Below are 57,671 nucleotides of genomic sequence, written 5' to 3'. Positions count from 1 at the left end.
CGTTGTTTCTTCACTAGCATTAGCTGCGGTAGTGGCAAGTAAAAGTAATGTGAGTATATATCTTGCCAAAAGACCTCCGCTGGCAGGGTAAGGTAACGGTCGAAACATTGATCGCCGCATTCTAGCGTAAATTTGTCAGCTTTTGGTTAGGAATTGTCAGCATACTTTTCGTAAAACTAAAAAGGAGGATAATTGTTATGGATACAAGTGAGCAATCATCATGGTTTATAGCTACTCAGAGACAGGGGATAGGTTATACTGTCGAGCTTCGTTCTTGGTTTTGGTAAATGCACAATTGCTATGACAGATAATCGTAAATCGAAACAATTAAAAGATAATCAAATGGACGCCATTAAGATGCCACCGCATTCGCTTGAGGCTGAGCAATCAGTACTTGGCGGTTTAATGTTGGATAATGAGCGTTGGGATACTGTTGCTGAGAAAGTGGTCGCAAAAGACTTTTACAGCCGTCCTCATCGGATTATTTTTGAGGCAACCGCAGCCTTATTAGAAGGTGGACAGCCACTTGATTTGATCACGCTGTCTGAGCATCTTGAGCGGTCTGATAAACTTGATGGTGTAGGTGGTTTTGCTTACCTTGCCGAATTAGCGAAAAACACTCCGTCGGCAGCGAATATTTTAGCGTATGCTGATATTGTCCGTGAGCGAGCTTTGATTCGTGACATGATTGGGGTGGCGAATGAAATTGCTGACGCAGGTTACGATCCTCAAGGGCGCACCAGTGAAGATTTGCTGGATATGGCAGAAAGTAAAGTTTTTGCAATTGCCGAACAGCGCACTAATGATAAAGAAGGCCCGCAAAACGTCGATACTATTTTAGAGCGCACGCTTGAACGTATCGAGTTGCTTTATCAATCACCCCAAGACGGTGTAACCGGTGTCTCAACAGGCTTTACTGATTTAAATAAAAAGACAGCGGGTTTGCAGGGGTCTGATTTAATTATTGTTGCTGCGCGTCCATCGATGGGTAAAACTACCTTTGCGATGAACTTATGTGAAAACGCCGCCATGGATCAAGAAAAGCCGGTGCTAATCTTCTCGTTAGAGATGCCTGCTGAACAGATCATGATGCGTATGCTGGCATCATTATCACGTGTAGATCAAACCAAAATTCGTACCGGACAATTGGATGATGAAGATTGGGCGCGAATATCATCAACAATGGGTATTCTGATGCAAAAGAAGAATATGTTCATTGATGATAGTTCAGGCTTAACACCAACAGAGGTGCGTTCACGGGCGCGTCGTATTGCACGTGATCACGGTGGTCTTAGTATGATCATGATTGACTACCTTCAGTTGATGCGAGTGCCGGGACTACAAGAAAATCGTACTTTAGAGATTGCTGAAATCTCACGCTCGCTGAAAGCATTAGCGAAAGAATTAAATGTGCCCGTTGTTGCCCTTTCTCAGCTTAACCGCTCACTGGAACAACGTGCTGATAAACGTCCTGTTAACTCGGATCTGCGTGAATCTGGCGCCATCGAGCAGGATGCTGACTTAATCATGTTTATATACCGTGATGAAGTTTATCACGAAGACAGTGCCCTTAAAGGGATCGCTGAAATCATCTTAGGTAAACAGCGTAATGGTCCAATTGGTACTGTACGTTTAACGTTCCAAGGCCAGTTCTCTCGCTTTGATAACTATGCAGGCCCTGCCTTTGATGAAGAGTAAGCCTTAAAATTATTTAGGATATTGGATGAAAGCTGCAACTGCACATATTGATACCCAAGCTTTGGCGCATAATCTAGGCCAAATCCGCCTGCAGGCACCAAACAGTAAAATTCTGGCGGTTGTTAAAGCCAATGCATACGGACACGGGTTGTTAGATGTGGCGAAAAGCCTCACCGATGTCGATGCTTATGGCGTAGCACGAATAGAAGAAGCCTTAATGTTACGCGCTGGTGGCGTGGTAAAACCAATCTTATTATTAGAAGGGTTTTATGCGCCAACAGATCTGCCAGTATTAGTGACTAATAATATTCATACTGTTGTGCATTCAATTGAGCAACTTGAAGCACTTGAACAAGCGGTGTTAGATGCGCAAGTAAGAGTATGGGTAAAAATAGATACGGGTATGCATCGTCTTGGATTACGTCCAGAGCAAGTACCTGAATTTATGCAACGGTTACATGATTGCGAGAATGTTGCTAAGCCTCTACGCTTTATTAGTCATTTTGGTAATGCTGATGACTTAGGCAGTGATATTACCGTTAAGCAAATTGAGTGTTTTTCTGCATTAACTAAGCCTTATCAAGGTGAGCGCTCACTTGCGGCATCTGCTGGTGTTCTAGCGTGGCCAGATAGCCATTTTGAATGGATCCGCCCTGGTATTATTATGTATGGTGTGTCGCCATTTAATGAATTAGAGCGCATGGCATCAAACTATAACCTACTGCCCGTTATGACATTAACCTCAAGCTTAATTGCGGTTCGTGATGTCAAAAAAGGCGAGCAAGTTGGTTATGGTGGCATTTGGACTTGTGAGCGTGACACTAAAGTCGGTGTTATCGCTATTGGCTATGGTGATGGTTATCCACGTTGTGCACCAAACGGTACACCAGTGATGGTAAATGGTCGTATTGTACCCACTGCTGGTCGAGTTTCGATGGATATGCTAACGGTCGATTTAGGACCGAATGCGACAGATAAAGTCGGTGATGAAGCTATTTTGTGGGGGAAAGGTTTACCCGCTGAAGTGGTGGCACAATATACCGGAGTGATCGCTTATGAATTAATGACTAAGTTGACTCCTCGGGTTGCGATGACCTATTCATAAAAAGATTGGCCGTGGGTTTAACCTGCGGCTTTTTTTTGATTAAAATTCACTATTTATTTTGAATAGTAATAATGATTCGTTATCTATATATTATCTCATCTTCAATGAAGTTTTTGCTATTCCGTCGCGATGTAGTTATTGGTAAAACCTTTTCGTTTAATTAGTGATTACCATTATTATCTTGTTTATAAATATAGGTATGATGCATCATACTTTCGTGACCTGACGCAATGACGATAATACGCTGTTAGCGTCATAATTGCTGGTAACAGATAGCCTTATTATTAGATATCCAACACACATAGGTTATATAGCATAGATCGAGGATCTTTCGATGGCGGTATGCGTCGAGGGATGAACATAACAAAATCAGGAACATTATTATGTTAAAGAACATCAATCCAACGCAAACTAAAGCGTGGCAAGCACTGACTGCGCATTTTGAACAAGCTCAAGATTTTGAATTAAGTGATTTATTTGCCAATGATAGCGAGCGTTTTGCCAAATTTTCTGCTCAGTTTGGTTCTGATATTTTATTAGATTACTCTAAGAACCTAATCACAGAAGAAACTTTGACTAAATTGTTTGCATTAGCAAAGGAAACTGAGCTTGATGCTGCTATTTCGGATATGTTTAACGGTGTGAAAATCAACCGTACTGAAGATCGTGCTGTACTACATGTTGCGTTACGTAACCGTAGCAATACACCAATCATTGTTGATGGCGAAGATGTTATGCCAGCAGTGAATGCAGTATTAGCGAAGATGGAAAGCTTCACTAACCGTATTGTTAGTGGTGAGTGGAAAGGTTATACCGGTAAAGAAATCACGGATGTGGTAAATATCGGTATTGGTGGTTCAGACCTTGGCCCTTACATGGTGTCAGAAGCATTGGCGGCGTACAAAACTCGCCTAAACATGCACTTTGTTTCTAATGTTGATGCAACGCATATTGTTGAAACGCTAAAAGATCTTAATCCTGAAACAACGTTATTCTTAATTGCATCTAAAACCTTTACGACGCAAGAAACTATGACTAACGCACTGTCTGCGCGTGATTGGTTCTTAGCTATGGCTGAAGATAAAGCACACGTGGCTAAGCACTTTGCTGCGCTTTCTACTAATGCAGAATCTGTGGCTGAATTTGGTATCGATACTGATAACATGTTTGAGTTCTGGGATTGGGTTGGTGGTCGTTATTCATTATGGTCTGCGATTGGTCTTTCTATTTGTTTGGCAGTAGGCTTTGATAACTTTGTTAAGTTATTGGAAGGTGGTCATGCAATGGATAACCATTTTGCAACTGCACCACTAGAGCAAAAATTACCTGTAATTCTAGCGTTAATTGGTATTTGGTATAACAATTTCCATGGCGCGGAAACTGAAGCGATTCTACCTTATGATCAATATATGCACCGTTTCCCTGCTTACTTCCAGCAAGGTAACATGGAATCTAATGGTAAGTATGTTGATCGCGGCGGTAAGCCAGTTGATTACCAAACAGGTCCTATCATTTGGGGTGAGCCAGGAACAAATGGTCAACACGCGTTCTATCAGCTTATTCACCAAGGTACTAAGTTAATTCCATGTGACTTTATTGCACCTGCTATTAGCCACAATCCATTAGGTGATCACCATCCTAAGCTAATGGCTAACTTCTTTGCCCAAACTGAAGCATTAGCATTTGGTAAGAGCCGCGAGACAGTAGAAGCTGAGTTTGTTGCTGCAGGTAAGTCACAAGCAGAAATCGATGAGCTAGCTGAATTTAAAGTGTTTGAAGGTAATCGCCCAACTAACTCGATTCTGCTTAAAGAAATTACGCCATACACATTAGGTGCATTAATTGCATTGTATGAGCATAAAATCTTTACTCAAGGCGTTATTTGGAACATCTTCAGTTTTGACCAGTGGGGTGTAGAACTTGGTAAGCAACTGGCTAACCAAATTTTACCAGAGCTAAATAGCAACGAAGGTGTTGTAAGTCACGATAGCTCAACTAATGGTTTGATTAACGCGTTCAAACAATGGCGCGCATAATATTTATTATCGGTTAATGTGATTGACCGATAAAATAAAACGCCGCAATCATCATGATTGCGGCGTTTTTTTATTTTTGACGTTAGCTCAATTATAGCGTGATCACGTCGCTAGCTTGTGGGCCTTTCTGACCATCAGTGACGATAAACTCAACACTTTGACCTTCACGTAATGTTTTACGTCCTTGTGCTTGAATAGCACTGAAGTGTACAAACACATCTTTACCATCGGCAGCAGAAATAAAACCAAAGCCCTTATCATCGTTGAACCACTTTACGGTTCCAGTCAGTTTACTCATGTACGTCTTTCCCTTATAGACTAATTGTAGTAATTACCATTAATAGGTAACTAGGTGCTTATGCGAAGTTTAGTCTAGATCGAATTTATGACAATGAGTAGTGTTTTATTGTGCTTTTCTGTCTTAGCTAACGTTAATTCACTTTGAAGATAAAAGAAGAGAAAGGAGAAGAGAAAGATCAGAAGGTGCTATCACAAATTGTGACAGCACAATGGTGCCTTAATCGTTTTTAGCTTGTTGGCATTTATGACAAATTCCATGGCTTTCAACAACGTGGTGCTTGATCATAAACCCATACTGTTCTGATTTTTGGCGTAAAAGCTTAGCGAGTTCATCATCATGAATTTCTTCAACAAACCCACACTTATCACAAATTAATAGTTGTGAACAATGATCTGCATGGCCAAGCACACAACATGCAATATAGCTGTTGGTTGATTCAACTTTATGAACAAATCCTTGTGCTAACAGAAAATCTAAGGCGCGATAAACCGTTGGTGGTTTTGCTTGGGGTTCTGATGCTTTGAGTAAATCAAGTAACTCATAAGCACTAATAGAACTATGATGATTAATGATCAGTGCCAGTACTTTTAATCGCTGCGGAGTCATTCTAACCCCTCGTTGCTCACAGAGCTGTTGTGCTTTTGCTAGCAGTTGAGTTTGAACCGTCATAGAACCTCAAAAAAACGTCATTAAGATTTTATTTTATCACAGCTGTCTAAAAACATACTCACACTTAGCAATGAACGACCATAAGGAAAAAGATTCCGTGTAAATGATCACGTTATGGTGTGATAGAAAAAAAAAGATGTCGCAAAATAGAGGCATCATCTATTGATATTCATTTTATTTTAATAAGATAGTTATAAAAATGGATGAGAACCACTGATAATAACAGGGTATAAATGACGTATTTTAATCATTACAAAAACTAATGCCAAGGTGGTATTTTTTTTCATTTTTCAAGAGGTGTAAAATACCTATAATGACGCCCAACGAAACGTGACCGACGCCTTAAATATTCGTGATTAGGCAATGGTTATACATAAAATGCTTAATCTTTAAGGTAAAAAAAATGTCTGTTATCATTACTAAAATTGTTGCTCTTTACACGCCAGTATTCTCTACAATGTACAAAAGCGGTAATATGACTAAGTAACATTTTGCGGTAAGGTCTATCACAGACCGACAGCGAAAAGAATTTAGAGAAAGGCCTTGAATACTCTTCAAGGCCTTTTTTGTTATTAAAAAGAGGTTTTATATCTTAAGTGTTGGATATTGATCTGTTTTGTCACGACACGATGTAATATCTTGAATCAGTAAATAAATATAAATTTTATTTCGGTAGTCTACGAATTAAAGATTTAGATTATTTTTATAAAATGTAATTATTTAGAAGATTTAATAAGTTGTGATGGTGGCGGTTTTTTACTTGCTAATGATCTGCAATATTATCTCGTCCTTATTTAATATATAAAGAGAGATAAGATGAGCGGTATTATTAAATTATCACGCAATACAGCAACAGCACCTTACGATTTAACGGCTACTCAAACTGTTGCGTTCTCGCATTACAATAATATTTCAGCCCAATTACCGATTGATGTTAAAAGTGGAAAAATTGTTGAGGGTGGGATCACTGAACAGGCGACACAATGCCTAAATAATATTAAGGCTATTGTCGAAAGTATTGACCACTCAATGCATGATGTTATCAAAATCAACGTGTATCTGAAAAACATTACTGATCTTGAGTATGTTGATGATGTTTATGCGACGTTTTTTCCTCGTTATTTACCGACTCGTACTGTTATGAGTGTGGCAGCATTACCCATGTTTGATGCATTAATTCAAATGGATGCAGTGATTTCAAATGGTGAAGGATCTGGAACACAAGCACCTTGTGATCTTGTCAAAATTGCTCGAAATACTGCCAATGCCCCAAATTGTGCTATATCGACTCAAACCGTTGCGTTCTCGCATTACAACCATATTTCAGCTCAATTACCGCTTGATCCTAAAACTGGGAATATGATTGCTGGTGGTATAAAAGAGCAAACAGGGCAATGTTTAAAAAATATAAAGAATATTCTCGAAGCGATTGATGTTCCTGCTGATGATATCGTGAAAATTAATATTCATCTTAAAAATTTGGCCGATATTGATGTTGTTAATGAAGTCTATCGTTGTTACTTCCCTGATGCGGGAATTGCACGAACATGTGGCTATATGCCAGCTCGATCAGTGATTGCAGTTGAAGGATTACCAATGGGCGCATTAGTACAGATAGATGCAACTGTTTCTCATGGCGATGGAACACCACCACAAGCGGTTGAAGATCGTCATGGTTTGGTCATAAAAGCAAACAATACCCATAATGCACCTCAAACGTCGTTATCAACTCAAACCGTTGCGTTTTCGCATTACAATAATATTTCTGCACAGTTACCATTAAATACGATGACTGGTGATCTTGTTGACGGTGGTGTGAATGAACAAGCAAGACAATGCTTAACTAATATCAAAGCGATAGTTGAAAGCGTTAATCATGTTATGGATGATATTGTTAAGGTCAATATTCAATTAAAAAATATAGCTGACCTTGATGCCATTAATGATGTTTATACAACATTTTTTAATGATAACCTTCCTGCGAGAACAACGATTGGTGTTGCAGCCATAGCGATGGGTGCTTTAGTGCAAATGGATGCGATTGTATCTAACGGCGAAGGTACTCCACCTGAAGTGTAATAAAAGCGTCGATACAAATGATATTTTGATGATAAAAAGCCATATTTATTTGAATATGGCTTTTTTGTTTATATACCTTACTTGATGTTGAATTATGTGTTTTAAAGTATTGTTAAACCCGTCATGGCTTGAGGGGGAGCCAAGTCTAACCATGGTGACAATAGCCATTTTAGGGTAGAATCCGCGCCTCAAAAGATATTTTAGGGACCGTTTATGCCTCCTAAACTGTCCCTCATTCGTCCTTTATCGCTAATAAACGTCGACATCGGATGAAGTATATTGCAATACCCATGAGTGGTATTTGCCATAGCCACTTAATATGTAAGGAATATTGTAAAATGTACCCATCTGCTCGTTTCTCTGTCGCACCTATGCTGGATTGGACTGATCGTCATTGCCGTTATTTTCATCGTCTAATGAGCAAAGAAGCATTGCTGTATACCGAAATGGTAACAACAGGCGCAATTATTCACGGTAAAGGTGATTTTCTTGCGTATAACGAAGAGGAGCATCCATTAGCATTACAACTTGGTGGTTCAAATTCGGTTGATCTTGCGCGTTGTGCGAAATTAGCGGCTGATCGTGGTTATGATGAGATCAACTTAAATGTTGGTTGTCCGTCTGATCGTGTTCAAAATGGTATGTTTGGTGCTTGTTTAATGGGTGAAGCTGAGCTAGTAGCACAATGTGTTGCTGCAATGCGTGAAGTGGCTGATATTCCCGTGACAGTTAAAACACGTATTGGTATTGATGATCAAGATTCATATGAGTTTTTAACCCATTTTATTCAAACCGTATCAGAAAAAGGCGGTTGTGATAACTTTACTATTCACGCTCGTAAAGCTTGGCTTAAAGGGTTAAGTCCAAAAGAAAACCGTGAAATTCCTGAACTGGATTACCCACGTGTTTACCAATTAAAGCAAGACTTTCCACAGTTAACAATGGCAATTAATGGCGGCATTAAAACCTTTGAAGAAATGGAACAGCACCTTAAATATATGGATGGAGTTATGGTTGGTCGTGAAGCTTATCAAAGCCCTTATTTAATGGCTGAGGTGGATCAGCGTTTATTTGGTAGTGAGCGTCCTGTAATGAAACGTCGTGAAGTGGTTGAGGCAATGTATCCTTATATTGAACGTCAGTTAGCAAATGGATCATATCTTGGTCATATTACACGCCATATGTTAGGTTTATTCCAAAGTATGCCTGGCGCACGTCAATGGCGTCGTCATATTAGTGAAAATGCCCATAAACCAGGGGCTGGTATTGAGGTTGTGCAGCAAGCATTAGCTAAAATTCCCGCTGAGCTGGATGTGTAATAATAGTTTTAATGATTATTCTTGAAGTGGTGGATTTCACTTAGTAGTAGGTGAAATTAACTAACAAATAGTAAACGCCAATTCATTATCGAGTTGGCGTTTTTCTATCTGCATGAAAAATAAAGTAAAATAATTAGCTTAGAGTTGGCGTGAATTGTGCAGTATTGTAAGTAATAATAAGTATAAGGCGGTGGTTTCATTTGGATACCACAGTAATAAAAAAGGATAATCTATGTTTGAGTTCCTGTTTTTAGTTGCTTTCACATTGGTACTGATATTTACCGGTGTTAGTTTAATTGGTGTATTAATTGCGGTTGCGGCAGGTTTTGCAGTAATGGCTGTTGTCGGAATGCTAGGGCTGGTATTTAAATTATTACCGTGGATCATCTTGATAGCATTGGGTATTTGGTTCTTCCGTGAGCGTAATGCCGACAAACAACACCAAGAACGTATGTCTCGTCATCGTCGTTATTAACCGCGATTGATTGCAGTGTTTTAATACCGCATCTGATATAATTTTATGCGATTAATTACATAAAATGATAAGAGCGGAGACTCGGCATGAAAAAAGTGGTGCTTTCACTTGCAGCAGCAATGACGCTAGCAGCAGCCCTTCCAGCACAAGCAGATACTTTACTAGGTGTTAAAGTAGGTGCAGATGCATGGTTTACAAACGCAAAAGTAGCTGGTCAAAAAAGTGATGATACATCAACATCTTACTATGCATCTTTTGAACACTTCATCCCGTTAGTGCCAAACGTAATGGTACGTTACAACAATATTGATACTGGGAATGTGAATTTTGAGCAGAGTGATTTCACCGCTTATTATGAAATTCTTGATAACGATTTAGTTGCATTAGATTTAGGTGTAACAATGACTAAATTTGCTGGTGTGAAAATTCAGCACCAGAACAGCTTTAGTGATTGGCAGCCAACAGTTTATGCTGCTGCTGAGTTAGGTATTCCTGCGACACCATTATCAGTATTTGCTCAAGCTAATGCGGGTAAATTCGATGGTACAAGTTTGTTTGATGGCCAAGCGGGTGTGAAATATACATTAGGTTTAGTGGCTGCAGATCTTAATCTTCGTGCGGGTTACCGTATGATGGATTATGACTTTAAAAAATCAAATACGGGTGATGTTGACCTAGATGGTTGGTTTGCTGGTGTAGAAGTTGATTTTTAATTAACGTCGACATTTATTTTGTGACCCAATTATAAAACCACGATTATTTCGTGGTTTTTTTATTGGCTAAAATCAGGTTTATGTACCATTTTTAAAGGTAAGTAAACTGATTATGTGTGTAATGCACAATGGCAGTATTAGGGAGGAGTAAGTGATGACATTAACAGAATTGAAACACCTATACGCTGACCAAGATCTTGTTGAAGCATTGGTTGAACCATCAATTAATAGTGGCTATATCGTTGAGTTTCGTCATCGTCGCGGTGGTCTAGTGCCTCTAACTGATATTAGTGGTAGTGAACAATGTTACGGTGATATTGATAGTGCTACCCAACAAGCATTTGAAGTTGGTTTTCAACAAGTTAGAATTGCTGACGAATACTAAATCCTGCTGTTATTACTCGATTATAAAGCCAAGTAGTATTGTCACTATTTGGCTTTTTTGTGCGATTAACCTTACAAATGGTTATAAAACATTCTTATCTATTCTTTCTTGTTATTAGTTTAAATAGCTACTCTAACATAACGCAATGAATAGGGATCGTCGTGCTATGTCAATCAACCAACTATCAGCTTTAGCTAGCCCACTTAATGATCAACAAATAGATCAGCTCAAGCTAGCCGCAGCAGAATCATCACCACAACAACTGGCTTGGATCAGTGGCTATTTTTGGGGGTTGAGCCAATCTCAATCATCAACAACGGCATCTGCTCCTGCATCAAACATACTGGCTGCTGCAAAACCCGCCGGTAAATTAACCATTATATATGCTTCACAAACAGGTAATGCGAAAGGTGTCGCCCAAGCGTTACAACAGCAAGCTCAAGCGCAAGATATTGCGGTGAATCTAGTGTCTGCGGGGGATTATAAGGGGAAAAATCTCAGTAAAGAAACCCATGTCATTATTATTGCCTCAACACATGGAGAAGGTGAGGCTCCTGATGATGCGATTGAGTTGCATCAGTTTTTACAATCAAAGAAAGCCCCTAAATTACCAGACTTACATTATGCTGTGATTGGATTAGGTGATTCAAGTTATGAATTTTTCTGCCAAACCGCTAAAGATTTTGATAGCTACTTAGCAAAATTAGGTGCCAAACCGATGCTTGAGCGCCTTGATTGTGATGTTGACTATGAAGCCGTTGCCACAGAATGGCGAACACAAGCATTAGTTAAAACCAAGCAAACATTATCAAATGGTGAAGCGGAAGTTGTTCAGTTACCTGTGGGACAAAATTCAACTGCGGTAGCGACTTATAGTAAGCAAAATCCTTACACAGCGAGCTTATTAGTAAGTCAGAAAATCACCGGTCGCAATTCAGATAAAGATGTACGTCATATTGAAATTGATTTAGAAGGTTCAGGCTTAAACTATCAAGCAGGTGATGCGCTGGGAGTGTGGTTTGAAAATGATCCACAATTAGTTGATGCCATATTAGCGAAACTGGACTTAGATGCAGCAACGGTAGTTGAGGTTGATGGTTGTCACTTATCTATTCGTGATGCATTGATTAGCCATTATGAAATTACTGCATCAAATCCACAATTTGTAACTAAATACGCAGAGCTTTCAAGCAGTAAAAAGTTACAAAAGCTGGTGGCTGATCGTGAAAAACTGCGTGAGTATGCGGCCAATAGCCAAATTATTGATGTGTTAGCGGCAAAGAAAGCGCTATTAACCGCCACACAATTTATCAGTTCATTGCGTCGCTTAACGCCTCGCTTATATTCGATTGCTTCTAGCCAACAAGAAGTAGGTGAAGAGGTACATTTAACCGTTGGTGTGGTTGAATTTTCTCAAGGTGATGAGCAACGTCAAGGTGGCGCATCAAGTTTCTTAGCGCAACGCTTAGAAGAAGGCGATGCTGTAAAGGTGTTTGTTGAAACTAATAATAACTTTAAGTTACCAGCTGATGATAATACGCCTGTGATTATGATTGGTCCGGGAACAGGTATTGCACCGTTCCGTGCTTTTGTGCAAGAGCGTGATAACCGTGAAGCACAAGGTAAAAACTGGTTATTTTTTGGTGATCGAACTTTTACGGAAGATTTTCTGTACCAAGTTGAGTGGCAGAAATATTTAAAAAATGGTGTAGTTGATCAAATAGATGTCGCATTTAGCCGCGATCAAGCGGAGAAAGTCTACGTTCAGCATCGTATCTTAGAACAAGCACCACAAGTGTGGCAATGGTTACAAGAGGGATCACATATTTACGTGTGTGGTGATGCAACCCACATGGCAAAAGATGTTCATCAGGCCTTGTTAACCGTTATTGAGCAACAAGGAAAGCAAACACGCGAGCAAGCCGAGCAGTATCTCAATGAGCTGCGTAAAGACAAACGCTATCAAAGGGATGTGTACTAATGACAGAACAAAAACTATCAGACAATGAGCGTCTAAAACGTCAAAGCAATTTTCTTCGCGGCACGATAGAGCAAGATCTTGATGATCGTATTACTGGCGGATTTAGTGCTGATAACTTTCAATTAATTCGCTTTCATGGCATGTATCAGCAAGATGATCGTGATATTCGTGCTGAGCGCGCCAAGCAAAAATTAGAGCCACTCCAAAATGTGATGTTACGGGCGCGTATGCCGGGAGGCGTGATCACTCCTAAGCAATGGCTTGCGATTGATAAGTTTGCCGATGAGCACACCTCTTATGGCAGCATCCGTTTAACAACTCGTCAAACGTTTCAGTTTCATGGTGTACTAAAACCTAATATTAAGCTGATGCACCAAACGCTAAATAAAATTGGCATTGATTCGATTGCAACAGCCGGAGATGTTAACCGTAACGTACTGTGTACCACCAATCCTGTTGAATCAGAATTACATCAACAAGCGTATGAGTGGGCAAAAAAAATCAGTGAACATTTGCTACCAAAAACTCGCGCTTATGCGGAAATTTGGCTCGACGGTGAAAAGTTAGAGACAACCGATGAAGAGCCAATTTTAGGCAGTAATTACCTGCCGCGTAAGTTTAAAACTACAGTGGTTATTCCGCCGCAAAATGATGTTGATGTTCATGCTAATGATCTTAACTTTATTGCGATTGCAGATAACGGTCAGTTAGTTGGTTTTAATGTCTTAGTTGGTGGTGGTCTGGCAATGACTCACGGTGATCATTCAACTTATCCTCGTCGCGCAGATGATTTTGGTTTTATTCCATTAGAGAAAACATTAGATATTGCCGCAGCGGTAGTGACTACTCAACGTGATTGGGGTAATCGCTCCAACCGTAAAAATGCCAAGACTAAATACACCTTAGATCGTGTAGGCAGTGATGTATTTAAAGCGGAAGTTGAAAAACGTGCAGGGATTAAATTTGAACACAGTCGGCCGTATGAATTTACCGATCGTGGTGATCGTATTGGTTGGGTAGAAGGTATTGATGGTAAGCATCATTTAGCATTGTTTATTGAAAATGGTCGTTTATTAGATACACCTAACAAACCGCTTAAAACAGGTATGGCAGCAATAGCTAAGGTGCATGGCGGTGATTTTAGAATGACAGCTAACCAAAATGTAATTGTTGCCGGAGTGTTGGAAAAAGAGAAAGGCAGGATCGAGAAGATCGCACGCGATCATGGTTTGATGGATGATAGTGTTAGTGAACAGCGAAAAAATGCAATGGCGTGTGTGTCATTGCCAACCTGTCCATTAGCGATGGCAGAGGCAGAGCGTTTTCTACCTGAATTTGTGACTGATGTTGAAGCTATTTTAGAAAAACATGGCTTAGATAATGATGAAAATATCATTCTTCGTGTCACGGGGTGTCCAAACGGTTGTGGCCGCGCGATGTTGGCTGAAATTGGCCTCGTAGGTAAAGCGCCTGGGCGTTATAACTTACATTTAGGTGGTAATCGAAATGGTACACGGGTGCCGAAAATGTACCGTGAAAATATAACAGTCGCTCAAATTATGGATGAAATGGATAGTTTAGTCGAACGTTGGGCAACGGAGCGTCAACAGGATGAAGGCTTTGGTGATTTCACCATTCGTGCTGGAATTATTGATGAAGTAAAAATATCAATGAGGGATTTTTATGCTTAAATTTCAATTGGCTGAGTTGCTTGAGTTACCAAAAGTGAGTCAGATTATTCAATTAGCTGAAATTAATGCCTCATTAGAAAATATGACAGCTCAACAGCGGGTGCAGTGGGCACTTGATAATCTTGATGGTGAGTTTGCATTAGCATCTAGCTTTGGGATTCAATCAGCACTAATGCTGCATTTAGTTACGACAGTAAAGCCTGATATTGCTGTAATATTAACTGATACGGGATATTTATTTACCGAAACGTATCAATTTATTGATAGCTTAACTGAACGGTTGAATCTAAATCTACATATTTACCGAGCCCAACACAGCGCAGCATGGCAAGAAGCCCGTTATGGTCAGTTGTGGTTGCAAGGTGTAGAGGGTATTAAGCAATATAATCAGTTAAATAAAGTTGAGCCAATGCGACGGGCATTAAATGAGCTTAATGTGAGCACGTGGTTTTCGGGACTACGTCGTGAGCAAGCCGATTCACGAGCCACTTTACCAGTATTGGCGATTCAAAATGGTCGCTTTAAATTTTTACCTGTTATTGATTGGACTAATGATGATATTGACACTTACTTGCAGCAACATCAGTTGCCTTACCACCCGTTAAAACAGCATGATTATTTGTCTGTAGGTGATATTCATACCACAGTGAAATGGCAGCCGGGAATGACAGAGCAAGAGACGCGCTTTTTTGGTTTGAAACGCGAATGTGGTTTGCATGAAGACAATGACACCGAATCACAAGGTTCAGGTATTTAGTTCTGTTTTATATTGAGCTTATAAATAAAAACAAGGCAGCGTATCGACGCTGCCTTGTGGGTTATTCAGACAGTGAATAAGATTATTTTGCTGCAGTAGCAGGAGCCCATACTTTATCTAACGCGCCTAAAAGTGCATTACTTGCACCTTGTTGGCCTAAGAATTGGGTAATGACGGGAATAAACTTATTGATCATCGCAGGATCCATACCAAGAACTGAGAACACTTTATCAATGTTAGCTTGGTTGCTAAGTAGCTGACCAAGTCCCATTGGTAATGAGTCCGTTAATTTTTCAGCACCAGGGATTAATTTGGCAAGTTCACTACCTTGTGGACCAGAAAGTTGGCTTGCTGCCATTCCAAGTAATGCGCCAGCACCACCGGCTGCTTGTTCAGGTTTAACACCGAGTTCAGAAATAAGGGTTTTTGTTAGTGGGTTTTGGGCCACTTGGCTAACCACTTGATCGGCACTTTCGCCACCGAAAATATCAGACAGGCTAAAAGCGTAACTCATGGTGCTTGATGATAGCAATGCAACTGCTGCAACAGTCGTTAGGATACGACGTTTTTTCATTGGGAGACTCCTTAGTAAAGATTAATACCGAAGTCTTTTAAATCAGAAATTGACTTGGGTATGTCAATCCTAGTGAAGATTTGTCTTGTTGCAATGATTTTTTATTATTGGCATAACCTAGAGGTATAAAAAAACGGCGCTTTAAGCGCCGTTGATTTATATGTTCAGCTTACGATATTAAAGAATATCTAGTAGCTCAACTTCAAATACTAGTGCAGCATACGGAGGAATTGCAGCACCTGCGCCGCGCTCACCGTAAGCAAGGTTTTGTGGAATAGATAGTTTCCACTTAGAACCTACAGGCATCATTTGAAGTGCTTCAACCCAACCAGCGATAACGCCAGTTACAGGGAATTCTGCAGGTTGACCACGAGATACAGAGCTGTCAAAAACAGTGCCATCTGTTAGCATACCGTGGTAGTGCACACGTACTTGCTTGTCAGAAGTTGGGATTTCGCCGTTACCTTCAACTAGAACTTCGTATTGAAGGCCAGAATCAGTTACTGTAACTTCTGCACGTTGTGCATTTTCAGCTAGGAATGCTTCGCCATCAGCAGCTGCTAATTTAGCTTGCTCTTGACGTGCAGCGTCTGCTGCTGTGTGAAGTTCACGTAGTGCATTGTTGATTTCATCAACTTCGATTTCTGGCATTTCACCAGCTAGAGAAGTTGCGATACCTTGAGCAATTGCTGCTACGTTTAGGCCTTCAAGACCGCTTTGTGCTAGTTGTTGACCCATTTGTAGACCAATACCGTAGCTTGCTTTAGTCTCAACTGTATCTAGTTTAACGTCAGACATTATTGTCATCTCTTAATGTAGAATGAATTAAAGTGGGCAGGATAACAGTTTAGCCCCTATCGGGTAAATGTTTGTAACCAATATTCGCTAATTGCGTGACATATGAAGCTTTGGAGTGCTGTATATGGGAAAGGTAAATCGTCGTTCAAATAAAAGAAACGGTAACCGCCAACCGCCAGTGAAATTAAACATGAGCGTGGTAAAGGCAAAGTGTCGTGAGCGTATATCTGGCGTATATCAGATATGGCAGCGTTTCCCTAGATTTCATCGTTGGGCATTACTTTTTGTCGTACCCGTTTTTATTGGTGCGTTAATCTTGCCATCAGCGAAGGATCTAGAAGGCGGTGCTGGAAGTATACCTATGCGTCGTGATATCGAATTAAATCTCGGTAATAGTGATGTTGCGAGTCAGGTAAGTTCTGGGCCGAATATTCAGGCAGAAAATAACCCTGATGGAAATGGTAAACAAAATACGCTTAAACGTACTGATGTGGTATTAGATAGTGCTGATATCAAAGAAGATACCGGCATGAAAGCCGATGGTGGTATGGAAGATAGTGGTCCTGCTCCTGAGCGTAAACCAATGACATCCAAAATTTATCCAATTAATGGTGGTAAAGTCTACACTATTGATACGACAACACATAAGCCAGTGGTGGTATCACAAATAACTAAGCCTCAAACACAAACGGCAGCAGTGGCAGTTAAACAATCAGTAGGTGTTGCAGGTCAGTGGTATAGCTCTAAAGTGCCAGCAGGTGAAACGTTAGCGAATATTTTTCGTGATAAAGGATTACCGCTAGGGGATCTTTATGCCATGGTTAATATTGAAGGGGCGGGAAAACCTATTAGTCGTATTCAAGCAGGACAAACATTACGCTATCGTCAAAATAGCCAAGGTAAGATTGATGGCTTACAAATTCAAGGCAATGGTATTTCTGTTTCGTATGCAAGAAATGCTAGTGGTCGGTTCTATCGTCAATAAAACACCGGCTCTTGACGCCTAAAGCAACCAGCCGCCAGTGCTAAACTCGCGGCTGGTTTTTTATGTGTTAAATTTTCTCCTCTGGATGAGGAGTGAGTACATTTTGGGGCGGACGGTAGAGCTTGGGCCATGGTGCCATTGGAATAATGATCAGTAGAATCCCTAATCCAGTGAGCAGATCGGGAATCTCGTTAAACCATAAATAACCAAATACTGCGACAAAAATTAGCCCTGAATATTCTGCAAGTCCAATCTTATATGTTTCACTTTGGCGGTAAGCTGCAACACAACATCCTTGATAACCTAATGTGAATAATGCACTTGCAGCAATTAATAACCATTGTTTTAGCGGTAAGGGTTGCCAATATTGGTAAGCTAATAGGCTTGATATGGGTAACGATAAAATACCCGTCCAAAAAAGGGTACTAATTATCGGTTGTTGTGGTGGTAATTTACGTACTAATACATTGTATAACGCCAATGTTGAGGCTGTACCTAATGCCGCAAATGCAGCCCAATGAAATTGATCTGGGCGTAATACGATTATGATTCCAACAAAGCCTATTGCGGTTGCGACTACTTTTTCTTTATTTGGTCGTTCACCTAACACTAGCATCGATAGTGGTAACATTAGTAATGGCGCGGCATAAAACAAAGCGTTGGCGGTTGCTAATGGCAGGTAAGTGAGTGCAATTAATAATAAGCCACTGCCGACTAACACGAGGTGAGCACGGATTGCATTGATTTTCCAATGGCCGATATCACGCTGAGCGGAGGGTAATCGTAGCCATAATGGCATAATGAGGATCACACTTAATAATTGGCGAATAAACATGTACTGAAATGCTGACACGCTACCATCTAATAATTTTACAGCCACATCAGACAGTGATGACGATAAATTACCGCAAATTAAAATAGCAATACCGATTGAAACCGCAGACCAACGCATTACTTTAAATCTTGTAATAACTGCATATCAATATGAGGTATACCATCTTCAAGATACATCTCTGAGGTTTGGGTGAAACCATGAGATTGATAGAACGCCACTAAATATTGTTGAGCACCAATTTCAATTAACTGTTGTGGCCAAATGGTCTCAGCATGGGCTAATCCTTGGCGTAATAATTGATGACCTAAACCGTGTTTTCGTTGGTTTGGTGTTACCACTACTCGTCCAATACTGACATTATCATAAGTAACGCCAGGGGCTAATAAACGTAAATAGGCAACGAGTTCATTATTTACGTAACCCAGTAAATGGAATACATTTGGAGCGCGATCGTGATCATCAAGATCGAGGTAAACGCAATTTTGTTCAACGCAAAAAATCTCTGAGCGTAGTTTTAATAGATCATAGAGCTGGTGGGTTGTTAATTCATTAAAGGGTAAGCATTGCCATGTCGTCATGGTTAACATCCTATGTTTAATATAATGCAGGTAGTGTACCGATTTACGTCAAAAATGAAGTTAACAAAGGTTAATTTTTAGGATTAATTTCGTCACTTATAAGCCGTTTTTTTATTCGACTTAAACTAATGGAAGTAATGCCTAAATAAGAGGCCAATTGGTAATCGGTAATACGTCCAACTAACTCGGGAAAATGTTCACTAAACAATTGCAACCGTTGCTTCGGCGTGTGCATGAGCATAAAACGCTCTTTGTGTTCTTTATGCAGTAATTGACGTTCTAATAACGTTTGGTATAACGGATGTTGTTGCTGACGCCATTGCTGAAACAGAGCAATTGGTAGCATGATTAATTGGCTGGCAGATAATGTTTCTAATAAATAGGCTGAAGGTGCGTCATTAATTAAGCTTTCAAAACCAATGATCACATCTTGATCCCAATAGAATTCTTTACTGAACTGTTTACCTTGCTCTGTTAAATAACACGCATGGCACAAGCCGTTTAATAAGAAGTAGCAATGGGTTTGAGTTTGTCCTTGGTGTAATAAAATATGACGCGTTGGAAGATCCAGCGGTTCAGCAACGGCGATTACATCATTAATAGTGGCGGCATCAGCACCTAGTTGGGCTAAGAAAGCCGTTAATTCAGTATGAGTATTAGAAGGCATAAGCGAGTTAACGTGTAAAAGAATGAGAGTGGCAGTGTATCAAAAAAATACCGCAACCAAGGCTGCGGTATATAGATATTTTATGGTGAGGATTATTTACCTGTTTGAAGATCTAATTGATAAATAGCAAACCCACCTGGCGTTGTATTAACTTGCTGCATTGGATATTGGCCTTTATCCTTAATAAACTGTGCTGCTTTATCACTGTTTGCTGTTTCAAATTGAATGTTCAACTTCTTATCACTTTTCAGTGGTGTGAAGTGCCAGTTATTATCTGCACTTGGAACAACTTGACCTTTTTGTTTGCTCACACGACTAATGTAATCTGATAACACAGTGCGGTTTTCATCAGGTGAGGCAAAGGCAACAAATGCTTCACCAGTACCTGCAAACTTACCACTGTACGCGCGGTAATTATTGGTCGCAATTAAGAACGTCTGTTCTAAATCAATCGGTTTGCCATTAAAACTTAAGTCTTTAATACGATTTGCGGTTGGATTAATGAGCTTACAATCACCGTCGTATTTTGCGGGCTGTGAAATATCAATGTTGTATTTCACGCCATCAATAACATCGAAATTGTAAGTACGAAAACCATTCCAGTTAATTAGTCCTTGTGGTTTCTCACTGTTAATATCTATTTGATTAAACTGTGCCGCTGAACATTCTAGCCATTCTTGAACATCTTTACCTTTTACCTTCATCGCAACTAGCGAATTCGGGTACAAATATAAATCAGCCGCATTACGGAAAGTTAATTGTCCTGCTTCAACTTCGGTGTAGTTACCTGCGTCATTTCCACGACCGCCAGCTTTAAATGGTGCTGCTGCTGATAATACTGGCAGACCATCAAGATCAGGATCGCCTTGAATAAAGCGTTCAACGTAATCTTTTTGTGCAAGGTTGACGATTTGTACCGTTGGATCGTCTTGTACCAACGCAAGGTAGCTGTACATTACATCACTTGCTTTACCAATTGGCTGATTAACAAAATCACGGGTCGCGTTATGATCAATTTTTACTGCAGCGACTAATTTTGGATCCGCTTTGATTAATGATTTTTGGTTAGCTTTATCAAAGATTGGACGCGCTTCAGTTTGAGCTGAGGTTACTTTCCAGCTATTACCGTCTTTATCTAATACTAAATCCATAATACCGACATGATCACCCCAGCGACCAGGCATTACTGCAGGAATTCCATTGATGGTGCCTTTTTCAATATCAGCCCCTGGAAGGTTAGCAAAATCTTTACTTGGGAATACCGCATGTGAGTGACCAAATGCGATTGCATCAATCCCTTTAACTTGAGTCAGGAAATAGACCGAGTTTTCTGCACCAACTTTATATGGATCAGCTGAAACGCCAGAGTGTGGAATAGCGATAATAATATCGGCACCTTCCGCTTTCATTTGAGGAATGAATTTCTCTGCGGTCTGCTTAATATCTTTGGCTTCTACTTTACCTTCAAGGTTGTTTTTATCCCACACCATAATTTGTGGCGGTACAAAGCCGATGTAACCAATTTTTAGTTTTTGGTTGTTACCATCGTTATCTTTAAAGGAGTAATCTTTAATAAGGTAAGGTGTAAATAAGTTTTTACCCGTTTTTAAATCATAAACATTAGCATTGATATAGGGGAAATTTGCTCCTTCGATACTGGTATCAAGGAACTCAAGCCCATAGTTAAATTCGTGGTTACCAATATTACCTACCGCATAACCTAATTGGTTCATTACTTTATAGACTGGGTGCACTTCGCCTTTTTTAATGCCTTTAGCTGCCATATAGTCACCCATCGGACTACCTTGCAATAAATCTCCATTATCAACCAATACACTGTTAATAACTTCTGCGCGGGCCTTTTCAACCAAAGTTGCTGTACGTACTAAGCCTGTTTTCTCTGTTGGCTTATCTTTGTAGTAATCGTAGTCCATTACATTTGTATGGATATCTGTTGTTTCAAGAATACGTAATTTAATCGTTTCTGCATTTGCAGGACCTGCTAGTAATAACAGTCCGCCTAAGACAGCGATTGATAAAGGCTTAACAGATAGCATCATGTGTTTCTCCAAAGGGTAGGTAAGGAAAGCGCGCCTAAAATAACAAATATTATGCACTTACTATCAGTATCCATCACATAATTGTGCTTTAACTCTCATTTTTATATTCAGAATCATTATTAAGCGGTGAAATAATCACAATATTTACGCTAAAACGAAATGTGGTTGATTAAATTAAGAAAGAAAAAGCATAACTTAGGTTCAAAGTGATATTTGAATATCCTCCATTTTGTTTACTGCTAGTGATTTATGTTTTGTTTGTATTTATTTGCGGTTGATCATTCTATGAAGTTGTTAAATTAGAATTGTTGAATTAGTAACCAAACTTTTTGATATAAAAAATGAAACTTTAGACTTTCAAGTAATATTACAAGCTCTCTATAGTGGTTACAGAGTTCAAGGAGAGTAAACAATGGATTATTTACCAATATTTGCGGATTTAAAGCGTCGACCATGTTTGGTTGTCGGTGGTGGTAATAGCGCATGGCGAAAAACACAGATGTTATTAAAAGCTGGCGCTGATGTAGGGGTTATAGCACCTAAACTTAATGCTGATTTTACAGCAGCTATTGCCGCTAATCAGATCCGCTTTGTTGGTAACGATTTTTCAGCGACTGATCTTGAAGGTATTTTTTTAGCTATTGCAGCAACGCCACATAAGGCGCTGAATGCACTGGTTTACCAATCGGCTAATCAACGCCAAGTATTAGTCAATGTAGTGGATGATACCCAACGTTGTAGTTTTATTGTGCCCTCTATTATTGATCGTTCTCCTATTATTGTTGCGATTTCTTCCTCTGGAAAAGCACCTGTTCTTGCACGCTTATTACGCCAAAAGCTAGAGGCTACTCTGCCACAGCATTTAGGAAAAATGGCGACGCTTGCAGGTGATTTTCGAGATTATCTTACGACTAAAATGTCTTCTTTTTCTGGGCGACGTGCTTTTTGGGAGCAAGCATTTAATGGTCGTTTTGCCGATTTAGTTGCTGTCGGTCGTCACAGTGAAGCACAACAGGCATTACATCAACAATTACAACAGCACACGCCACCTGTTGGTCAAGTTGCGTTAATTGGTGCCGGTCCTGGTGATGCGGGGTTATTAACTTTACGTGGATTGCAATTAATGCAGCAAGCAGATGTGGTGTTGTATGACTACCTTGTCTCTGATGATGTGATGGCGTTGGTTCGTCGTGATGCAGAGCTTGTTTGTGTTGGTAAAAAAGCCGGTTTTCATAGTGTTCCGCAACAGCAAATTAATCAGTTGATTGTTGAATATGCTCAACAAGGTAAACGTGTTGTCAGACTGAAAGGTGGTGATCCATTTGTGTTTGGGCGTGGTGCTGAAGAATTAGAAGTGCTAGCAGAAGCGGGTATTGATTTTCAAGTCGTACCGGGCATTACCGCAGCTGCTGGCGCCACCGCTTATGCTGGCATTCCATTAACTCATCGCGATTACGCGCAAACAGCAATGTTTATTACAGGTCATTTAAAACCTGATGGTAAGCAGCTCGATTGGTCAACCTTAGCCCGTGGTAATCAAACCTTAGTCATTTATATGGGGTTAATGAAATCGAGCCATATTCAGCAGCAGTTGTTACAACATGGACGTGCCGCTAAAACGCCTATCGCCATCATTGAGCGCGGTACACAAGCCACTCAAAAAGTATTAACCGGACAATTAGATCAACTTGCCGATTTAGCACAGCATGCTGCTTCGCCATCGTTAATTGTGGTCGGTGAAGTCGTCAAGTTGTCACATAAATTAGCTTGGTTCACAACAAAGGAACAGTTACAGCCGCAACCTGAAGCGGCAGTGAAACTGGCATAACATGGAGAGAGTGATGGACCCGAAACGTTTAACCCACCTCAAGCAACTCGAAGCAGAAAGTATTCATATTTTGCGTGAAGTCGCCGCTGAGTTTGATAATCCTGTAATGATGTATTCGATTGGTAAAGATTCATCAGTGATGTTGCATTTAGCTCGTAAGGCTTTTTATCCTGGAAAAATACCGTTTCCGCTATTGCATGTTGATACCACTTGGAAGTTTCGTGAAATGATTGAGTTTCGTGATCGTACCGCTAAGAAATACGGTTTTGATTTATTAGTCCATCAAAATCCAGAGGGGATCGCGATGGGAGTTGGGCCATTTACCCATGGTTCGTCAAAGCATACCGATATCATGAAAACTCAAGGCCTAAAACAAGCACTCGATAAATATGGTTTTGATGCCGCATTTGGTGGCGCTCGCCGTGATGAAGAAAAGTCGCGAGCCAAAGAGCGTGTGTATTCTTTCCGTGATAAAAACCATAGTTGGGATCCTAAAAATCAGCGCCCTGAATTATGGAAAACCTATAACGGTCAGATTAATAAAGGCGAGAGTATTCGCGTGTTCCCGTTATCCAATTGGACTGAGCTTGATATTTGGCAATATATATTCTTAGAACAAATTGAAATTGTGCCACTGTACCTATCCCAAGTACGGCCAGTTGTAGAGCGTGATGGCATGCTAATTATGGTAGATGATGAACGTTTAGAGTTACAACCAGGCGAAACCATTGAGCAAAAAAGTGTCCGGTTTAGAACCTTAGGATGTTACCCATTAACAGGAGCGGTGGAATCAACGGCTGATACTTTGCCGGGAATTATTGAAGAAATGCTGGTGGCTACTTCCAGTGAACGTCAAGGGCGGGCTATCGATCATGACCAATCTGGCTCAATGGAATTGAAAAAACGCCAGGGTTATTTCTAAGGAGAGATAAATGAACAGTGTCATAGAACAACAGGTGGCAGAACTGGGTATCGAAGCTTACCTTGATCAACACCATAATAAATCGCTGCTACGGTTTTTAACCTGTGGCTCCGTTGATGATGGCAAAAGTACCCTCATTGGTCGCCTATTACATGACTCGCATCAGATTTATGAAGATCAACTTGCGGCTATCCATACTGACAGTCAAAAAGTCGGTACCACAGGCGATAAACCAGACTTAGCCTTATTAGTCGATGGTTTACAAGCAGAGCGTGAGCAAGGGATCACCATTGATGTTGCTTACCGTTATTTCTCAACCAAAGCACGTAAGTTCATTATTGCCGATACACCAGGGCATGAGCAATACACTCGTAATATGGCAACAGGCGCATCGACGTGTGATGTTGCGGTTATTTTGATTGATGCACGTAAAGGCGTGTTAGATCAAACCCGTCGTCATTCTTATATTGCCAGCCTATTAGGTATTCGCCAGTTTATTGTGGCGGTAAATAAAATGGATTTAGTTGATTTTGGCCAAGCGCGTTTTGAAGAAATTCAGCAGCAATACCTTCAATTCTCAAAAAAGCTTAATCCTAAGATCAATATTCAAGTGTTGCCACTATCGGCATTAGAAGGCGATAACGTTGTTAGCCAAAGTGCCAAGATGGCGTGGTATCAGGGGAAGCCGTTATTGACCTTATTAGAACAGGTAGATTTATTATCTGGTGAAACCTCGTCAGCGTTACGTTTTCCGATTCAATATGTAAATCGCCCTAATCTTGATTTTCGAGGTTTTGCTGGCACATTAGCTTCCGGCGAAATTCATGTAGGACAGCGTGTAACCGCATTACCTTCAGGAAAAACATCCACAGTTGAGCGTATTGTTACTTTTGATGGTGATTTGGAGACCGTAGCTCAAGGGCAAGCAATTACCGTTACCTTAGCGGATGAAATTGATATTAGCCGTGGTGATACTTTGATTGCAGCCGAAGACGAAGTGCCATTAAGTAATAATGTACTGGCTGATATCGTGTGGATGGGGGAGACCGCACTCGCGACTGGGCGTCAGTATGATATTAAAGTAGCAGGTAAAAAAACCTTAGGTAGTGTGAGTGCAATACGTCATCAAGTTGATATTAATAGTCTTGATACTTTTGCTACCGAGACGCTACCACTTAACGGTATTGGTTTGTGTGAAGTGAACCTTCACGATGCGATAGCGGTAGATAGCTATCAGACCTGCAAAGATACTGGCGGATTTATCATTATCGATCGTTTAACCAATGTCACCGTTGGTGCTGGTTTAGTCCGTGAAGCACTCGCCGATCAGCAAAGTAGTCGTTATTCAGCGTTTGAAGTTGAATTTAACGCGCTCGTTCGTAAGCATTTCCCACATTGGGATACCAAAGATATTGGTCAATTATTGGAGTAACGTGAATGAGCTGGGAACAAGCTACTGTGCTGGCAATGCTAGTAGTGATTATTCTCTGCTTGCTCACCACGAAGATTAAACCCGCGTATTTATTTGCTGGCAGTGCGTTTATTGGTTTTCAATCAAACTTAATTGAATTACCCGCCATTGCCGCAAATTTTACCAACCCGTCGTTATTAACTTTAGTGTTATTGATTTTAGTATCGATAGCACTTGAAAAAACGCGCTTGATAAGTTGGGTTGGGCGGCAAATTTCACAAGGTGGTCATAGTTCGGTTGTGGCAAAGCTTGGAATATCAACCGCGTTATTATCTTCATTTACTAATAATACTGCGGTAGTGGTGTCGTTAATTGGAGCAATAAAACGTAATCAGCGTCATGCTCCTTCTAAATTATTACTGCCTTTATCTTACGCCGCTATTTTAGGAGGGACACTGACCCTTATTGGAACATCGACCAACCTTATTATTAATAGTTTTGTGGAAGATGTTGGCTTACCGAGTCTGGGCTTTTTTGCACCGACCATGATTGGCTTAGCAGTATTAGTGATCGGCTTAATAATTTTAATACCCTTGAGTTATTTCTTACCTGATAACGACGATCATAGCGAAGAACAACTGCCTTATTTTTTAGAAGCGCGTGTGAAAAGTGATTCAGCGTTGATAGGAAAAACGGTCGCAGAAAATGGATTGAGAGCATTACGACGGTTATTTTTAGCTGAATTAATTCGTGATGGTAAAACGATTGCACCGGTTTGTCCTGATACACACTTACAAGCAGGTGATCGGTTATTGTTTTGTGGTGATATTGAAAGTGTCACCACCTTACAAGAAATAGAAGGGCTGCATTTATTTGGTCAACACCATCTTAATGGTCAATCAATGATGGAGGTGGTGGTTAGTCATTCAGCTGCTATTTGTGGACGAACATTAAAAAGTACTCAATTTCGTGAAAATTTTGATGCAGTCGTAGTTGCTATTCGCCGTGGTCATGAAAGATTAGCAGGAGGCTTGGGTAATATTGAATTACGAGCCGGTGATACCTTAGTAATCGTACCGGGGAAATTGTTTAATCAAAAGCAAGCTATGCTTGAACGTGAGTTTGTGTTGGTTAATGGTCTTGATTCAAGTGCGCGGTTAGATAGCTATCGCAGTACAACAGTATTAGTCGGCTTTTTAAGTATCATTATCTTAGCGTTAGCTGGTTGGTTGCCATTAATTAAGGGATTAGCTGTTTATTTGTTGTTGCTGGTGGTTATGGGGATTATTTCCTTTGGTGAGCTTCGACGTCGATTTCCAATTGATATTGTAGTTATTGTTGGATCTGCATTAACGCTGGCACAATTAATGATAACCAGTGGCTTATCGCAGTATATGGGGCAGGTACTTATTTCCGCATTTAATGGCTGGGGAGTATATGGTGGTTTAATTGCGGTTTACTTACTGACATTGGTTTTGACAGAATTGATCACCAATAATGCAGCCGCAGCATTGGCTTTTCCAATAAGTTATAGCTTAGCGCTTGGGTATGGTGTCGATCCAATGCCGTTCATTATGGCTGTACTCTTTGGTGCGAGTGCGAGTTTTATTTCTCCTTATGGCTATCAAACCAATCTATTGGTGTATAGCGTTGGCAATTATAAAATTAGAGATTATCTAAAACTGGGGTTACCACTTTCAATTGTGTATTCCACTGTAGTGTTGATCTTGATCCCATTCGTCTTTCCTTTTAACTAAATTAACAATGGAACATGTTATGAATACGACAACGAAGTCCCATGACGATAACAATAATATTATCTGGCATAGTTATAGTGTGACTAAAGAGCAGCGAGGACAGCAAAAGCAACAGCAGCCTTGTGTATTATGGTTTACAGGATTGAGTGGTGCGGGTAAATCGACGATTGCCGGCGCGTTAGAACATAGATTACTGGCATTGGGTTACCATACCTATTTATTAGATGGTGATAACGTTCGCCATGGTCTGTGTAAAGATCTCGGTTTTTCAGCTCAAGATCGACGTGAAAATATTCGTCGTATCGGTGAGGTTGCCACATTAATGGCTGATTCAGGATTGATCGTACTGAGTGCGTTTATTTCTCCTCATCGTGAAGAAAGACAAATAGTACGAGATTTACTGCCACAGGAAGAGTTTATCGAAGTGTTTGTTGATACGCCTTTAGCTGAATGCGAAAAACGCGATCCTAAAGGTTTGTATAAAAAAGCACGAGCAGGTGAAATAAAGCAATTTACGGGGATTGATGCAGAGTACCAATCACCTTTACAGCCTGAAATTCACTTAGCCGCGGATAGTTATAATATTAATGAATTGGTTGAGCAATGTATTAATGCTTTACGTCGTCGAAGTATAATTGCTTGATCATCGGTAATAGGAGTACCGTAAGTGATAACATTACTTGATGCTATATATGTTATTGCATTGAATGCAGGTAAATCGATAATGACGCATTATCACAGCAATATAGCGATTGAAAATAAAATCGATAATAGTCCCGTCACCATTGCTGATCTTGCCGCAAATGAAATTATTATTAGTCAATTACAGCAACTGACTCCAGATATTCCTATCATATCAGAAGAATCACCACAGACAGATTGGCAGCAGCGTCAACATTGGACATCTTTTTGGCTGGTGGATCCACTTGATGGTACCAAAGAGTTTATCAATAAGAATAGCGAGTTCACCGTTAATATTGCGCTTATTGAAAATGGCAAACCTATTTTAGCTGTTGTCTATGCTCCTGCATTAAATAAAGCGTGGTTGGGTGACGGAAAAACGGCTTGGCTTGTTACTAAAGCAGGTAAAGAGGTTATTCGTCTTTTACCTGCTACTATACCGACAGTTGTTGGTAGTCGTTCACATCCTTCGGTTGAGTTAGAGGCTTATCTTCAACAACTCGGTGAGCATAAATTAGTGGCGGTAGGCTCATCATTAAAATTTTGTTTAGTCGCTGAAGGACGAGCTCAATATTATCCTCGTTTAGGCCCAACAATGATGTGGGATACTGCGGCTGGTCAATGTATTGCTGAAAGTGCTGGCGCGACAGTGAATGATCTGAATGGTTTACCGCTTCGTTATGATCGAGAGTCTCTGTTAAATCCTTATTTTGTTGTCTCCTAACTCTTATGCTATTAACCAAAAGTTATTAATTGATCAAATTGTCGGCACCATTTTTAAATAGCAGCTATCAATTAAGCCTTGTGCTGTATGAAAATTGACTCTTTTATGGCTTTTGGTTGGTATTACTAGCATTTGCGCTAAAAAATTAAATAAACAATTGTTATCTTTTTTGTTCTCTCTATAATGCACCCCAACGACACGGAATACGTGCAGTTAGTAAGTTGATTACAACCTGTGTATAACTTGTCGGTAAGCGGTTTATAAAAAATAACAGGCTTTTATTGAGGTTTTATCTTCAATGTAAGATGTAAAAATCGCAGTCTTGATTTGAATTTTATTCAAATGGTAAGAAATGTTAAATATATCTTACGCAAGGCAGGTCATTAAAGGGTTTTGAAAGATAACTTTAAAAAACTTGTTGACTTTAAATTGGCGCGGAGTAGTATACGCAGCCTCAGCCAATACGATGTGTTGTGCTAATGTTCTTTAACAATTTGACCATGCAATCTGTGTGGGCACTCACTGAAGAGTTAAGTCGAAAGATTTATCAATAAACTGAGTGACCAATACAAAATAGCCCAATCTATTTATAGAGAAGATTATTTTGGCACAGTTATTTAATTATCATTCTTTGAATGATAAAAAGCTTTAAAATTACATTCTTTATTTATAAAGAATTGGTATTTAAAGTCAGTATTTATTGAGCCGTCTCGAAAGAGACAACAAAACTTTAATTGAAGAGTTTGATCATGGCTCAGATTGAACGCTGGCGGCAGGCCTAACACATGCAAGTCGAGCGGTAACAGATTGATAGCTTGCTATCAATGCTGACGAGCGGCGGACGGGTGAGTAATGCCTGGGAATATACCCTGATGTGGGGGATAACTATTGGAAACGATAGCTAATACCGCATAATCTCTTCGGAGCAAAGAGGGGGACCTTCGGGCCTCTCGCGTCAGGATTAGCCCAGGTGGGATTAGCTAGTTGGTGGGGTAATGGCTCACCAAGGCGACGATCCCTAGCTGGTCTGAGAGGATGATCAGCCACACTGGAACTGAGACACGGTCCAGACTCCTACGGGAGGCAGCAGTGGGGAATATTGCACAATGGGGGAAACCCTGATGCAGCCATGCCGCGTGTATGAAGAAGGCCTTCGGGTTGTAAAGTACTTTCAGTTGTGAGGAAGGCAGTTAAGTTAATAGCTTAGCTGTTTGACGTTAGCAACAGAAGAAGCACCGGCTAACTCCGTGCCAGCAGCCGCGGTAATACGGAGGGTGCGAGCGTTAATCGGAATTACTGGGCGTAAAGCGCATGCAGGCGGTCTGTTAAGCAAGATGTGAAAGCCCGGGGCTCAACCTCGGAACAGCATTTTGAACTGGCAGACTAGAGTCTTGTAGAGGGGGGTAGAATTTCAGGTGTAGCGGTGAAATGCGTAGAGATCTGAAGGAATACCGGTGGCGAAGGCGGCCCCCTGGACAAAGACTGACGCTCAGATGCGAAAGCGTGGGGAGCAAACAGGATTAGATACCCTGGTAGTCCACGCCGTAAACGATGTCTACTTGAAGGTTGTGGCCTTGAGCCGTGGCTTTCGGAGCTAACGCGTTAAGTAGACCGCCTGGGGAGTACGGTCGCAAGATTAAAACTCAAATGAATTGACGGGGGCCCGCACAAGCGGTGGAGCATGTGGTTTAATTCGATGCAACGCGAAGAACCTTACCTACTCTTGACATCCAGAGAATTCGCTAGAGATAGCTTAGTGCCTTCGGGAACTCTGAGACAGGTGCTGCATGGCTGTCGTCAGCTCGTGTTGTGAAATGTTGGGTTAAGTCCCGCAACGAGCGCAACCCTTATCCTTGTTTGCCAGCACGTAATGGTGGGAACTCCAGGGAGACTGCCGGTGATAAACCGGAGGAAGGTGGGGACGACGTCAAGTCATCATGGCCCTTACGAGTAGGGCTACACACGTGCTACAATGGCGTATACAGAGGGCTGCAAACTAGCGATAGTGAGCGAATCCCACAAAGTACGTCGTAGTCCGGATTGGAGTCTGCAACTCGACTCCATGAAGTCGGAATCGCTAGTAATCGTGAATCAGAATGTCACGGTGAATACGTTCCCGGGCCTTGTACACACCGCCCGTCACACCATGGGAGTGGGCTGCACCAGAAGTAGATAGCTTAACCTTCGGGAGGGCGTTTACCACGGTGTGGTTCATGACTGGGGTGAAGTCGTAACAAGGTAGCCCTAGGGGAACCTGGGGCTGGATCACCTCCTTACCTAAAGACTTATCTGTTTTATGCAGTGTCCACACAAATTGCTTGGTTAAAATGTAAGAGAGCCACTTATTGTTGCCCAACAACAATAAGTATGAACATTGTCCCGTTCGTCTAGAGGCCTAGGACACCGCCCTTTCACGGCGGTAACAGGGGTTCGACTCCCCTACGGGACGCCAATGGGTCGTTAGCTCAGTTGGTAGAGCAGTTGACTTTTAATCAATTGGTCGCAGGTTCGAATCCTGCACGACCCACCATTCTTTCTCACGAAGGAATTAAAACTATCGTGGGCGATTAGCTCAGTTGGGAGAGCACCTCCCTTACAAGGAGGGGGTCACTGGTTCGAGCCCGGTATCGCCCACCACTCTCTAAGAATTTTCTGCACGGAATCGCAGATTTAATGAAGAATACCTTTGTTAAGTCCGCATTGTTGTCACTGAAAATCATTAGAAAGTGGTTATCGTTAGATAATTGCATGCTCTTTAACAATCTGGAAAGCTGACTAGTAAATTTAATCGAAAGATTAATTTTAAAAAATGTTTTTATTTTCGAATAAAAACGAGTTCTCAAAACAACACACATTCAAGTGTCTTGTATCGAGTCCGGCGAAAAACCAATGTTTAATATTTTCTTGATCGGATTATTAAACACAAACCTTGGTTGTTTGAACATACAAGACCTCTTGGGGTTGTATGGTTAAGTGACTAAGCGTACACGGTGGATGCCTTGGCAGTCAGAGGCGATGAAGGACGTATTAACTTGCGATAAGCCCAGATTAGGCAGTAAAAGCCACTTGAGTCTGGGATTTCCGAATGGGGAAACCCACTAGCATAAGCTAGTATCATTAACTGAATACATAGGTTAATGAAGCGAACCGGGGGAACTGAAACATCTAAGTACCCCGAGGAAGAGAAATCAACCGAGATTCCGGTAGTAGCGGCGAGCGAAACCGGATTAGCCCTTAAGTTAGTTCAGCGTTAGGTGAAGGTTCTGGAAAGTACCGCGATACAGGGTGATAGCCCCGTAACCAACAACGCTTTATTAGTGAAATCGAGTAGGACGGGACACGTGATATCCTGTTTGAACATGGGGGGACCATCCTCCAAGGCTAAATACTCCTGACTGACCGATAGTGAACCAGTACCGTGAGGGAAAGGCGAAAAGAACCCCTGTGAGGGGAGTGAAATAGAACCTGAAACCGTGTACGTACAAGCAGTAGGAGCCCACTTGTTGGGTGACTGCGTACCTTTTGTATAATGGGTCAGCGACTTAATTTTAGTAGCAAGGTTAACCGTTTAGGGGAGCCGTAGGGAAACCGAGTCTTAACTGGGCGAATTAGTTGCTAGGATTAGACCCGAAACCGAGTGATCTAGCCATGGGCAGGTTGAAGGTGAGGTAACACTTACTGGAGGACCGAACCGACTAATGTTGAAAAATTAGCGGATGACTTGTGGCTAGGGGTGAAAGGCCAATCAAACTCGGAGATAGCTGGTTCTCCCCGAAAGCTATTTAGGTAGCGCCTCGGACGAATACTACTGGGGGTAGAGCACTGTTAAGGCTAGGGGGTCATCCCGACTTACCAACCCTTTGCAAACTCCGAATACCAGTAAGTAATATCCGGGAGACACACGGCGGGTGCTAACGTCCGTCGTGAAGAGGGAAACAACCCAGACCGCCAGCTAAGGTCCCAAAGTTATAGCTAAGTGGGAAACGATGTGGGAAGGCTCAGACAGCCAGGATGTTGGCTTAGAAGCAGCCATCATTTAAAGAAAGCGTAATAGCTCACTGGTCGAGTCGGCCTGCGCGGAAGATTTAACGGGGCTAAGCTATACACCGAAGCTGCGGCAATGTGAACTTGTTCACATTGGGTAGGGGAGCGTTCTGTAAGCCGTTGAAGGTGCATTGTAAAGTGTGCTGGAGGTATCAGAAGTGCGAATGCTGACATGAGTAACGATAAAGGGAGTGAAAAACTCCCTCGCCGGAAGATCAAGGGTTCCTGTCCAACGTTAATCGGGGCAGGGTAAGTCGACCCCTAAGGCGAGGCCGAAAGGCGTAGTCGATGGGAAACGGGTTAATATTCCCGTACTTCTTATAATTGCGATGGAGGGACGGAGAAGGCTAGGTGAGCCTGGCGACGGTTGTCCAGGTCCAAGTATGTAGGCTGATGGTTTAGGCAAATCCGGACCATCTTAAGGCTGAGATACGATGTCGAGCTACTACGGTAGTGAAGTCATTGATGCCATGCTTCCGGGAAAAGCTTCTAAGCTTCAGATTATAAGAAATCGTACCCCAAACCGACACAGGTGATCAGGTAGAGAATACCAAGGCGCTTGAGAGAACTCGGGTGAAGGAACTAGGCAAAATGGTACCGTAACTTCGGGAGAAGGTACGCTCCTAGCGGTGATGAGACTTGCTCTCTAAGCTGCCGGGAGTCGCAGATACCAGGTGGCTGCAACTGTTTATTAAAAACACAGCACTGTGCAAAATCGAAAGATGACGTATACGGTGTGACGCCTGCCCGGTGCCGGAAGGTTAATTGATGGGGTTAGACTTCGGTCGAAGCTCTTGATCGAAGCCCCGGTAAACGGCGGCCGTAACTATAACGGTCCTAAGGTAGCGAAATTCCTTGTCGGGTAAGTTCCGACCTGCACGAATGGCGTAATGATGGCCACGCTGTCTCCACCCGAGACTCAGTGAAATTGAAATCGCAGTGAAGATGCTGTGTACCCGCGGCTAGACGGAAAGACCCCGTGAACCTTTACTATAGCTTGGCACTGAACATTGACCCTACATGTGTAGGATAGGTGGGAGACGTTGAAGCAACCGCGCCAGTGGTTGTGGAGTCAATCTTGAAATACCACCCTTGTATGCTTGATGTTCTAACGTCGACCCCTTATCGGGGTTACGGACAGTGCCTGGTGGGTAGTTTGACTGGGGCGGTCTCCTCCCAAAGAGTAACGGAGGAGCACGAAGGTGGGCTAATCACGGTCGGACATCGTGAGGTTAGTGCAATGGCATAAGCCCGCTTGACTGCGAGAATGACAATTCGAGCAGGTGCGAAAGCAGGTCATAGTGATCCGGTGGTTCTGAATGGAAGGGCCATCGCTCAACGGATAAAAGGTACTCCGGGGATAACAGGCTGATACCGCCCAAGAGTTCATATCGACGGCGGTGTTTGGCACCTCGATGTCGGCTCATCACATCCTGGGGCTGAAGTCGGTCCCAAGGGTATGGCTGTTCGCCATTTAAAGTGGTACGCGAGCTGGGTTTAGAACGTCGTGAGACAGTTCGGTCCCTATCTGCCGTGGGCGTTGGATGATTGAGAGGGGCTGCTCCTAGTACGAGAGGACCGGAGTGGACGAACCGCTGGTGTTCGGGTTGTATCGCCAGATGCATTGCCCGGTAGCTAAGTTCGGAATCGATAACCGCTGAAAGCATCTAAGCGGGAAGCGAGCCTCAAGATAAGTCATTCCTAGACCTTTAAGGTCTCTAAAGGGTTGTTGAAGACTACAACGTTGATAGGTCAGGTGTGTAAGTGCTGTGAGGCATTGAGCTAACTGATACTAATTGCCCGTGAGGCTTAACCATACAACACCCAAGGGGTTTTTCTTCTCAAAAGAGAAGAGACGGACTCTACAAACGCTTGAATGAGTGTTGAGAACAACTAGTTAGATTTTCCCAGATTGCTATTTATTGCCATAAGGCAATAAATAAAACAGAATTTGCTTGGCGACCATAGCGTTATGGACCCACCTGATCCCATGCCGAACTCAGTAGTGAAACGTAATAGCGCCGATGGTAGTGTGGGGTCTCCCCATGTGAGAGTAGGACATCGCCAGGCTTTAAATTCGTTTTTATCTTTTTATAAAGGTAGAGACAACAAGTTGCATTTATGCTGAATAGACACTGCGGAGTGGTAGTTCAGTTGGTTAGAATACCGGCCTGTCACGCCGGGGGTCGCGGGTTCGAGTCCCGTCCACTCCGCCATTATTAAGAAAACCTAAATCGAAAGATTCAGGTTTTTTTTCGTCTATAGAAAATTTTGATTAGCGAGGTAGTGTTGTCGTAATACCAATCTGGAAAATTAACTGGTCAGGTTGATCCAATCTCTTGAACACATTCTAGTGATGCGTGAAGCCGATTCATTAAACTGATTCCATGCAAGGCAGACCTTATCGAGAATGTCGTTATAATCAGAAAAATTTTGATTAGCGAGATAGTGTTGTCGTAACCAACTCCAAACTTGTTCTATTGGGTTAAGTTCTGGGGAATATGGTGGAAGTTTGATGATGCTTAGATTATTAAACGGATTAGCAATATCGTCAGTATGCCAGCCTGCACCATCCATCACTACAATAGCATAACGACCTTTTTCTGTGGTTCGTGATATCTGAGCAAGGTGCTCAGTCATTATTTCTTTATTTACCCAAGGTACCACTAACGCCTCACCAACTCCTCTTGCTGGGCACACCGAACCAAATAGATAAGCATATTCAAACTGCTGTTGTTTTATCGCTCTTGGTCGAGTTCCTCGTTCAGCCCAAAGACGGGTAGTGGTATTTTGTTGTCCAAATCTTGCTTCATCTTGAAACCATACATCGACCTTATCGAGCGCTATATGTCCTGGGATCTTAAGGATCGTTTCAATTTTAAATTTTTTAAAATTATCCTGAGCTTGCTGTGATTGTTTTGGATGTTTTGACCGTGATGTTATCCACGAAAAGCCCATGCGCTTAAGTAGATAATAGATAGAATCTGGGTGGTAGTTTTTATCAAATTCTTTGAGAATGTAAGCATGAATATCCGCGCCTATTAATCGCCCGCCAGAAGAGTCTTGAGCTTTAAGTTTAATATAATTGGATAGCTGCTCACGTTGTTTAGGTGAGAGAAATGCAGGGCGACCACTACGCGTTTTTTCTTGAAGCCCTTCTAAGCCTTCTTCAAGAAAGATACTCACCCATTTATTAACACTTGTTCGGCTAACTTTGAGATATTTAGCAATTTGAGTACGAGATTTACCTTCCTTGAAGTGCTCCAAGGCAAGTAATCTCATTTTCATTTGAATTATTTTTTATTGTTCTGTTGTGATGGTGAACATTTGGCTGAGCAAGTCTAATAGATAAATTTGATATTCTGAGTTCTTTTTATATTCTATCAATGATGCAAGTTCTTGCCCTGTGGGAGATATACGATAATAGGTAATGGATGTGTTTTTATTATAACAATTTAAACTATGACGCATATTATGTAGTAGTTGAAGGTGAGTAGTGTAGTTAATTTTACTTGATTCGAATTCTGTTTTTAATATGAGTCCTAAGTCCATTAGAATAGTAATACTAGAGTATGGGAGACCATATTGATGGTATTCAATTACATGGTTTTTACTTTTTTTTCTAAAATCAATAAATTTTGCTTTAGTTCTAATGCTTGTAATAATTTTTCTATCTTTACTATTATTTATTTGACAGCTTACGCCGATAACGCGTTGAAATAGAATTGTTTCTTTATGAGTCATTGATATTAAAATAGTCAGCGTTTTTAGAGATGTCGATCCTGGAGTTATAAGTTCTTTTTTGAGAATTCTAGCCCATAATTTTTGCATTGATAGACTGTATACTTGTTTAGCCATTTTAATAAAACGTACTAACCAATCAGGATCTGGTTCTGTTGTTGTTTCGTTGTTACATTTGTCATAGGCTAACTTGAATATTATTTCAACATTATGTTGCTCTTGTTGATGCTGTAATTGTTGGCAATTTATATATCTATCAGCTAATGATTGAGCATTATTTGGATTGATTAAGCCGGAATAACCAAATTGTTGTGCTAGAAAATGAGTGCGATTTTTACTGTTTATTAGTGGTCGTTTTACTTGAGTTTTTTTTAATAACGGCAGTGTCATTATCAAATATCCGCTGACGGTTAAATTTTTATTGATAACGGCCATCATTCATATTTCTTAAGTAATAAATATCGATTTGTTAGTTTCTGTAGTTACTTTTACTCTTTATGAACGTATTTTTTCTCTTCGTTCAGCATTACGTTAAGATTGATATACTGTTCAGTAATTGTTTACCTTGATTCGTTACTGTAGCAAGTCATAGAATTGTACTTTTTTAATACTCTCAGTATAAGTTATGTATCGGTAATAATATTTTTTCTATCATCAGTTGATTATTTTTGTTGGTTTTATATGGCAGACTGTTTGCATGTTTTAATGGACAATGAAAATCTCTCTCGTTTTATTAGTGATTATGTGAGGATATATGTTGAGAATATTTCAAGTTTATCGTCCTATCCAAGTAGCGAAGTATGTTAAAAATTTTTTTAGAGGCCGACTTTTTATTAATGGCATTGGTGGCTTTGAGTTTGAGCATGGACGTTTACTTCCGCCTAAATCGACCGATATTAAAGTGTTGAATGTATTATCTGAAGTGAATAAAGAGATAAAAGTGCTTTCAACGAAGATTACATGAATAGTAATAAACTTGATTTTATATATAAAAGAATAACAACAGCAGGTTATTGATAATTTTGATGATAAATATGAAGTTGGTTCTAATTCAATATAGAGTGGTCTTGGATTTTGATTCTGCGACGCTTATTGATAATTTTTAAGTGCCGTCTAGGTTAGATTCTTATTTTATCTAGAAGGTATCAGTGATTTTTAGAGGATCACACAACATTTTTATTATGAAAGTTATGTCGATTTTCATCAAATATGCGGTTTAGCTTTAAATAAATGAATCTAATTGAATGTGTTATTAATGATACATATTTGCAGTGAGTAATTTATTATTAATAATATTTGTAGCTATTGTTGGTATAGAACGACACCATTTGCCAAAATAGAAAAAGTGAACCAATCGAAATTTTCCCAAGAAGCATAATTCAAATGAATAAAGTTTATCAATGGCTAGGTGTTGCATCTTTTGCCTTAGTGTTATCAAGTCCGGCAATGGCGGCATCTCTGAAAGTTGAGGGATTAAATAGCAGTCTTGAAGATAATGTCGATGCCTATTTATCGGCTATTTCTAAGGATGATTATAGTAATACATTGCGCTTTCAAGAACAGGTGAAATCAGAAATAAGTCAAGCATTGCAAGCGTTAGGCTATTATCAACCGACTTATGACTATCAGGTTAAAGGTAGTGGCAAAAAGACGGATATCATCGTCACCGTTGATGCTGGCCCTCGTACACATATTAGCCAGAGTAATATTATTATTACTGGAGATGCTAAAGATGATCCTGCCTTTATTTCATTATTAAAAGACAGTGGTTTAGAAATTGGTAAAGCTCTTAATCAAGGTAAATATGAAGCATTAAAATCAGCGTTACAGAGCTTAGCTGTTCGACGTGGTTATTTTGATGCTGAATTAAAGAAAAGTGAGTTAGGTGTAATACCTACTCGTAATGAAGCAATCATCACTATCGATTTTGATTCTGGACGACGTTACACCTTTGGTGATACAAATTTTACGGGTAGTCAAATTAAAGATGAACGTCTTCGTTCAATGATTCCTTACACTGAAAATGAGCCTTATTTAGCGTCTAAATTAGGCTTATATAATGAACGTTTATCTAATGTAGGTTGGTTCTCATCTATTTATGTTGGTGGTGATGTTACTAAACGTAAGGATGATAAAATTCCTATCGAAGTTGCTGTAACTCCTCAAGTTAGAAATCAAGTTGAAACGGGTATTGGTTTTTCTACCGATACTGGTCCGCGATTGAAATTTAATTGGAAAAAACCTTGGATTACCAGTAATGGTCATAGCTTTTATCTTAAATCAGAGATATCTAAAGAACAGCCAAAACTTGAAGCTGCTTATAAAATTCCATTAGATGATGTTTTAAATAACTACTATCAAATTGTTGGCGGCATTCGTTATGTCGATAATCACGATACGATTAGTACCCAATTTGGTTTAGGTGTTGAACGTCATTGGAAATTAACCTCAGGTTGGAATCGTGCTGTATCACTACATTGGCTTAATGAAAAATATAAGCAGGGTGGTGATGAGAATGGTACTTTTAACGTGTTCTTACCAGGGCTTTCTTATAGTAAAAGTGAATTTATTGGCGGTGTATTTCCAACTTCGGGAAGTAAATATAATTTCTCGGTTGAGTTTGCAAATAAAGCATTAGGATCAAATACAAACTTTATTCGTCTACAAGCAAAGTCCGCGTGGATCCGCACTTTAAGTGAAAACCAACGCGGGATTTTTCGTGTTGCCGGCGGTGCTGTATTAGCGGATAGTATTCGGGATATTCCGCCATCATTACGTTATTTTATTGGTGGTGATAACAGCATTAGAGGCTATGGTTACGAATCTATTTCACCACGTAACGATCTTGATCGAATGATTGGTGGTCAATATATGGCGACCAGTAGTATTGAATACCAATATCGTTTATATGGCGATTGGTGGGGAGCATTATTTTATGATTATGGTTCGACATGGAATAACAATAAGCCAGATTGGATGCGAGGTACTGGTTTTGGTATTCGTTGGGCATCTCCTGTTGGTCCCGTACGTATCGACTTTGCTTGGGGGCTTGATAAACCTACCAAGAACAAATTCCAACTTCACTTTACTCTAGGGCCTGAACTATGATCTGGGTAAAGCGCATATCCTTGACAATTTTAGCTATTTTATTACTTTTAATGATCACTGTTGCCGTGATCTTATATACCCCCGCAGGGTTAAAAATTGCTAGTTGGGGAGCGCAAAAAGCGTTACCTGCGTTATCTATCGGTGAGACTTCTGGTTCTCTATTTCGTGGTTTTCAAGTTGATAATGTACGTTATCAAGATAGTCATATGAATTTAGCGGTTAAGCAGTTAAATTTAACGTTGGATGATCGTTGTTTATTGACGCCTGAAATTTGTATTTCAAATGTAGGGGTTAATGGCGTTAAGTTTTCAATGCCAACATTACCGCCAACTACTGAACCTGAACAATCATCAAAACCTGTAACAGAAATTAGTCTTCCGATTCCAATTAAAGTTGATAACGTTACTTTAGATAATATTGATCTTGATATCCTTGAAAATAAGGTGAATTGGCAACATTTCTCTACCGCCGCAACGGTTGTTGGTAGCCATGTAACCTTAAAACCAACAGATTGGGATAATATTAAGTTAGCACTTGCTCCGGCTAAAAAGGCTGTAAAATCTAAATCAAAGCAAAAAGTAAATGTTAAGGCTAAATCTGATGCTACCGTTATCACATTGCCTAATGTTGTTTTACCAATGTCGTTTGATATTGAACGTTTTACTGTTAAAGATTTTGAATTAGAAGGTAAAACACCACAAAAAGTGTCTTTACTTGACATTATTGCATCAGGAAAAGGGAGTGAAATTAACCTTAAAAAGTTACAGCTTGATGCACCACAAGCGAATTTAAAAGCGAAGGCACAAGTAACATTAGCGGGCGATTATCCTTTAACATTAAATGCGGATGCAAATATTGCAATGAAGCCTGTTAGTGGTCAAACACTAACGTTAAAGGCGAGTGGCTCATTACAAAAGTTAGTTGTTGATGCACAGCTTAAAGGTAAATTAGATACGATTGTTAAAGGTCAGTTATCACCATTAAAGGCTGATTTTCCATTTAATATGGTTATTTCCAGCCGACATTTACAGTGGCCAATCGATAAGCCTGCTGAGTTTACTGTTGATAATACTAATATTGATGCAAAAGGCAGCTTAAACGGCTTTTCATTTAAGGTGAAAAGTAACATTGATGGTAAACCGATGCCGGCGGTGAAGGTCGTTCTTAATGGTAAAGGTGACCTGAATAAGGTTGATTTGTCATCATTAAAAATCAATACCTTAGGTGGCGTTATTACTGGTAATGCAAAAGCGAGCTGGAAAGATTTAGTTAACTGGAGTGGACAGTTAGCATTCACTGACATTCAACCTGGTTTACAATGGCCAGCAGCCCAAGGTAATGTCAGTGGTAAACTTGAGACTTCCGGTGGCTTAACTAAGCAAGGTGGTTGGTTTGTTAAACTGCCACAGTTAGCGGTTAATGGCACTATTATGAAACAAGCCTTAACGCTGGCTGGTCAGTTAGATGCGTCAGATATTAATGGCAAAGGAGATTTATTGCAGGTTAATACTCCTGGGCTAACTTTAAAACATGGTCCTAATGGGATGATGATGAAAGGTGTGCTGAATAAGACCTGGAACATGGTTGCCAATATTGATGCGCCCAATTTATCCAAATCATTAAAAGGCCTTCATGGTGCCGTTAATGGTGATGTAATACTCTCAGGCAGTATGGCAACACCAGATATTAAGCTTGATTTACAAGGGAATGACTTAGGTTGGCAACAATTAGCAAGTTTGGCATCGTTTGATCTTAAAGGTAACGTGACACCATTGCCTGATATGAAAGCAAATGTCAGTTTGATAGCAACGAAAGGTAAATATGGCACAACAACCCTTGATGATCTTAATATTTTATTTAAAGGGACTGAGCAGCAGCACAGTTTAAGTGTTACTGCTAAAGGTGAGCCCGTTGGTGCTAGTTTATTGATCAATGGTGACTTTAATAAAAAAACAGGTTGGAAAGGCACTTTAGTTAAAGGTGATATTAATACGCCTATTGGTGATTGGGTTCTTAATCATCCGACCTTGATTAGCTATGATCTTAAAACAGCAATGGCAAATGTTGGCGCACATTGTTGGCAACAAGGACAAGCGGGAATTTGTTTAACCGACGATCTCAATGCTGGCACATCAGGTCAAGCACAGTTAGCTATTCGTAAATTTAACTTTGATTTGTTAAAACAGTTCCTACCGCCAGAATTAAAAGTAACGGGTGAATTAGGGGCAAATGTTGATGCTAAATGGTCGCCAAAAACCCCTCCTTATCTAAAAGCAAATATCATTATGCCAGCTGGTGGTATACGTCAACAGACGAGTGACGATGAACCGCCGCTAACGTTGGGCTGGGATAAAGTAACCGTTAATGCCGACATGCAAGATAACGTATTAAATGCGAGCTGGTTAGTTGCAATTAAGGATAATGGTGATTTAAGTGGTCGTGCAAGGATCACTAATCTGCAAGGTGATAAGCAGATCAATGCCAATGTTAAGCTTGATCGTTTTACCTTAGGGTTCCTTGAGCCGATGATCAAAGATTATCATAAGTTTGATGGTCAAGTAGATACGAACTTAACAGTGACGGGGCCTATTTTACACCCTGCGGTTAATGGCTTATTGCAAGTATCTAAGCTTGAAGCAACGGGGCGTAAAGTACCATTAGATATTCAAAATGCAGAGATTAAACTGGCTTTTAACGGTTATAACGCCAATCTGATTGGTAATATTTACACGCCAGATGGACAATTATTGCTACGAGGGACTGGTGATTGGCAGGATATGAAGGCTTGGAAAACGAAGCTGAATATTAATGGTAAAGAGTTAAAAGTAAGTGTACCGCCAATGGTTACATTGAAGGTATCACCAGATTTAACGATTGAAGCCACGCCAACAATGGCTGAAATTACCGGTAAAATTGGTATTCCATGGGGACGAATTACCGTTAATCAGTTGCCAAAATCAGCGGTGAGAGTCTCAAAAGATCAAGTGATCTTAAAAGATAATATGCAACCACTAAAAGAAAAATCAGAAGTCCCTTTTGATATTAAGACCAATATTTTTGTGCATATTGGTGATGATGTTAAATTATCGGCGTTTGGTTTAAAAGCGGGCTTGTTGGGTGATTTAAATGTTCGCCAAGCAGGTAAAGGACCGATGATTTATGGCGAAGTTAATATTGCTAAAGACTCATACTACCGTGCACTAGGGCAAGAATTATTGATCCGTAAAGGGCAAATTTTGTTTAATGGCCCAGCAGAGCAACCTTATCTTTCTATCGAAGCAATTCGAGATCCTAATAATGTTGAAGATGATGTTATTGCTGGAGTACGAGTAACAGGACCTGCGGATAAACCAGAAGTGAATATTTTCTCTGATCCGGCGATGCCACAACAAAATGCTTTGTCATATATTCTAACCGGCAAGAATCTTGATTCTGAAAACTCGGGTGATAGTAATAGTGCTATGACAACAGCATTAATTGGCATGGGCTTGGCACAAAGTGGTCAATTAGTTGGTGATGTTGGTGAAGCTGTAGGGGTTAAAGATCTAAGTTTATCAACCTCTGGTGCGGGTGATGATTCACAAGTGACAATCAGTGGCTATATTGCACCAGGGCTGCAGGTGAAGTATGGGGTGGGTATTTTCAACCAAGTAGATGAATTTACGTTGCGCTACCGATTAATGCGGAATCTATATGTTGAAGCAGTTTCTGGTCTTGATCAGGCTGTGGATTTACTCTACCAATTTGAGTTTAATTAATCACAGCCTTGATGCTTTAGCATTTGAGTCTTAATAATAAATAGCCCGATTAATGATAATCGGGCTTTTTTTATAATGCCATTATGGGGCTGCATATGGCTGTGTTGTCGTGAGTTCTTGATAATTTCGGCCGTTATATACTGCGGTGTATCCTAGTTCTTGTAACGTTATCATTGCGAGTTCTGCTCGTCGACCCGATTTACAATAAAGTAAGATTGGTTGATCTTTATCTTTATAGGTTGTCACTATAGTTGCAATATCTTGATAAGGGACATTAATCGCAGAAGTTAGATGTCCTTGTGAAAACTCATTGGGTGTTCTAACGTCGATAATGACATGCGGTTGTTGCTGCTGTAACTGCCAAAATTGTTGGGCTGAAATATTTTGAGCATGAGTTATAGGAACAATAACAATCAGACTAAAAATGGTGATTAATAATTTAAATTGTAGTGTGGTTTTCATTTGTATTGATCGCTATTTTTGTGCTCGTTTAAATGAAGTTACAATTTCTTCTTTTGCTGCTGTTACATTTTCCCAACCTGCTATTTTTACCCATTTATTCGCTTCTAATTCTTTATAATGCTCAAAGAAATGAACTATTTGTGCTTTCAGTAAACGAGGAAGATCGTCAATATTCTGAATATGATCATATTCCGCGCTAAGTTTACTATGAGGAACCGCGACAATTTTGGCATCCTCTCCTGATTCATCTGTCATTTTTAATACGCCAATTGGGCGACAGCGAATAACGGAGCCTGCAAGTAAAGGGTATGGCGTCGGTACTAATACATCGACAGGATCGCCATCAAGAGAAAGAGTATGGTTAATATAGCCATAGTTACATGGGTAAAACATAGGGGTTGATGTAAATCTATCAACAAAAATGGCTCCACTAGCTTTATCGACTTCGTACTTAATTGGATTAGCATTAGCTGGAATTTCTATGATGACATTAATATCGTGAGGAATATCTTGGCCTGCAGTTACTTTATTTAAGCTCATGATTGATCTCTTCATTGTTAAATAAATGTTGCATATATTGAGGTTATCATGATTTATATTAAAAACAACTGTCGTTAGGGTACTGTTGTCGAGAAACTAACGACAGCAGGAAGTATGAGTTGTGAATATCAAGGCGACTAATGCCACCTTGAATATCAATGGTTATTGGCCATCAACTTCGTGAAGGAAAGCTTCTACTTTATTAACCATATTGGTAGAGCCAACAAAAAAAGGTACGCGTTGATGGAGCTCGGTTGGAACCAAATCTAAAATACGTTGGTAGCCATCCGTCGCCCGCCCGCCTGCTTGTTCTATTAATAATGCCATTGGATTACATTCATACAGTAATCGTAATTTACCATTGGGATAACTGGCAGTACTGGGGTAAAGGTAGATGCCACCTTTTAATAAATTACGATGAAAGTCAGCAACTAACGATCCGATATAGCGTGAGGTATAAGGGCGGTTATCTTGAGGTGCATATTCTTGACAGAATTTGATGTATTTCTTTACGCCTAAGGGAAAGCGAGTGTAATTACCTTCGTTGATGGAATAAATATTACCATCGGCAGGAATTTGCATGTTTTCATGAGAGAGACAAAAGACACCGAGTGAGGGATCATAAGTAAAGCCATGAACGCCATTACCTGTTGTGTAAACTAACATGGTCGATGAGCCATAAATAACATAGCCGGCCGCAACTTGAAGGTGCCCTGGTTGCAGAAAGTCAGCGTCTACTGCGGGGGATCCGACAGCAGATATACGACGATAAATTGAAAAAATAGTACCAACAGAAACATTTACATCGATGTTAGATGAACCGTCAAGCGGATCCATTAACACCACATATTTAGCATCACGGTTTAATTGGCGGTTGAAACTGACTGCTTGATCCTCTTCTTCACTGGCAATGCCACACACTTGATCACGAGCCTCTAAGGCTGCTTTGAATTTATCATTAGCATAAAGGTCGAGTTTTTGTTGCTCTTCTCCCTGAACATTTTCTTTACCTACTGCTCCGGTTATGTCAGCGAGTCCGGCTTTATTGATTTCGCGGTTTACGATTTTAGCCGCTAGTTTTATCGATCCTAGTAGTGATGACAGTTCGCCACTTGCATGAGGAAAATCATTCTGCTTCTCGACAATAAATTCACCAAGCGTTCTAATATCGGTCATAAACAATCCTTGCATTATGTTGTCATAAGAAGATAGAGGTTCAGTTGTATACTGTTTGGATTTCAACGCATAATGAGAGCTAATGCCTCATAGTATTTTTTTGTTATATAAAGAATTGTATATAAAGATCTTTTTTATGGTAACGAAGTAACACTAAAGCGTGACATTAATAAAATTTAAGGATGGAAACAGCCGTTATGCATATTCATATTTTAGGTATTTGTGGAACATTTATGGGTGGTGCCGCCACATTAGCAACTCAACTAGGCCATAAAGTGACCGGCTCTGATGCTAATGTTTATCCACCAATGAGTACCATGCTTGAGTCTCAAGGTATTGAAATTATTCAAGGATATGATCCAGATCAATTAAAACCAGCACCTGATTTAGTGGTAATTGGTAATGCGATGAGTCGTGGTAATCCATGCGTTGAATATGTTCTCAATAATAATCTTCGTTACACCTCTGGCCCACAATGGTTACAAGATCATTTATTGCATGACCGTTGGGTAATGGCGGTTGCGGGCACTCATGGTAAAACGACAACCGCGAGTATGCTGGCGTGGATCTTAGATGATTGTGGCTATCAACCCGGCTTTTTAGTTGGTGGAGTGCTTGGAAACTTTGGTGTTTCTGCTCGTTTGGGTGAAAGCATGTTCTTTGTTGTTGAAGCTGATGAATATGACAGTGCTTTTTTTGATAAGCGTTCGAAGTTTGTTCATTACCATCCACGAACATTGATTATGAATAACCTTGAGTTTGATCATGCTGATATTTTTGATGATCTAAAAGCAATTCAGCGTCAATTTCATCATTTAGTACGTACTGTTCCTGGTAATGGACGCATTCTAGCACCGTATGGCGTAAAAAATATCGACGAGACGCTTGCTATGGGATGTTGGAGTGAACTGGAGTACATCGGAAATGATGGCCATTGGCGCGCGGATAAAAAATTAGCAGATGGTAGTGTGTTTGATGTTTATCTTGATGAACAATGTGTCGGTACCGTCAATTGGGCATTAGTGGGCGATCATAATGTCAATAATGCATTAATGGCTATTGCTGCAGCTCGACATGTTGGAGTAACTGCAAATTTAGCGTGTGAGGCATTAGCGACGTTTATCAATACCAAGCGTCGATTAGAGTATAAAGGTGAGGTTAATGGAATTACGGTTTATGATGATTTTGCCCATCATCCAACGGCGATTGAATTAACATTAGGTGGGCTAAGAGCTAAATTACATCAGTCTCGTATTCTTGCTGTTCTTGAGCCGCGTTCAAATACCATGAAGTTAGGGGTGCATAAACATGATTTAGCGCCCGCCTTACATGCTGCTGATGAAGTGTTCTTATTTCAACCAGATAACATTCCATGGTCAGTACAAGAGATTGCTGATCAATGCTCACAACCTGCATTTTGTAGTGATAATATTGATACGCTGGTGGCGAATATTGTTGAATCCGCGCAAGTTGGTGATACGATTTTAGTGATGAGTAATGGTGGTTTTAGCGGCATTCATGACAAACTATTAGCGGCATTAACAGCAAAATAAAGTGAGAGATAATGACAAATAAACAGATAACATTAGCCTGGACAGGGGCGTCTGGTGCTCCTTATGGGTTGCGTTTACTTGAATGTTTGTTAGCTGCTGATTATCAAGTTTATCTGTTGATTTCATCTGCTGCACGAGTGGTGTTAGCGACTGAGCATGGACTTAAATTATCGGCAGCACCAGCAATGGCACAACAACAATTAGTCGCACATTTACAGTGTCCAACAGACAAGCTGGTGGTGTGTGGTAAAGAGGATTGGTTTGCTCCGGTTGCATCAGGATCGGCAGCGCCAAAACAAATGGTAATTTGTCCATGTTCGGCATCAACGTTGGCATCTGTGGCTTATGGTATGTCAAATAACTTGCTTGAGCGGGCTGCAGATGTAGTGATTAAGGAGCGTGGTCAATTGCTACTGGTGATAAGGGAAACCCCATTTTCTAGTATACATTTAGAGAATATGCTTAAGTTATCACAATTGGGGGTGACGATTATGCCTGCAGCTCCTGGGTTTTACCATCAACCACAAACCATTGATGATTTGGTGGATTTTATGGTGGCACGGATATTAGATCACTTAAATATTGAACAAGGTTTAGTTCCACGTTGGGGATATGATCAACGCTAATCTTGATTGGTTTGTGATTAAGATGAGTTAAACACGATAAAACGAAGGGTCTATATTTCTTGAGCAATTATGCTGATGCTATATAAAGTTAGATAGACCCTAATCGTCCGTCGATTAGTTGCTGTAATCAAACAGCTCACACACTGAGTCATACAACTCATCAGTAGTGATGTTATTGGTTGGCGTGATAAAAATAGTATCATCACCCGCAACAACACCAAGGATCCCTTCTGCTCGACCTAAAGAGTCTAATAGACGCGCAATGACTTGTGCTGCACCTGGGCCGGTGTGAATCACAACTAATGCACTGTTAAAGCCAACTTCCATTACTAATTCTTTTAGTGGGCTAGTAATTGTTGGGACACCAAGTTCAATCGGTAAGCAATACACCATTTCCATTTTGGCATTGCGAGTACGTACCGCACCAAATTTAGTGAGCATGCGAGAGACTTTTGATTGGTTAATATTATCAAAACCCTGTGCTTTTAACGCATCAACTATCTCACCTTGAGAACTGAACTTTTCTTCTTTTAAAATTAATTTAAACGCTTTAACTAAACGTTCTTGTTTATCTGAATTTCGCATAAGTAAATATTATCTACAGGGACGGGGTAAACCATTTTTGCATAACCTGTGACTCACTGGCAAACAAAGTGAATCAAAATAAAGATGTGAAATCGCATTTTTAGCGAATAAAAAAATTTTTATTGTGACTCTTGTCATTGTTTTATAGTAATTAATTGGGTTGAAACGGCTAAAGTATCATCATGATTAATTTTATAATTTATTTGTCTGATAAAAGCAGTTGAGTGCATTTTTATGGGATTCTGCGTTACTTCGCAAAGCGAGTCAGAGATGATTGTATTTTTTTTTTGCTTAATATAACGTCCATAGATTGTTATTTAGTTACTACGATTATTAACTGAATTAGGTTGTACCCACTTCAATAAATATACTTCTATCGTAAAGGAGAACGAATATGAAAGTTGCTGTAATTGGTGCGGCTGGTGGTATTGGTCAAGCATTAGCGTTGCTATTGAAAAACCGTTTACCTGCAGGCTCAGATCTTGCTTTATATGATATAGCTCCAGTGACGCCCGGTGTTGCGGCTGATTTAAGCCATATTCCGACACCTGTAGCAATTAAAGGGTATTGTGGGGACGATCCAACACCTGCTTTAGAAGGTGCTGATGTTGTGCTTATTTCTGCGGGTGTTGCACGTAAACCTGGAATGGATCGTGCCGATTTGTTCAATGTTAATGCCGGTATTGTTAAATCATTGGCTGAAAAAATTGCGGTAGTATGTCCAACAGCTTGTGTTGGTATTATTACTAATCCTGTAAATACTACGGTAGCTATTGCTGCAGATGTACTTAAAAAAGCGGGTGTATACGATAAACGTAAGTTATTTGGTATTACAACGCTTGATGTGATCCGTTCTGAAACTTTTGTTGCAGAGCTTAAAGGTGTTTCTCCGTGTGATATTCGCGTCCCTGTTATTGGTGGCCACTCGGGTGTGACAATTTTACCATTGCTATCACAAGTTGAAGGTATCAGCTTTACTGACGATGAAGTTAAAGCATTAACTCCTCGAATTCAAAATGCAGGCACGGAAGTTGTAGAGGCAAAAGCTGGTGGTGGTTCTGCAACGTTATCGATGGGTCAAGCTGCATGCCGTTTTGGTTTAGCGATGGTACGCGCGCTACAAGGTGAGCAAGGTGTGGTTGAATGTGCTTACGTTGAAGGTGATGGCCAACATACTCGTTTCTTCGCTCAGCCAGTGCTATTGGGTAAAGAGGGCATTGAAGAAGTAATGGATTATGGCAAGTTAAGTGCATTTGAACAAAATGCGTTAGAAAGCATGCTTGAGACATTACGTGCAGATATTGCGCTTGGTGAAGAGTTCGCTACCAAATAAGCAGATATAATGCTGGAAATAAAAAAGCGGCTATATTAAAGCCGCTTTTTTGTATCGGTAATACGATGGGTATCAATAATAACGATCACAACCATTATGCAGTTGAGGCTGTTCGATGAGATCTGCAATATCGATTGACTGTAATTGATGATCTTGATGGTGCTCGATGATCACTGCGTGGTGCTGATGATCTATGCCGATCACTTTACCTACCCCATGGTGAGATTCTACCCACATGCCAGTTGTTAAATGATTAATATCCATGATCACCTTCTTTAGCAAAAAATAGAATATTTATAATGCTGTTATAGTATAGATCATGGCAGATCATGATATTGAAATAATAAAATCTGGGTGTTAGATATAAAAAAACCTGCCATAAGACAGGTTTTTTAATAAATAGAAAGAGCTTTATTTTTTACGTTGTACAGCCATATGAGCTAATGTGATCAAAGCTTGCTTATAGTCTGACTCAGCAATAGGATCTAAAGCTACAATCGCTTTTTGGGCTTCTTGTTCTGCGCGTTGCTGAGTGTACTCTAATGAGCCATGTTGGTGCATACAAGCCAAAATAGCATCAAGCTTGTCCATGCCATTAGCATGTACAATCGCTTCACGAATCATTGCTGCTTGGGCTTGATCACCATGATGCATCGCATGTAATAATGGTAATGTTGGTTTACCTTCAGCAAGATCATCGCCAACATTTTTACCCATTTCTTTACCATCGGCAACATAGTCAAGTACGTCATCAATGAGCTGGAAAGCGGTACCTAAATAACGGCCATATTCTTGTAATGCAACTTCAATTTCAGCCGGAGCATCTGCAATAATTGCTGCTATTTGAGTTGAAGCTTCAAATAAACGCGCAGTTTTCGAATAGATCACCTGCATATAGCTAGTTTCTGTGGTGTCAGGATCGTTGCAGTTCATTAACTGTAATACTTCACCTTCGGCGATCACATTAGTTGCTTCACTCATGATATCAAGGATCCTTAAAGATCTTAGGCTTGTCATCATTTGAAACGACCGTGTGTAAATGTAATCACCTACTAACACACTGGCAGCATTGCCAAAGGCGGCATTTGCTGTTTCTTTACCTCGACGCATATCTGATTCATCAACCACATCATCGTGAAGCAATGTTGCGGTATGAATAAATTCAACAAAAGCAGCGGCTGTGGTGTGTTTATTACCTTCATAGCCAAGTGCGCGAGCTGATAATACAGCGAGCATGGGGCGAATACGTTTTCCACCACTGTTTACAATGTAGAATCCGAGTTGATTAATAAGGGCAACATCTGAGTTCAGTTGTGCCTGTATCTTCGCGTCGACTTCCGCCATATCGTGGGCGGTGAGCGCTTGGATAGCTTTAAAATCCATTATACGTCCAGCAAGATTGTTAGCCGCGTAGGGCGGAAAATATTTCGAATTGATACGTGAATCTTACACTAAAATAACCTTATCGTCATAACCTCAAATACAGCTATTTCAAACAGTTTTTGTGTTGGGTAGCTTTTCACCAATTTTCTTTCGAGAATGGCTTGCCACAAAGTCTCTTTTCGCGTAACATTCGCGCCCTATTGATGACAAGATTAAGCGCATACCCATTGCCCATTTTAGACGTGGCAAATGGCCTATGCGGAGAAGCGGAGTAAGACATGTACGCTGTTTTCCAAAGTGGTGGTAAACAACACCGTGTAAGCGAAGGCCAAACCTTACGCTTAGAAAAATTAGACGCTGAAACTGGCGCTAACGTTGAATTTGACTCAGTTCTTTTAGTAGCTAATGGCGAAGAAGTAACTGTAGGCGCACCGTTCGTAGCTGGCGGTAAAGTAACTGCTGAAGTTGTTACTCACGGTCGTGGCGATAAGATTAAAATCGTTAAGTTCCGTCGTCGTAAGCACTCTCGTAAGCAAATGGGCCACCGTCAGTGGTTCACTGAAGTCAAAATTACTGGCATCAGCGCTTAATAACAGGAGAATTTAAAGATGGCACATAAAAAAGCTGGCGGTTCTACTAATAACGGCCGTGATTCAGAAAGCAAACGCCTAGGTGTTAAGCGTTTTGGTGGCGAGTCTGTATTAGCAGGCAACATCATCGTTCGTCAACGTGGTACTAAGTTCCACGCTGGCACAAACGTTGGCCTAGGTAAAGACCACACTCTATTCGCTCTATCTGATGGTAAAGTGAAGTTTGAAGTTAAAGGTCCTAAAAACCGTAAATTCGTATCTATCGACGCTGAATAATTTTCAGAATCGACACGAATATTAAAGCCCTGCCTTTTTGGCGGGGCTTTTTATATCTGGAAGGTTTATGATTGATCGTGGCCCGATGATGGGTTTTTTTCTTGCAATGACCACTGCCATTTTTTGGGGTGCGTTGCCAATTGCAATGAAACAAGCCGTAGAAGTGATGGATCCTTTTACCATTGTTTGGTATCGCTTTATTACTGCAGCGTTTGGCTTAGGCCTTTTTTTAGCGTGGCGTAAGCAATTACCAATAATATCAAATCTTGGACGAATGAGCTGTGTGGTGCTTGTCATTGCCAGTCTTGGTCTCGCAGGTAATTTTGTACTGTATAACAGTTCATTAAAATATCTGAACCCTCCCGTAGTACAAGTGATTATCCAATTAGCTCCTGTGATGCTACTAGTATCAAGTGCTTGGGTATTTAAAGAGAAATTAGGTCGCCATCAAGTTGTAGGTGTAATTGCACTTATTAGTGGTTTGATTCTATTCTTTAATGAACGGCTTATTGAGTTGTTTACCAGTTTTTCTGGCTATACTGTGGGTGTTAGCCTTGCTGTTGCCGCTGCGTTAGTGTGGGTTGTTTATGGCTTGGCACAGAAGTGGTTATTACGGCAATTTTCATCAGCACAAATATTGCTGATGATTTATATTATCTGTGCTGTAATACTAACTCCTATGGCACAACCACAACAAATTTTAACAATGGATAACCGCCAATTAGGGATGTTGTTATTCTGTTGTGTTAATACGCTTGTTGGCTATGGTGCATTTGCAGAAGCAATGGCACGTTGGCAAGCATCACAAGTGAGTGCAGTGATCACACTGACGCCCTTGTTTACGATATTATTTGTCGATCTTGCGAGTTTGGCTTGGCCACAATATGTTGCGACGGTCTCTTTAAATGTATGGGGCTATCTCGGTGCTATGGTTGTGGTAGGTGGCGCTGTTTGTTGTGCTATAGGCCATAAGTTTATTAGCCCAAGCAAATAGTCAAGGTCCATGAAATAATTACTACGCGGTGATATGTGCTAAATGCCCTCATCGCAGTATGTTAAACGCCACAGTGCGGAGAAAAAAATGAAGTTTATAGATGAAGCGGTTATTCGCGCCGATGCCGGTGATGGCGGTAACGGTGTAGTAAGTTTTCGTACTGAAAAGTACATTCCTCGTGGCGGCCCTGATGGCGGCGACGGCGGCGACGGTGGTGATGTTTACCTATACGCTGATGAAAACTTCAATACACTAATTGATTACCGTTTTGAGCGTTTCCATGCCGCTGAGCGTGGTGAAAATGGCCGTGGCGGTAACTGTACTGGTAAACGCGGTGCGGATGAAGTATTAACAGTGCCTGTAGGTACACGTGCTATTGATGAAGATACCGGTGAAGTGATTGCCGATCTTACTGAACATGGTATGAAAGTGATGGTTGCTAAAGGCGGTTTCCACGGTCTAGGTAATACACGCTTTAAATCATCTGTAAACCGTGCACCACGTCAAAAGAGTATGGGTAGTAAAGGTGAAATTCGTCATTTACGTCTAGAACTACTGCTTTTAGCTGATGTGGGTATGTTAGGTTTACCTAATGCGGGTAAATCTACCTTTATTCGCGCTGTATCGTCTGCTAAGCCGAAAGTAGCTGATTACCCGTTCACGACCCTTGTTCCAAGCTTGGGCGTGGTACGTGTTGATGCAGAGCGTAGTTTTGTTGTTGCCGATATTCCAGGTCTAATTGAAGGTGCTGCTGACGGTGCTGGCTTAGGTATTCGCTTCTTGAAGCACCTTGAGCGTTGTCGCGTGTTATTGCACATGGTTGATCTGCTACCTGCAGATGGTTCAGATCCAGTAGAGAATGCCTTTACTATTATCAATGAGCTTGAGCAATACAGCGATAAACTTGGTAATAAGCCACGTTGGATTGTATTTAACAAAGCAGATCTTCTTGATGAAGAACAAGCACAAGAAAAGATCACTGAAGTGCTTGAAGCATTAGCATGGGAAGGCAAACACTATAGTATCTCAGCGTTAAACCGCATTGGTACTAAAGAGCTGACTTATGATCTGATGGCTGCTATCGATGCATTGCCTCGTGTTAAGTATGAAGTTGAAGAACAGAAAGAAAACAAAGTCGACTTTAAGTGGGATGATTACCACGCTGAACAGATTAAGAAAGTTCAGGATGAAGATGACGATGATGATTGGGATGATTGGAATGAAGATGATTATGATGTAGAGATTATCTACAAGCCATAAGTCTTTTTTCTATTTTGATGCTAAATAAGCCATGCCATTGAGGTGTGGCTTTTTTTGTGTTTAATCAACACGTGTAGCAGTGGCTTAGGTATGCTAGTTGTACTGAAATATTTTTTATAATGGATTGTAAATGGATATCAACATGGAGAGAGTATTACTGCCGTTGAGTGAAGCCCAGCAACGAAAAGTCACTCGGCTGGCCATAGAGGCTGGCCAGCGGTTATTACAACATGGTGCTGAGAGCACCGTTATTATGGATGTTACCCGTCGGTTAGGGTTAGCACTTGGTGTTGAACATGTTGAAGTGTCATTATCGGCGAGTTCAATGGTGATCAGTACTCGTCATTTAGGCTGTTGTATTACCACGACTCGACGTTGCCAAGACGGTGGTATCAACATGCAAATAGTGACCGATATTCAACGAATTTGTATTCTTGTTGAGCGAGGGTTATTGGATGATAATGACGTTCAACATCGCTTAGAAAACCTCAAAACTCAGCGTTATAATCGCTGGTTAGTGGTGGTTATGATTGGTCTATCCTGTGCTGCATTTAGTCGTTTAGCAGGAGGAGATTGGCCCGTATTTTTACTGACTTTTTGTGCCTCTTCTGTGGGAATGTATGTGCGTCAACAGATTGCCAGTTACCACTTTAATCCGCTGCTCAATTTTGGCGTTACAGCGTTTGTAACCACACTCATTTCAGGGCTTGGTGAAGTGTACAATATTGGTGCTCAACCCTTTTTAGCGATGGCCTCATCGGTACTGATGTTAGTGCCTGGTTTTCCATTAATTAATGCCGTAGCCGACATGGTAAAAGGTTTTCCAAGCATGGGTTTAGCCCGTTGGACAATGGCAAGTTTATTAACATTATCGACCTGTATGGGGATTATCGCCGCAATGAATGTACTGGGTGTGTGGGGGTGGTTACTATGACATTGATGGTGGCATTACTGAATGATATGTTGCTAGCGATGATCCCTGCATTGGGGTTTGCATTGGTATTTAATGTGCCTCAAAAAGCCTTAAAATATTGCGCTATTGGTGGTGCAATTGGTCATGGGACACGGTTTCTATTAATGCATTGGGGGCTTTCAATTGAGTGGTCAACTCTTATCGCTGCAACCACTGTTGGTATGATTGGTGTTCATTGGTCACACCGTTTTTTAGCCCATCCTAAAGTGTTTACTGTTGCAGCGTTGATCCCTATGGTGCCGGGGGTATTTGCCTTTAAAGCCATGATTGCTATCGTTGAAATCAACCATCGAGGCTTTTCATTAGCCTTATGGGGGGTCATGATTGATAACGTCTTGAAAGCGGTATTTATTGTTGCAGCGTTAGCGATTGGATTGGCGATGCCCGGGTTATTGTTTTATCGCCGTCGTCCTGTGGTATAACTACGGCAGAATGATAAAACAAGCACTGGCAACATAAATGGAGATGCAAAGATGAAGATCAGTATGATCGCAGCAATGGCACATGATCGGATCATTGGTAAAAATAATAGCATGCCATGGCATTTGCCGGCTGATTTTACATGGTTTAAGCATTGTACGCTAGGTAAACCGATTGTGATGGGGCGTAAAACCTTTGAGTCGATTGGACGTCCGTTACCGGGGCGGTTAAATATCGTGATCAGTCGTAATCCTGATTTTAATGCTGCGGGTATAACAGTTGTCAGTGATATTGCAGCTGCTCAGTTAGCGGCTAATGGTGCACCAGAGTTAATGATCATTGGTGGTGGCAGTATTTATCAAGCGTGTTTACCGATAGCGGATAGATTATATTTAACGTTTATTGATGCTGATATTGAGGGCGGGGATACGCAATTTCCAGAGTGGGGTGATCATTGGCATCCTGTTGAAAGTCAACATTATAATGCCGATGAAAAAAATGCTTATGCGATGGATTTTGTGATCCTTGAACGATCATAGGTAAGGTTGCAGTGTTTAATATCAAGAATGCCGACAATGACTGTCGGCATTTTTATGTGTCGTGATCATGCGTAGAGTGGGCACTCTGTGACAAACCGTTGTCCATCTTCCCAGCGTAGCATGGTTAAGCTATTGCCCCATACGCAGCCAGTGTCTAAGCCAATACAATGATCATCTTGGTGGCCCATTAATGCCGCCCAATGGCCGAAAATAATGGTTTTTTCTATCGGTTGAGTACGTTTAACATCAAACCATGGAATTAAATTACCGACGGTAGGATCATTAGGTTGCACCTTGCAGTGCATATCTAATCGTCCTAGAGGATCACAAAAGCGCATCCGTGTAAAGCTGTTGATCGTAAATCGTAATCGCGCTAAACGGGAAAGGTCGTCTTGCCACCAATCGGGACCATCGCCATACATGTTTTTTAATAACCATAAATAGTCATCAGATTGTAGCAGTTGCTCGACTTCACGTGCATGCTGACGGGCTTGCTCAAGTGTCCATTGTGGCGTAATACCAGCATGAACCATTACTAATGGATAGTGGGGGTGTTCAGCCAATAGAGGCTGGTGGCGTAACCAATCAAGTAATTCTTTGCTATCTTCTGCGGTAAAAATTTGATGAATATTATCGCTTTTTTTTGCGCGTGCTAGTTGGTGAGATACCGCTAATAAATGCAGATCATGATTGCCTAAAATAACCGTCGCATGATCGCCTAATGCTTTTACAAAACGTAATGTTTCTAAAGATTCAGGTCCGCGTGCAACCAGATCGCCTGCAAGCCATAAATGATCATGGTGAGGATCGAAATTTGCTTGGGCCAATAGTTTTTTTAAGTCGGGTAAACAGCCTTGAATATCACCGACAAGATAAGTCGCCATGGTGCTCCCATTAACAATGCGTTAATTAACATGAGATTAATCACATTAGGTTAATGAAGAATGTTCGGCATTGCTAGTCGAAATGGTGCAACTTCAACCTTAAAATGATTACCCGCCTCATCTTCCATGGTGTATTGACCTTGCATCACACCAACAGGTGTTTCGATGATAGTACCACTGGTATAAGTGAATTCATCAGTAGCATTAATATGAGGTTGTTGTCCGACAACGCCATCACCTTCAATAACCAATTTTTTGCCATTAGCATCGGTGATTAACCAATAGCGTTTAAGTAAGTGAGCGCTGCCACGACCTAAATTTTTAATGGTGATGGTATAGGAAAAGACGTAACGTTGCTGATCAGGTTGCGATTGTTCGGCGAGATAATGACTGACAA

The 57,671-nt window shown here is 40.8% G+C and carries 50 protein-coding genes, 4 tRNA genes and 3 rRNA genes (2 of these 57 cut by a window edge); 38 read left to right on the top strand and 19 right to left on the bottom strand.

Annotated features, from left to right (window positions below; genetic code table 11):
- A protein-coding gene (locus tag OC457_RS12645) for a DUF481 domain-containing protein (RefSeq protein WP_080175052.1) crosses the window boundary here: on the bottom strand, positions 1 to 69 show its beginning. 684 nt of this gene lie to the left of the window's left edge; the window shows 69 of its 753 coding nt (coding positions 1–69); it begins with the start codon at positions 67 to 69; the stop codon falls past the left edge of the window.
- A 231-nt stretch (positions 70 to 300) separates the two neighbouring features.
- Here OC457_RS12645 and OC457_RS12640 point away from each other — a divergent pair, with 231 nt between their 5' ends.
- From OC457_RS12640 to pgi, 3 genes are all read left to right on the top strand, one after another.
- On the top strand, positions 301 to 1,698 hold the full coding sequence (locus OC457_RS12640; protein ID WP_080174993.1) for a replicative DNA helicase: 1,398 nt from the start codon (positions 301 to 303) through the stop codon (positions 1,696 to 1,698).
- 25 nt (positions 1,699 to 1,723) lie between these two features.
- Entirely contained in the window at positions 1,724 to 2,803 is a 1,080-nt protein-coding gene (alr, locus tag OC457_RS12635) for an alanine racemase (RefSeq protein WP_080174992.1), read from the top strand.
- 383 nt (positions 2,804 to 3,186) lie between these two features.
- Positions 3,187 to 4,839: a glucose-6-phosphate isomerase gene (pgi, locus tag OC457_RS12630; RefSeq protein ID WP_080174991.1), complete on the top strand. Its 1,653-nt coding sequence runs from the start codon at positions 3,187 to 3,189 to the stop codon at positions 4,837 to 4,839.
- Positions 4,840 to 4,930: 91 nt separating this feature from the next.
- On the opposite strand, the gene OC457_RS12625 is transcribed toward pgi, so the two are convergent.
- Entirely contained in the window at positions 4,931 to 5,137 is a 207-nt protein-coding gene (locus OC457_RS12625; RefSeq protein ID WP_080158651.1) for a cold-shock protein, read from the bottom strand.
- Positions 5,138 to 5,356: 219 nt separating this feature from the next.
- On the bottom strand, positions 5,357 to 5,809 hold the full coding sequence (gene zur, locus OC457_RS12620; RefSeq protein ID WP_080174990.1) for a zinc uptake transcriptional repressor Zur: 453 nt from the start codon (positions 5,807 to 5,809) through the stop codon (positions 5,357 to 5,359).
- A gap of 816 nt (positions 5,810 to 6,625) precedes the next feature.
- Between zur and OC457_RS12615 the strand changes: the two genes are divergently transcribed.
- The 8 genes from OC457_RS12615 (at position 6,626) to OC457_RS12580 (ending at position 15,209) form a co-directional block, all read left to right on the top strand.
- Positions 6,626 to 7,888 carry a RidA family protein gene (locus OC457_RS12615; protein WP_080174989.1) on the top strand — a complete coding sequence of 421 codons (1,263 nt, stop codon included), beginning with the start codon at positions 6,626 to 6,628 and terminating at the stop codon, positions 7,886 to 7,888.
- Between the two features lie 338 nt (positions 7,889 to 8,226).
- Entirely contained in the window at positions 8,227 to 9,207 is a 981-nt protein-coding gene (gene dusA, locus OC457_RS12610) for a tRNA dihydrouridine(20/20a) synthase DusA (RefSeq protein WP_096777841.1), read from the top strand.
- 232 nt (positions 9,208 to 9,439) lie between these two features.
- A complete protein-coding gene (gene pspG / locus OC457_RS12605) occupies positions 9,440 to 9,682 on the top strand; it encodes an envelope stress response protein PspG (protein ID WP_080174987.1) in 243 nt (80 codons plus the stop codon).
- An 86-nt stretch (positions 9,683 to 9,768) separates the two neighbouring features.
- The gene (locus OC457_RS12600) at positions 9,769 to 10,395 is read left to right on the top strand and encodes a TIGR04219 family outer membrane beta-barrel protein (protein ID WP_080174986.1); all 627 of its coding nucleotides are present in this window, start codon (positions 9,769 to 9,771) and stop codon (positions 10,393 to 10,395) included.
- A 154-nt stretch (positions 10,396 to 10,549) separates the two neighbouring features.
- Positions 10,550 to 10,780, top strand: a complete 231-nt coding sequence (locus OC457_RS12595; RefSeq protein ID WP_080174985.1) for a thymidylate kinase — start codon at positions 10,550 to 10,552, stop codon at positions 10,778 to 10,780.
- 166 nt (positions 10,781 to 10,946) lie between these two features.
- A complete protein-coding gene (locus OC457_RS12590) occupies positions 10,947 to 12,761 on the top strand; it encodes an assimilatory sulfite reductase (NADPH) flavoprotein subunit (RefSeq protein ID WP_080174984.1) in 1,815 nt (604 codons plus the stop codon).
- Entirely contained in the window at positions 12,761 to 14,452 is a 1,692-nt protein-coding gene (gene cysI / locus OC457_RS12585) for an assimilatory sulfite reductase (NADPH) hemoprotein subunit (RefSeq protein WP_080174983.1), read from the top strand. The genes OC457_RS12590 and cysI overlap by 1 nt, the downstream gene beginning before the upstream one ends.
- Positions 14,445 to 15,209: a phosphoadenylyl-sulfate reductase gene (locus tag OC457_RS12580; protein ID WP_080174982.1), complete on the top strand. Its 765-nt coding sequence runs from the start codon at positions 14,445 to 14,447 to the stop codon at positions 15,207 to 15,209. Before cysI ends, OC457_RS12580 begins: the two co-directional genes overlap by 8 nt.
- Before the next feature lie 82 nt (positions 15,210 to 15,291).
- Here the strand turns inward: OC457_RS12580 and OC457_RS12575 are convergent, their stop codons facing one another.
- Together OC457_RS12575 and OC457_RS12570 are read right to left on the bottom strand one after the other, a co-directional pair.
- Positions 15,292 to 15,783 (bottom strand): DUF2780 domain-containing protein, encoded by a 492-nt coding sequence (locus tag OC457_RS12575; protein WP_080174981.1) that lies wholly within the window; start codon positions 15,781 to 15,783, stop codon positions 15,292 to 15,294.
- A 177-nt stretch (positions 15,784 to 15,960) separates the two neighbouring features.
- Positions 15,961 to 16,581, bottom strand: a complete 621-nt coding sequence (locus tag OC457_RS12570; RefSeq protein ID WP_080174980.1) for an FKBP-type peptidyl-prolyl cis-trans isomerase — start codon at positions 16,579 to 16,581, stop codon at positions 15,961 to 15,963.
- Positions 16,582 to 16,705: 124 nt separating this feature from the next.
- Here OC457_RS12570 and OC457_RS12565 point away from each other — a divergent pair, with 124 nt between their 5' ends.
- A complete protein-coding gene (locus OC457_RS12565) occupies positions 16,706 to 17,566 on the top strand; it encodes a LysM-like peptidoglycan-binding domain-containing protein (protein WP_080174979.1) in 861 nt (286 codons plus the stop codon).
- Between the two features lie 67 nt (positions 17,567 to 17,633).
- On the opposite strand, the gene OC457_RS12560 is transcribed toward OC457_RS12565, so the two are convergent.
- From OC457_RS12560 to OC457_RS12545, 4 genes are all read right to left on the bottom strand, one after another.
- On the bottom strand, positions 17,634 to 18,518 hold the full coding sequence (locus tag OC457_RS12560) for a DMT family transporter (protein WP_080174978.1): 885 nt from the start codon (positions 18,516 to 18,518) through the stop codon (positions 17,634 to 17,636).
- A complete protein-coding gene (locus OC457_RS12555; protein WP_080174977.1) occupies positions 18,518 to 18,979 on the bottom strand; it encodes a GNAT family N-acetyltransferase in 462 nt (153 codons plus the stop codon). Before OC457_RS12555 ends, OC457_RS12560 begins: the two co-directional genes overlap by 1 nt.
- A 70-nt stretch (positions 18,980 to 19,049) precedes the next feature.
- Positions 19,050 to 19,646: a Crp/Fnr family transcriptional regulator gene (locus OC457_RS12550; protein ID WP_080174976.1), complete on the bottom strand. Its 597-nt coding sequence runs from the start codon at positions 19,644 to 19,646 to the stop codon at positions 19,050 to 19,052.
- Between the two features lie 92 nt (positions 19,647 to 19,738).
- Positions 19,739 to 21,706, bottom strand: a complete 1,968-nt coding sequence (locus OC457_RS12545) for a bifunctional 2',3'-cyclic-nucleotide 2'-phosphodiesterase/3'-nucleotidase (protein ID WP_080174975.1) — start codon at positions 21,704 to 21,706, stop codon at positions 19,739 to 19,741.
- A 412-nt stretch (positions 21,707 to 22,118) separates the two neighbouring features.
- Between OC457_RS12545 and cysG the strand changes: the two genes are divergently transcribed.
- From cysG to OC457_RS12480, 13 genes are all read left to right on the top strand, one after another.
- Complete coding sequence (gene cysG / locus OC457_RS12540; RefSeq protein WP_080174974.1) at positions 22,119 to 23,534, top strand: siroheme synthase CysG; 1,416 nt, start codon at positions 22,119 to 22,121, stop codon at positions 23,532 to 23,534.
- A 13-nt stretch (positions 23,535 to 23,547) separates the two neighbouring features.
- Positions 23,548 to 24,456, top strand: a complete 909-nt coding sequence (gene cysD / locus OC457_RS12535; RefSeq protein WP_080174973.1) for a sulfate adenylyltransferase subunit CysD — start codon at positions 23,548 to 23,550, stop codon at positions 24,454 to 24,456.
- A gap of 10 nt (positions 24,457 to 24,466) precedes the next feature.
- Complete coding sequence (gene cysN / locus OC457_RS12530; RefSeq protein ID WP_080174972.1) at positions 24,467 to 25,888, top strand: sulfate adenylyltransferase subunit CysN; 1,422 nt, start codon at positions 24,467 to 24,469, stop codon at positions 25,886 to 25,888.
- Positions 25,889 to 25,893: 5 nt separating this feature from the next.
- Positions 25,894 to 27,624, top strand: coding sequence for an SLC13 family permease (locus OC457_RS12525; RefSeq protein WP_080174971.1), 1,731 nt, complete (start codon positions 25,894 to 25,896; stop codon positions 27,622 to 27,624).
- Positions 27,625 to 27,643: 19 nt separating this feature from the next.
- The gene (gene cysC / locus OC457_RS12520; protein WP_080174970.1) at positions 27,644 to 28,267 is read left to right on the top strand and encodes an adenylyl-sulfate kinase; all 624 of its coding nucleotides are present in this window, start codon (positions 27,644 to 27,646) and stop codon (positions 28,265 to 28,267) included.
- A 24-nt stretch (positions 28,268 to 28,291) separates the two neighbouring features.
- Positions 28,292 to 29,029 carry a 3'(2'),5'-bisphosphate nucleotidase CysQ gene (gene cysQ / locus OC457_RS12515; RefSeq protein ID WP_080174969.1) on the top strand — a complete coding sequence of 246 codons (738 nt, stop codon included), beginning with the start codon at positions 28,292 to 28,294 and terminating at the stop codon, positions 29,027 to 29,029.
- Positions 29,030 to 29,760: 731 nt separating this feature from the next.
- Positions 29,761 to 31,305: ribosomal RNA gene (locus OC457_RS12510) — 16S ribosomal RNA — on the top strand.
- A gap of 100 nt (positions 31,306 to 31,405) precedes the next feature.
- Positions 31,406 to 31,481, top strand: a tRNA-Glu gene (locus tag OC457_RS12505).
- A gap of 2 nt (positions 31,482 to 31,483) precedes the next feature.
- Positions 31,484 to 31,559 (top strand) — tRNA-Lys (locus OC457_RS12500).
- 31 nt (positions 31,560 to 31,590) lie between these two features.
- Positions 31,591 to 31,666 (top strand) — tRNA-Val (locus OC457_RS12495).
- 330 nt (positions 31,667 to 31,996) lie between these two features.
- Positions 31,997 to 34,890 (top strand): 23S ribosomal RNA (locus OC457_RS12490).
- Positions 34,891 to 35,027: 137 nt separating this feature from the next.
- A 5S ribosomal RNA gene (gene rrf / locus OC457_RS12485) occupies positions 35,028 to 35,143 on the top strand.
- Together the 16S, 23S and 5S rRNA genes with 4 tRNA genes alongside form the textbook arrangement of a ribosomal RNA operon.
- A gap of 69 nt (positions 35,144 to 35,212) precedes the next feature.
- Positions 35,213 to 35,289: transfer RNA gene (locus OC457_RS12480), tRNA-Asp, on the top strand.
- A gap of 97 nt (positions 35,290 to 35,386) precedes the next feature.
- Here the strand turns inward: OC457_RS12480 and OC457_RS12475 are convergent.
- Both OC457_RS12475 and OC457_RS12470 read right to left on the bottom strand, forming a co-directional pair.
- Complete coding sequence (locus OC457_RS12475) at positions 35,387 to 36,361, bottom strand: IS630 family transposase (protein ID WP_262054060.1); 975 nt, start codon at positions 36,359 to 36,361, stop codon at positions 35,387 to 35,389.
- Between the two features lie 12 nt (positions 36,362 to 36,373).
- Complete coding sequence (locus OC457_RS12470; protein ID WP_080174964.1) at positions 36,374 to 37,252, bottom strand: TIGR03899 family protein; 879 nt, start codon at positions 37,250 to 37,252, stop codon at positions 36,374 to 36,376.
- A 316-nt stretch (positions 37,253 to 37,568) separates the two neighbouring features.
- On the opposite strand from OC457_RS12470, the gene OC457_RS12465 reads away from it, so the two are divergent.
- The 3 genes from OC457_RS12465 (at position 37,569) to tamB (ending at position 43,680) form a co-directional block, all read left to right on the top strand.
- Complete coding sequence (locus tag OC457_RS12465) at positions 37,569 to 37,778, top strand: DUF1107 domain-containing protein (RefSeq protein ID WP_080174963.1); 210 nt, start codon at positions 37,569 to 37,571, stop codon at positions 37,776 to 37,778.
- A gap of 419 nt (positions 37,779 to 38,197) precedes the next feature.
- A complete protein-coding gene (tamA, locus tag OC457_RS12460) occupies positions 38,198 to 39,922 on the top strand; it encodes an autotransporter assembly complex protein TamA (RefSeq protein WP_080174962.1) in 1,725 nt (574 codons plus the stop codon).
- A complete protein-coding gene (tamB, locus tag OC457_RS12455) occupies positions 39,919 to 43,680 on the top strand; it encodes an autotransporter assembly complex protein TamB (protein ID WP_080174961.1) in 3,762 nt (1,253 codons plus the stop codon). Before tamA ends, tamB begins: the two co-directional genes overlap by 4 nt.
- Before the next feature lie 81 nt (positions 43,681 to 43,761).
- On the opposite strand, the gene OC457_RS12450 is transcribed toward tamB, so the two are convergent.
- From OC457_RS12450 to fbp, 3 genes are all read right to left on the bottom strand, one after another.
- The gene (locus OC457_RS12450) at positions 43,762 to 44,142 is read right to left on the bottom strand and encodes a rhodanese-like domain-containing protein (RefSeq protein ID WP_080174960.1); all 381 of its coding nucleotides are present in this window, start codon (positions 44,140 to 44,142) and stop codon (positions 43,762 to 43,764) included.
- A gap of 12 nt (positions 44,143 to 44,154) precedes the next feature.
- A complete protein-coding gene (gene ppa, locus OC457_RS12445) occupies positions 44,155 to 44,682 on the bottom strand; it encodes an inorganic diphosphatase (RefSeq protein ID WP_080174959.1) in 528 nt (175 codons plus the stop codon).
- Positions 44,683 to 44,844: 162 nt separating this feature from the next.
- On the bottom strand, positions 44,845 to 45,858 hold the full coding sequence (gene fbp / locus OC457_RS12440; protein ID WP_080174958.1) for a class 1 fructose-bisphosphatase: 1,014 nt from the start codon (positions 45,856 to 45,858) through the stop codon (positions 44,845 to 44,847).
- A gap of 197 nt (positions 45,859 to 46,055) precedes the next feature.
- Between fbp and mpl the strand changes: the two genes are divergently transcribed.
- Entirely contained in the window at positions 46,056 to 47,411 is a 1,356-nt protein-coding gene (mpl, locus tag OC457_RS12435; RefSeq protein WP_080174957.1) for a UDP-N-acetylmuramate:L-alanyl-gamma-D-glutamyl-meso-diaminopimelate ligase, read from the top strand.
- Between the two features lie 11 nt (positions 47,412 to 47,422).
- Positions 47,423 to 48,037: a flavin prenyltransferase UbiX gene (locus tag OC457_RS12430; protein ID WP_080174956.1), complete on the top strand. Its 615-nt coding sequence runs from the start codon at positions 47,423 to 47,425 to the stop codon at positions 48,035 to 48,037.
- A 114-nt stretch (positions 48,038 to 48,151) separates the two neighbouring features.
- On the opposite strand, the gene argR is transcribed toward OC457_RS12430, so the two are convergent.
- A complete protein-coding gene (gene argR, locus OC457_RS12425; protein ID WP_080174955.1) occupies positions 48,152 to 48,622 on the bottom strand; it encodes a transcriptional regulator ArgR in 471 nt (156 codons plus the stop codon).
- A 394-nt stretch (positions 48,623 to 49,016) separates the two neighbouring features.
- On the opposite strand from argR, the gene mdh reads away from it, so the two are divergent.
- On the top strand, positions 49,017 to 49,955 hold the full coding sequence (mdh, locus tag OC457_RS12420) for a malate dehydrogenase (RefSeq protein ID WP_080174954.1): 939 nt from the start codon (positions 49,017 to 49,019) through the stop codon (positions 49,953 to 49,955).
- A 72-nt stretch (positions 49,956 to 50,027) separates the two neighbouring features.
- On the opposite strand, the gene OC457_RS12415 is transcribed toward mdh, so the two are convergent.
- Positions 50,028 to 50,219 (bottom strand): hypothetical protein, encoded by a 192-nt coding sequence (locus tag OC457_RS12415; protein ID WP_080174953.1) that lies wholly within the window; start codon positions 50,217 to 50,219, stop codon positions 50,028 to 50,030.
- A 147-nt stretch (positions 50,220 to 50,366) separates the two neighbouring features.
- Positions 50,367 to 51,338: an octaprenyl diphosphate synthase gene (gene ispB, locus OC457_RS12410; RefSeq protein WP_080174952.1), complete on the bottom strand. Its 972-nt coding sequence runs from the start codon at positions 51,336 to 51,338 to the stop codon at positions 50,367 to 50,369.
- 278 nt (positions 51,339 to 51,616) lie between these two features.
- Here ispB and rplU point away from each other — a divergent pair, with 278 nt between their 5' ends.
- The 7 genes from rplU to folA all read left to right on the top strand — a co-directional run bounded on the left by rplU (position 51,617) and on the right by folA (position 56,390).
- The gene (gene rplU, locus OC457_RS12405) at positions 51,617 to 51,928 is read left to right on the top strand and encodes a 50S ribosomal protein L21 (RefSeq protein WP_036796189.1); all 312 of its coding nucleotides are present in this window, start codon (positions 51,617 to 51,619) and stop codon (positions 51,926 to 51,928) included.
- 18 nt (positions 51,929 to 51,946) lie between these two features.
- Positions 51,947 to 52,204, top strand: a complete 258-nt coding sequence (rpmA, locus tag OC457_RS12400; protein ID WP_036796188.1) for a 50S ribosomal protein L27 — start codon at positions 51,947 to 51,949, stop codon at positions 52,202 to 52,204.
- Between the two features lie 67 nt (positions 52,205 to 52,271).
- Positions 52,272 to 53,198 (top strand): DMT family transporter, encoded by a 927-nt coding sequence (locus OC457_RS12395; RefSeq protein WP_080174951.1) that lies wholly within the window; start codon positions 52,272 to 52,274, stop codon positions 53,196 to 53,198.
- An 87-nt stretch (positions 53,199 to 53,285) separates the two neighbouring features.
- Positions 53,286 to 54,458, top strand: a complete 1,173-nt coding sequence (gene cgtA / locus OC457_RS12390; protein ID WP_080174950.1) for an Obg family GTPase CgtA — start codon at positions 53,286 to 53,288, stop codon at positions 54,456 to 54,458.
- Positions 54,459 to 54,588: 130 nt separating this feature from the next.
- On the top strand, positions 54,589 to 55,392 hold the full coding sequence (locus tag OC457_RS12385) for a threonine/serine exporter family protein (protein ID WP_167370821.1): 804 nt from the start codon (positions 54,589 to 54,591) through the stop codon (positions 55,390 to 55,392).
- Positions 55,389 to 55,853, top strand: a complete 465-nt coding sequence (locus tag OC457_RS12380; protein ID WP_080174949.1) for a threonine/serine exporter family protein — start codon at positions 55,389 to 55,391, stop codon at positions 55,851 to 55,853. The genes OC457_RS12385 and OC457_RS12380 overlap by 4 nt, the downstream gene beginning before the upstream one ends.
- Before the next feature lie 51 nt (positions 55,854 to 55,904).
- On the top strand, positions 55,905 to 56,390 hold the full coding sequence (folA, locus tag OC457_RS12375; RefSeq protein WP_080174948.1) for a type 3 dihydrofolate reductase: 486 nt from the start codon (positions 55,905 to 55,907) through the stop codon (positions 56,388 to 56,390).
- A 65-nt stretch (positions 56,391 to 56,455) separates the two neighbouring features.
- On the opposite strand, the gene OC457_RS12370 is transcribed toward folA, so the two are convergent.
- A complete protein-coding gene (locus OC457_RS12370) occupies positions 56,456 to 57,274 on the bottom strand; it encodes a symmetrical bis(5'-nucleosyl)-tetraphosphatase (RefSeq protein ID WP_080174947.1) in 819 nt (272 codons plus the stop codon).
- A gap of 50 nt (positions 57,275 to 57,324) precedes the next feature.
- Positions 57,325 to 57,671 carry the 3' portion of a Co2+/Mg2+ efflux protein ApaG gene (apaG, locus tag OC457_RS12365; RefSeq protein WP_370737967.1) on the bottom strand. Its footprint extends 70 nt past the window's final position, so only the last 347 of its 417 coding nucleotides appear in the window; its start codon lies beyond the right edge, outside the window — the gene reads right to left on this strand; the stop codon is at positions 57,325 to 57,327.

The sequence above is a fragment of the Photobacterium toruni genome (genome assembly GCF_024529955.1).
GTDB lineage: Bacteria > Pseudomonadota > Gammaproteobacteria > Enterobacterales > Vibrionaceae > Photobacterium > Photobacterium toruni.
This window is presented reverse-complemented; position numbering and strand designations above follow the sequence as displayed.

Bases quoted from the DNA above. Each gene is read 5' to 3' on its own strand.
- OC457_RS12395 (WP_080174951.1), top strand. From the start codon at position 52,272: ATGATTGATCGTGGCCCGATGATGGGTTTTTTTCTTGCAATGACCACT.
- OC457_RS12625 (WP_080158651.1), bottom strand. From the start codon at position 5,137: ATGAGTAAACTGACTGGAACCGTAAAGTGGTTCAACGATGATAAGGGC.
- OC457_RS12370 (WP_080174947.1), bottom strand. From the start codon at position 57,274: ATGGCGACTTATCTTGTCGGTGATATTCAAGGCTGTTTACCCGACTTA.
- dusA (WP_096777841.1), top strand. From the start codon at position 8,227: ATGTACCCATCTGCTCGTTTCTCTGTCGCACCTATGCTGGATTGGACT.
- OC457_RS12475 (WP_262054060.1), bottom strand. From the start codon at position 36,361: ATGAAAATGAGATTACTTGCCTTGGAGCACTTCAAGGAAGGTAAATCT.
- alr (WP_080174992.1), top strand. From the start codon at position 1,724: ATGAAAGCTGCAACTGCACATATTGATACCCAAGCTTTGGCGCATAAT.
- cysG (WP_080174974.1), top strand. From the start codon at position 22,119: ATGGATTATTTACCAATATTTGCGGATTTAAAGCGTCGACCATGTTTG.
- OC457_RS12560 (WP_080174978.1), bottom strand. From the start codon at position 18,518: ATGCGTTGGTCTGCGGTTTCAATCGGTATTGCTATTTTAATTTGCGGT.
- cysN (WP_080174972.1), top strand. From the start codon at position 24,467: ATGAACAGTGTCATAGAACAACAGGTGGCAGAACTGGGTATCGAAGCT.
- OC457_RS12600 (WP_080174986.1), top strand. From the start codon at position 9,769: ATGAAAAAAGTGGTGCTTTCACTTGCAGCAGCAATGACGCTAGCAGCA.
- OC457_RS12580 (WP_080174982.1), top strand. From the start codon at position 14,445: ATGCTTAAATTTCAATTGGCTGAGTTGCTTGAGTTACCAAAAGTGAGT.
- OC457_RS12470 (WP_080174964.1), bottom strand. From the start codon at position 37,252: ATGATGGCCGTTATCAATAAAAATTTAACCGTCAGCGGATATTTGATA.
- cysI (WP_080174983.1), top strand. From the start codon at position 12,761: ATGACAGAACAAAAACTATCAGACAATGAGCGTCTAAAACGTCAAAGC.
- OC457_RS12380 (WP_080174949.1), top strand. From the start codon at position 55,389: ATGACATTGATGGTGGCATTACTGAATGATATGTTGCTAGCGATGATC.
- mpl (WP_080174957.1), top strand. From the start codon at position 46,056: ATGCATATTCATATTTTAGGTATTTGTGGAACATTTATGGGTGGTGCC.
- OC457_RS12555 (WP_080174977.1), bottom strand. From the start codon at position 18,979: ATGACGACATGGCAATGCTTACCCTTTAATGAATTAACAACCCACCAG.
- rplU (WP_036796189.1), top strand. From the start codon at position 51,617: ATGTACGCTGTTTTCCAAAGTGGTGGTAAACAACACCGTGTAAGCGAA.
- cysD (WP_080174973.1), top strand. From the start codon at position 23,548: ATGGACCCGAAACGTTTAACCCACCTCAAGCAACTCGAAGCAGAAAGT.
- tamA (WP_080174962.1), top strand. From the start codon at position 38,198: ATGAATAAAGTTTATCAATGGCTAGGTGTTGCATCTTTTGCCTTAGTG.
- OC457_RS12590 (WP_080174984.1), top strand. From the start codon at position 10,947: ATGTCAATCAACCAACTATCAGCTTTAGCTAGCCCACTTAATGATCAA.
- OC457_RS12550 (WP_080174976.1), bottom strand. From the start codon at position 19,646: ATGCCTTCTAATACTCATACTGAATTAACGGCTTTCTTAGCCCAACTA.
- OC457_RS12615 (WP_080174989.1), top strand. From the start codon at position 6,626: ATGAGCGGTATTATTAAATTATCACGCAATACAGCAACAGCACCTTAC.
- OC457_RS12545 (WP_080174975.1), bottom strand. From the start codon at position 21,706: ATGATGCTATCTGTTAAGCCTTTATCAATCGCTGTCTTAGGCGGACTG.
- OC457_RS12465 (WP_080174963.1), top strand. From the start codon at position 37,569: ATGTTGAGAATATTTCAAGTTTATCGTCCTATCCAAGTAGCGAAGTAT.
- cgtA (WP_080174950.1), top strand. From the start codon at position 53,286: ATGAAGTTTATAGATGAAGCGGTTATTCGCGCCGATGCCGGTGATGGC.
- OC457_RS12640 (WP_080174993.1), top strand. From the start codon at position 301: ATGACAGATAATCGTAAATCGAAACAATTAAAAGATAATCAAATGGAC.
- OC457_RS12570 (WP_080174980.1), bottom strand. From the start codon at position 16,581: ATGTCTGACGTTAAACTAGATACAGTTGAGACTAAAGCAAGCTACGGT.
- OC457_RS12575 (WP_080174981.1), bottom strand. From the start codon at position 15,783: ATGAAAAAACGTCGTATCCTAACGACTGTTGCAGCAGTTGCATTGCTA.
- tamB (WP_080174961.1), top strand. From the start codon at position 39,919: ATGATCTGGGTAAAGCGCATATCCTTGACAATTTTAGCTATTTTATTA.
- ppa (WP_080174959.1), bottom strand. From the start codon at position 44,682: ATGAGCTTAAATAAAGTAACTGCAGGCCAAGATATTCCTCACGATATT.
- zur (WP_080174990.1), bottom strand. From the start codon at position 5,809: ATGACGGTTCAAACTCAACTGCTAGCAAAAGCACAACAGCTCTGTGAG.
- OC457_RS12525 (WP_080174971.1), top strand. From the start codon at position 25,894: ATGAGCTGGGAACAAGCTACTGTGCTGGCAATGCTAGTAGTGATTATT.
- mdh (WP_080174954.1), top strand. From the start codon at position 49,017: ATGAAAGTTGCTGTAATTGGTGCGGCTGGTGGTATTGGTCAAGCATTA.
- folA (WP_080174948.1), top strand. From the start codon at position 55,905: ATGAAGATCAGTATGATCGCAGCAATGGCACATGATCGGATCATTGGT.
- OC457_RS12595 (WP_080174985.1), top strand. From the start codon at position 10,550: ATGACATTAACAGAATTGAAACACCTATACGCTGACCAAGATCTTGTT.
- ispB (WP_080174952.1), bottom strand. From the start codon at position 51,338: ATGGATTTTAAAGCTATCCAAGCGCTCACCGCCCACGATATGGCGGAA.
- OC457_RS12565 (WP_080174979.1), top strand. From the start codon at position 16,706: ATGGGAAAGGTAAATCGTCGTTCAAATAAAAGAAACGGTAACCGCCAA.
- pspG (WP_080174987.1), top strand. From the start codon at position 9,440: ATGTTTGAGTTCCTGTTTTTAGTTGCTTTCACATTGGTACTGATATTT.
- OC457_RS12415 (WP_080174953.1), bottom strand. From the start codon at position 50,219: ATGGATATTAATCATTTAACAACTGGCATGTGGGTAGAATCTCACCAT.
- OC457_RS12450 (WP_080174960.1), bottom strand. From the start codon at position 44,142: ATGAAAACCACACTACAATTTAAATTATTAATCACCATTTTTAGTCTG.
- rpmA (WP_036796188.1), top strand. From the start codon at position 51,947: ATGGCACATAAAAAAGCTGGCGGTTCTACTAATAACGGCCGTGATTCA.
- pgi (WP_080174991.1), top strand. From the start codon at position 3,187: ATGTTAAAGAACATCAATCCAACGCAAACTAAAGCGTGGCAAGCACTG.
- fbp (WP_080174958.1), bottom strand. From the start codon at position 45,858: ATGACCGATATTAGAACGCTTGGTGAATTTATTGTCGAGAAGCAGAAT.
- argR (WP_080174955.1), bottom strand. From the start codon at position 48,622: ATGCGAAATTCAGATAAACAAGAACGTTTAGTTAAAGCGTTTAAATTA.
- OC457_RS12430 (WP_080174956.1), top strand. From the start codon at position 47,423: ATGACAAATAAACAGATAACATTAGCCTGGACAGGGGCGTCTGGTGCT.
- OC457_RS12385 (WP_167370821.1), top strand. From the start codon at position 54,589: ATGGATATCAACATGGAGAGAGTATTACTGCCGTTGAGTGAAGCCCAG.
- cysC (WP_080174970.1), top strand. From the start codon at position 27,644: ATGAATACGACAACGAAGTCCCATGACGATAACAATAATATTATCTGG.